Annotated in this window: 44 protein-coding genes and 13 pseudogenes (1 of these 57 only partly in view); 32 read left to right on the top strand and 25 right to left on the bottom strand. The window is 64.0% G+C overall.

What is annotated here, in order from left to right:
- Nucleotides 1-25 precede the first annotated feature (25 nt).
- Nucleotides 26-178: pseudogene (locus tag ACW4E8_RS16530) on the bottom strand (polyhydroxyalkanoate depolymerase); the annotation flags it as partial.
- Nucleotides 179-690: 512 nt separating this feature from the next.
- Between ACW4E8_RS16530 and ACW4E8_RS16535 the strand changes: the two are divergent.
- A pseudogene (locus tag ACW4E8_RS16535) lies at nt 691-772 on the top strand (beta-ketoacyl-ACP reductase); the annotation flags it as partial.
- 1 nt (nt 773) lies between these two features.
- On the opposite strand, the pseudogene ACW4E8_RS16540 reads toward ACW4E8_RS16535, so the two are convergent.
- Nucleotides 774-983: pseudogene (locus ACW4E8_RS16540) on the bottom strand (SDR family NAD(P)-dependent oxidoreductase); the annotation flags it as partial.
- Here ACW4E8_RS16540 and ACW4E8_RS16545 point away from each other — a divergent pair.
- Nucleotides 975-1,112: pseudogene (locus tag ACW4E8_RS16545) on the top strand (SDR family oxidoreductase); the annotation flags it as partial. The pseudogenes ACW4E8_RS16540 and ACW4E8_RS16545 sit on opposite strands and share 9 nt — an antisense overlap.
- A 400-nt stretch (nt 1,113-1,512) precedes the next feature.
- Here ACW4E8_RS16545 and ACW4E8_RS16550 read toward each other — a convergent pair.
- Nucleotides 1,513-1,884, bottom strand: coding sequence for a PHA-granule associated protein 4 (locus tag ACW4E8_RS16550; protein WP_456805493.1), 372 nt, complete (start codon nt 1,882-1,884; stop codon nt 1,513-1,515).
- A gap of 402 nt (nt 1,885-2,286) precedes the next feature.
- On the opposite strand from ACW4E8_RS16550, the pseudogene ACW4E8_RS16555 reads away from it, so the two are divergent.
- The 4 genes and pseudogenes from ACW4E8_RS16555 (at nt 2,287) to ACW4E8_RS16570 (ending at nt 6,797) form a co-directional block, all read left to right on the top strand.
- Nucleotides 2,287-3,101 (top strand): annotated as a pseudogene (locus ACW4E8_RS16555) (creatininase family protein).
- Nucleotides 3,102-3,167: 66 nt separating this feature from the next.
- Entirely contained in the window at nt 3,168-4,340 is a 1,173-nt protein-coding gene (locus ACW4E8_RS16560) for a YVTN family beta-propeller repeat protein (protein WP_456805494.1), read from the top strand.
- A gap of 1,170 nt (nt 4,341-5,510) precedes the next feature.
- Nucleotides 5,511-5,815 (top strand): annotated as a pseudogene (locus ACW4E8_RS16565) (tyrosine-type recombinase/integrase); the annotation flags it as partial.
- A gap of 427 nt (nt 5,816-6,242) precedes the next feature.
- The gene (locus ACW4E8_RS16570) at nt 6,243-6,797 is read left to right on the top strand and encodes a thioredoxin family protein (RefSeq protein WP_456805495.1); all 555 of its coding nucleotides are present in this window, start codon (nt 6,243-6,245) and stop codon (nt 6,795-6,797) included.
- A gap of 26 nt (nt 6,798-6,823) precedes the next feature.
- Here the strand turns inward: ACW4E8_RS16570 and ACW4E8_RS16575 are convergent.
- Nucleotides 6,824-7,012, bottom strand: a pseudogene (locus ACW4E8_RS16575) (DUF6513 domain-containing protein); the annotation flags it as partial.
- A 121-nt stretch (nt 7,013-7,133) separates the two neighbouring features.
- Here ACW4E8_RS16575 and ACW4E8_RS16580 point away from each other — a divergent pair.
- The 4 genes and pseudogenes from ACW4E8_RS16580 to ACW4E8_RS16595 form a co-directional block, all read left to right on the top strand.
- Nucleotides 7,134-7,916 (top strand): annotated as a pseudogene (locus tag ACW4E8_RS16580) (DNA-binding protein); the annotation flags it as partial.
- 317 nt (nt 7,917-8,233) lie between these two features.
- Nucleotides 8,234-8,491, top strand: a complete 258-nt coding sequence (locus tag ACW4E8_RS16585) for a hypothetical protein (RefSeq protein WP_456805496.1) — start codon at nt 8,234-8,236, stop codon at nt 8,489-8,491.
- A gap of 6 nt (nt 8,492-8,497) precedes the next feature.
- Nucleotides 8,498-8,701: pseudogene (locus ACW4E8_RS16590) on the top strand (DNA-binding protein); the annotation flags it as partial.
- A 20-nt stretch (nt 8,702-8,721) separates the two neighbouring features.
- Nucleotides 8,722-8,904: pseudogene (locus tag ACW4E8_RS16595) on the top strand (sensor histidine kinase); the annotation flags it as partial.
- A gap of 104 nt (nt 8,905-9,008) precedes the next feature.
- Here ACW4E8_RS16595 and ACW4E8_RS16600 read toward each other — a convergent pair.
- The 5 genes from ACW4E8_RS16600 to ACW4E8_RS16620 are packed head-to-tail and all read right to left on the bottom strand — an operon-like array spanning nt 9,009 to nt 16,090.
- Entirely contained in the window at nt 9,009-11,315 is a 2,307-nt protein-coding gene (locus ACW4E8_RS16600) for a molybdopterin guanine dinucleotide-containing S/N-oxide reductase (RefSeq protein ID WP_456805497.1), read from the bottom strand.
- Between the two features lie 24 nt (nt 11,316-11,339).
- A complete protein-coding gene (locus tag ACW4E8_RS16605) occupies nt 11,340-12,203 on the bottom strand; it encodes a sulfurtransferase (RefSeq protein WP_456805660.1) in 864 nt (287 codons plus the stop codon).
- A gap of 18 nt (nt 12,204-12,221) precedes the next feature.
- Complete coding sequence (locus ACW4E8_RS16610; protein WP_456805498.1) at nt 12,222-13,214, bottom strand: tripartite tricarboxylate transporter substrate binding protein; 993 nt, start codon at nt 13,212-13,214, stop codon at nt 12,222-12,224.
- A 38-nt stretch (nt 13,215-13,252) separates the two neighbouring features.
- The gene (gene purB, locus ACW4E8_RS16615; RefSeq protein WP_456805499.1) at nt 13,253-14,617 is read right to left on the bottom strand and encodes an adenylosuccinate lyase; all 1,365 of its coding nucleotides are present in this window, start codon (nt 14,615-14,617) and stop codon (nt 13,253-13,255) included.
- A 12-nt stretch (nt 14,618-14,629) separates the two neighbouring features.
- Nucleotides 14,630-16,090: an FAD-binding oxidoreductase gene (locus ACW4E8_RS16620; RefSeq protein WP_456805661.1), complete on the bottom strand. Its 1,461-nt coding sequence runs from the start codon at nt 16,088-16,090 to the stop codon at nt 14,630-14,632.
- Between the two features lie 207 nt (nt 16,091-16,297).
- Between ACW4E8_RS16620 and ACW4E8_RS16625 the strand changes: the two genes are divergently transcribed.
- Nucleotides 16,298-17,101: an IclR family transcriptional regulator gene (locus tag ACW4E8_RS16625; RefSeq protein WP_456805500.1), complete on the top strand. Its 804-nt coding sequence runs from the start codon at nt 16,298-16,300 to the stop codon at nt 17,099-17,101.
- A gap of 13 nt (nt 17,102-17,114) precedes the next feature.
- On the opposite strand, the gene ACW4E8_RS16630 is transcribed toward ACW4E8_RS16625, so the two are convergent.
- Nucleotides 17,115-18,494: an MmgE/PrpD family protein gene (locus ACW4E8_RS16630; RefSeq protein WP_456805501.1), complete on the bottom strand. Its 1,380-nt coding sequence runs from the start codon at nt 18,492-18,494 to the stop codon at nt 17,115-17,117.
- A gap of 57 nt (nt 18,495-18,551) precedes the next feature.
- Between ACW4E8_RS16630 and ACW4E8_RS16635 the strand changes: the two genes are divergently transcribed.
- Nucleotides 18,552-19,421, top strand: coding sequence for an MBL fold metallo-hydrolase (locus tag ACW4E8_RS16635; RefSeq protein ID WP_456805502.1), 870 nt, complete (start codon nt 18,552-18,554; stop codon nt 19,419-19,421).
- 13 nt (nt 19,422-19,434) lie between these two features.
- On the opposite strand, the gene ACW4E8_RS16640 is transcribed toward ACW4E8_RS16635, so the two are convergent.
- The 3 genes from ACW4E8_RS16640 to ACW4E8_RS16650 are packed head-to-tail and all read right to left on the bottom strand — an operon-like array spanning nt 19,435 to nt 22,378.
- Nucleotides 19,435-20,595, bottom strand: coding sequence for a CaiB/BaiF CoA transferase family protein (locus ACW4E8_RS16640; RefSeq protein WP_456805503.1), 1,161 nt, complete (start codon nt 20,593-20,595; stop codon nt 19,435-19,437).
- A gap of 17 nt (nt 20,596-20,612) precedes the next feature.
- A complete protein-coding gene (locus tag ACW4E8_RS16645) occupies nt 20,613-21,590 on the bottom strand; it encodes a tripartite tricarboxylate transporter substrate binding protein (RefSeq protein WP_456805504.1) in 978 nt (325 codons plus the stop codon).
- 26 nt (nt 21,591-21,616) lie between these two features.
- Nucleotides 21,617-22,378 carry an enoyl-CoA hydratase/isomerase family protein gene (locus ACW4E8_RS16650; protein WP_456805505.1) on the bottom strand — a complete coding sequence of 254 codons (762 nt, stop codon included), beginning with the start codon at nt 22,376-22,378 and terminating at the stop codon, nt 21,617-21,619.
- An 80-nt stretch (nt 22,379-22,458) separates the two neighbouring features.
- Between ACW4E8_RS16650 and ACW4E8_RS16655 the strand changes: the two genes are divergently transcribed.
- Nucleotides 22,459-23,115 (top strand): GntR family transcriptional regulator, encoded by a 657-nt coding sequence (locus tag ACW4E8_RS16655; RefSeq protein WP_456805506.1) that lies wholly within the window; start codon nt 22,459-22,461, stop codon nt 23,113-23,115.
- Nucleotides 23,116-23,130: 15 nt separating this feature from the next.
- Here the strand turns inward: ACW4E8_RS16655 and ACW4E8_RS16660 are convergent.
- A pseudogene (locus ACW4E8_RS16660) lies at nt 23,131-23,310 on the bottom strand (LysR family transcriptional regulator); the annotation flags it as partial.
- A gap of 82 nt (nt 23,311-23,392) precedes the next feature.
- On the opposite strand from ACW4E8_RS16660, the pseudogene ACW4E8_RS16665 reads away from it, so the two are divergent.
- A pseudogene (locus ACW4E8_RS16665) lies at nt 23,393-23,617 on the top strand (hypothetical protein); the annotation flags it as partial.
- A 157-nt stretch (nt 23,618-23,774) separates the two neighbouring features.
- Here ACW4E8_RS16665 and ACW4E8_RS16670 read toward each other — a convergent pair.
- The 9 genes and pseudogenes from ACW4E8_RS16670 to ACW4E8_RS16710 all read right to left on the bottom strand — a co-directional run bounded on the left by ACW4E8_RS16670 (nt 23,775) and on the right by ACW4E8_RS16710 (nt 33,445).
- Nucleotides 23,775-24,023 (bottom strand): hypothetical protein, encoded by a 249-nt coding sequence (locus ACW4E8_RS16670; RefSeq protein WP_456805507.1) that lies wholly within the window; start codon nt 24,021-24,023, stop codon nt 23,775-23,777.
- A gap of 762 nt (nt 24,024-24,785) precedes the next feature.
- On the bottom strand, nt 24,786-25,895 hold the full coding sequence (locus tag ACW4E8_RS16675; protein WP_456805508.1) for a Rieske 2Fe-2S domain-containing protein: 1,110 nt from the start codon (nt 25,893-25,895) through the stop codon (nt 24,786-24,788).
- 507 nt (nt 25,896-26,402) lie between these two features.
- Nucleotides 26,403-26,742 (bottom strand): annotated as a pseudogene (locus ACW4E8_RS16680) (IS66 family transposase); the annotation flags it as partial.
- 99 nt (nt 26,743-26,841) lie between these two features.
- Complete coding sequence (locus ACW4E8_RS16685; RefSeq protein ID WP_456805509.1) at nt 26,842-28,002, bottom strand: CaiB/BaiF CoA transferase family protein; 1,161 nt, start codon at nt 28,000-28,002, stop codon at nt 26,842-26,844.
- A gap of 7 nt (nt 28,003-28,009) precedes the next feature.
- Complete coding sequence (locus ACW4E8_RS16690) at nt 28,010-28,987, bottom strand: Bug family tripartite tricarboxylate transporter substrate binding protein (protein ID WP_456805510.1); 978 nt, start codon at nt 28,985-28,987, stop codon at nt 28,010-28,012.
- Between the two features lie 27 nt (nt 28,988-29,014).
- Nucleotides 29,015-29,776, bottom strand: a complete 762-nt coding sequence (locus tag ACW4E8_RS16695) for an enoyl-CoA hydratase/isomerase family protein (RefSeq protein ID WP_456805511.1) — start codon at nt 29,774-29,776, stop codon at nt 29,015-29,017.
- 110 nt (nt 29,777-29,886) lie between these two features.
- Nucleotides 29,887-30,834 (bottom strand): VOC family protein, encoded by a 948-nt coding sequence (locus ACW4E8_RS16700; RefSeq protein WP_456805512.1) that lies wholly within the window; start codon nt 30,832-30,834, stop codon nt 29,887-29,889.
- 52 nt (nt 30,835-30,886) lie between these two features.
- On the bottom strand, nt 30,887-31,741 hold the full coding sequence (locus ACW4E8_RS16705) for a fumarylacetoacetate hydrolase family protein (protein WP_456805513.1): 855 nt from the start codon (nt 31,739-31,741) through the stop codon (nt 30,887-30,889).
- Between the two features lie 105 nt (nt 31,742-31,846).
- Nucleotides 31,847-33,445 (bottom strand): CoA-acylating methylmalonate-semialdehyde dehydrogenase, encoded by a 1,599-nt coding sequence (locus tag ACW4E8_RS16710; RefSeq protein WP_456805514.1) that lies wholly within the window; start codon nt 33,443-33,445, stop codon nt 31,847-31,849.
- A gap of 65 nt (nt 33,446-33,510) precedes the next feature.
- Here ACW4E8_RS16710 and ACW4E8_RS16715 point away from each other — a divergent pair, with 65 nt between their 5' ends.
- From ACW4E8_RS16715 to ACW4E8_RS16745, 7 genes are all read left to right on the top strand, one after another.
- Nucleotides 33,511-34,437 carry a LysR family transcriptional regulator gene (locus ACW4E8_RS16715; protein ID WP_456805515.1) on the top strand — a complete coding sequence of 309 codons (927 nt, stop codon included), beginning with the start codon at nt 33,511-33,513 and terminating at the stop codon, nt 34,435-34,437.
- A gap of 1,192 nt (nt 34,438-35,629) precedes the next feature.
- The gene (locus ACW4E8_RS16720) at nt 35,630-36,409 is read left to right on the top strand and encodes an ABC transporter ATP-binding protein (RefSeq protein ID WP_454739588.1); all 780 of its coding nucleotides are present in this window, start codon (nt 35,630-35,632) and stop codon (nt 36,407-36,409) included.
- Nucleotides 36,410-36,411: 2 nt separating this feature from the next.
- Complete coding sequence (locus ACW4E8_RS16725) at nt 36,412-37,116, top strand: ABC transporter ATP-binding protein (RefSeq protein WP_456805516.1); 705 nt, start codon at nt 36,412-36,414, stop codon at nt 37,114-37,116.
- Nucleotides 37,117-37,137: 21 nt separating this feature from the next.
- On the top strand, nt 37,138-38,025 hold the full coding sequence (locus ACW4E8_RS16730) for a branched-chain amino acid ABC transporter permease (RefSeq protein WP_454739589.1): 888 nt from the start codon (nt 37,138-37,140) through the stop codon (nt 38,023-38,025).
- Nucleotides 38,026-38,038: 13 nt separating this feature from the next.
- Complete coding sequence (locus tag ACW4E8_RS16735) at nt 38,039-39,052, top strand: branched-chain amino acid ABC transporter permease (protein ID WP_456805662.1); 1,014 nt, start codon at nt 38,039-38,041, stop codon at nt 39,050-39,052.
- 56 nt (nt 39,053-39,108) lie between these two features.
- The gene (locus ACW4E8_RS16740) at nt 39,109-40,329 is read left to right on the top strand and encodes an ABC transporter substrate-binding protein (RefSeq protein WP_456805517.1); all 1,221 of its coding nucleotides are present in this window, start codon (nt 39,109-39,111) and stop codon (nt 40,327-40,329) included.
- Nucleotides 40,326-40,454: a hypothetical protein gene (locus ACW4E8_RS16745; RefSeq protein ID WP_456805518.1), complete on the top strand. Its 129-nt coding sequence runs from the start codon at nt 40,326-40,328 to the stop codon at nt 40,452-40,454. Before ACW4E8_RS16740 ends, ACW4E8_RS16745 begins: the two co-directional genes overlap by 4 nt.
- A 317-nt stretch (nt 40,455-40,771) precedes the next feature.
- On the opposite strand, the gene ACW4E8_RS16750 is transcribed toward ACW4E8_RS16745, so the two are convergent.
- The gene (locus tag ACW4E8_RS16750) at nt 40,772-41,650 is read right to left on the bottom strand and encodes a LysR family transcriptional regulator (protein WP_456805519.1); all 879 of its coding nucleotides are present in this window, start codon (nt 41,648-41,650) and stop codon (nt 40,772-40,774) included.
- 162 nt (nt 41,651-41,812) lie between these two features.
- Here ACW4E8_RS16750 and ACW4E8_RS16755 point away from each other — a divergent pair, with 162 nt between their 5' ends.
- The 11 genes from ACW4E8_RS16755 (at nt 41,813) to ACW4E8_RS16805 (ending at nt 55,705) form a co-directional block, all read left to right on the top strand.
- Nucleotides 41,813-42,934, top strand: coding sequence for a glycosyl hydrolase (locus tag ACW4E8_RS16755; RefSeq protein WP_456805520.1), 1,122 nt, complete (start codon nt 41,813-41,815; stop codon nt 42,932-42,934).
- 25 nt (nt 42,935-42,959) lie between these two features.
- Nucleotides 42,960-43,400: a MaoC family dehydratase gene (locus ACW4E8_RS16760; protein WP_022538176.1), complete on the top strand. Its 441-nt coding sequence runs from the start codon at nt 42,960-42,962 to the stop codon at nt 43,398-43,400.
- Between the two features lie 37 nt (nt 43,401-43,437).
- Complete coding sequence (locus ACW4E8_RS16765) at nt 43,438-45,006, top strand: acyl CoA:acetate/3-ketoacid CoA transferase (RefSeq protein ID WP_456805521.1); 1,569 nt, start codon at nt 43,438-43,440, stop codon at nt 45,004-45,006.
- A gap of 26 nt (nt 45,007-45,032) precedes the next feature.
- Nucleotides 45,033-46,163 (top strand): iron-containing alcohol dehydrogenase, encoded by a 1,131-nt coding sequence (locus ACW4E8_RS16770; RefSeq protein WP_454739596.1) that lies wholly within the window; start codon nt 45,033-45,035, stop codon nt 46,161-46,163.
- Between the two features lie 11 nt (nt 46,164-46,174).
- A complete protein-coding gene (locus ACW4E8_RS16775; RefSeq protein ID WP_456805522.1) occupies nt 46,175-47,317 on the top strand; it encodes an acyl-CoA dehydrogenase family protein in 1,143 nt (380 codons plus the stop codon).
- A gap of 28 nt (nt 47,318-47,345) precedes the next feature.
- On the top strand, nt 47,346-49,013 hold the full coding sequence (locus ACW4E8_RS16780) for an acyl-CoA synthetase (RefSeq protein ID WP_456805523.1): 1,668 nt from the start codon (nt 47,346-47,348) through the stop codon (nt 49,011-49,013).
- A 62-nt stretch (nt 49,014-49,075) separates the two neighbouring features.
- On the top strand, nt 49,076-49,450 hold the full coding sequence (locus ACW4E8_RS16785; RefSeq protein WP_456805524.1) for a hypothetical protein: 375 nt from the start codon (nt 49,076-49,078) through the stop codon (nt 49,448-49,450).
- Between the two features lie 1,128 nt (nt 49,451-50,578).
- Entirely contained in the window at nt 50,579-51,586 is a 1,008-nt protein-coding gene (locus tag ACW4E8_RS16790; protein ID WP_456805525.1) for a LacI family DNA-binding transcriptional regulator, read from the top strand.
- Between the two features lie 105 nt (nt 51,587-51,691).
- On the top strand, nt 51,692-53,026 hold the full coding sequence (locus tag ACW4E8_RS16795) for an FAD-dependent oxidoreductase (RefSeq protein WP_456805526.1): 1,335 nt from the start codon (nt 51,692-51,694) through the stop codon (nt 53,024-53,026).
- Complete coding sequence (gene ilvD / locus ACW4E8_RS16800; RefSeq protein WP_456805527.1) at nt 53,023-54,708, top strand: dihydroxy-acid dehydratase; 1,686 nt, start codon at nt 53,023-53,025, stop codon at nt 54,706-54,708. Before ACW4E8_RS16795 ends, ilvD begins: the two co-directional genes overlap by 4 nt.
- 22 nt (nt 54,709-54,730) lie before the next feature.
- Nucleotides 54,731-55,705 (top strand): Bug family tripartite tricarboxylate transporter substrate binding protein, encoded by a 975-nt coding sequence (locus tag ACW4E8_RS16805; protein WP_456805528.1) that lies wholly within the window; start codon nt 54,731-54,733, stop codon nt 55,703-55,705.
- A 422-nt stretch (nt 55,706-56,127) separates the two neighbouring features.
- Here the strand turns inward: ACW4E8_RS16805 and ACW4E8_RS16810 are convergent, their stop codons facing one another.
- A protein-coding gene (locus ACW4E8_RS16810; protein ID WP_456805529.1) for a tripartite tricarboxylate transporter substrate binding protein crosses the window boundary here: on the bottom strand, nt 56,128-56,970 show its 3' portion. The gene runs 156 nt beyond the window's last position; the window shows 843 of its 999 coding nt (coding positions 157-999); its start codon lies beyond the right edge, outside the window — the gene reads right to left on this strand; its stop codon occupies nt 56,128-56,130.

Raw genomic sequence — 56,970 nt, forward strand, 5'->3', positions numbered from 1 at the left:
CAAGAGCGGCACGCGCATTGTGTCAGTCGGTGAGGTAGACGTCGTGCTCGGGCAGCATCGTGACGACCGTGCTGCGCAGGAGGGTAGCGCAGTGTCCCGCGAGTGGCGCCACGAGCAGCACCCGTGGTTGCCGCAGTGGAACGGCCTTCTTAAAATGAAAAGCGAGCAGAACGGCGAAAGCCCAAAGCTCCCGCCGGGCGCGCTGCCCGGACGCCGCGCTTGGCGACGCGGTGCAGGCGGCGGCGGTGCAAGCGACCGCCTGCAGCGGGCAGATCGGCTGGCACCAGAGACCCGCAAACGCGGATAACCTGCCGACGCCCAGTGGGACCGGTCGAAGCAGCTCGGGAAGTTGCGCGATTCGGACGCTTACCCGAGGCCTCTTGGAGGCAAGGGGAAGCGTCAGTCACGAAGAGCAACCAGCACGGCACCATAGTGGTTGCGGCTCGTTTGGCCAGCTGCGCCGTGTCAGCCTGGCGAGGATGTCAGCGATTCAAGCATTTTTTCTTTGGGAGAACGAAATTTACATGGGAGAAGACCTTGGGCTGTACACCCATCGGCAGCGGCAACGTACAGCACTTCCGGTTCCAGATTGCCACGGCGTTCCGATAGAGATTCCAATTGATGAAAACGTCAACTCCACGGCTCAGATCCCTGACCGCTGCCGCTATGGCCGCCGCGCTGTGCGCAGCAGCGTGCCAAGCGTGTGTCGGGAAGATTCCAAGCCGACGTCGGCCCCGTCGACATCCTGGTCAACAACGCCGGCATTACGCGCGACGCGAGTCCAGAATCTCCTGCGGCACTGCCGTCACCATCTTGGTGGCGATATAGCCGGGCGAGATGGTGTTGACCATTACGCCCCGCTTGGCCACTTCGAGCGCCAGCGACTTGGTGAAGCCGTGCATGCCGGCCTTGGCGGCGGCGTAGTTGGTCTGGCCGAACCCGCCTTTGGAGCCGATGATGGACGAGATATTGAGATCATCCCCCAGATACCGGTGGGCCGCCTCGGGCAACCGGAGGAGGTGGCCGCGCTCGTGCTTTACCTGTGCTCGCGCGAGGCTGGTTTCATGACCGGCGCTAACCTTGCCATCAATGGCGGCCAGCATATGCTGTGAGATCGCTTGCTCCGACCGCGCGCGGCGAGCCGCGGTGATGCCAGTCTTCCGTACCGACGGGGAGGGGTGAGAAGCGTGCAGTCCCACCTCCCTGGTGGTTTTCCGCTCGCTGACGGGAGCGGAGAGATTCGGGACGAAGGATCTGGGATTTCAGGTGGCGCAAGGGGGCGAGTGGCGCGCCAATTCGCTGGTGCTCGACAGTTGCGGTGCCCAGCGACCACGTTGACCTGTCATCACGCTGCATCCATATTGCGCGATTATCCGGAGTGGGCGAAACGCGAACGTGAGGCACTATCCGAATGGGCGAAGCCCGACGTGGCGAGCATCGATGCCGGTGTCGCGAGAAAGCGCCGCTGGGCACGTACGCCTGCACCTTTGCCCCCCGAAAATGGATGCGATGTCAGTCCCATGTGAGGGTGGACTTCTTCAACAGGTGGCCAGCCAAGATGTAGTCACCGTGCTGAATGGCATGGCTCTCGAGTTCTGCCAAGGTGGCTTCTGTCAGCATTGCCAAATCGAACAGACAATATAGGTGACGCTGCCTGAAGGTGGTCTTCGGTTCCTTAAGCCCACGTAGTAGGGCTTCCGGTGATCGGACGGCAATGTGCTCAAGGCTTCTGAACTGGACGCGAACGCCGAATTTTTGCCCCAGTCTCCCGAGCTCAAGGGCGTCTTCCCACCCCGTATCGTAGTCGAGGTCAACCATGCCCTCGACACGTGAACTGATGCGCTCAATGGCGTTGGCTCGGCTGTGTGCGACGTAGGTGTTCATGGACGTAGAGAGGGCGCATGAAGTTCCGACGACAAAAATATAGCGCGCGATGGGCGGTGCGACGAGAGGGGAAGAAGGGAGCGCGGCACCCCGCTGACCCGCCGACGACGCTTGTCGGCTGATGCTACATAGGCAGATTGGCGCGGCACCTTGAGTCGCCGCACATAGCCTCCAATAAAACAGCGACCAGGCATACGACCGCGTATTTATAATCGAAGCGAAGCAGGAATTGCTGGAAGTGTTAATGGAGTAAGATTGCCTCCGCCAGGGAACCCATGATCAGCGAGGGTGCCGGCCGAACAGATGACGCGGAATCTGGGCGTGTCGCTGCCGATGCTGTATCAATGGGTACCCGCATCCGCGCTCCCACAGCCCGGATATGCTCGTTCACGAGGGCTTGTCATGGGTTTTCTCCTACGAAGGGCGTTCGCTCCCATCATCTTGCTCATCGCCTTCCAAGCCACCTTTGCGCAACCGCCGAAAACCGTGTTGCTTGAGGATCTGACCTGGACCGAACTGCGTGACCAGATTCAGGCGGGCAGGCACACCATCCTCATCCCCATCGGCGGGACCGAGCAAAGCGGCCCTCATGTTGCGCTCGGCAAGCATAACGCCCGGGTAAGGGGGCTCTCTCAACGAATCGCGGAAGGACTTGGCAATGCGCTCGTCGCGCCAGTGATCGCTTATGTGCCCGAGGGGAGCTACCAACCGCCGACAGCGCATATGCGTTTCCCCGGCACCATCACAGTGTCGGACGATGCGTTTGAAAAGACACTGGAGGCCGCCGCCAACAGCTTCAAGCTCCATGGATTCACGAACATCGTCTTTCTTGGTGATCACGGCGGCTATCAGAACGACATCAAGCGGGTAGTGGCTCGACTTAACAAGACATGGGTCGGCTCGGGCGCCCGCGCGTTCGTCCCGCCTGAGTACTACGGCACCAGTTCGGATGGTTACGCCCAAATCCTGCGCGAGCACGGTTACCGGGACGACGAGATTGGCACGCACGCCGGACTCGCGGACACATCGTGCTGCTCGCAGTAGCGCCGCAGATGGTTCGGCTGGAGCGACTGCGAAATGGCGCGAAACTCGGACCTGCTGATGGCGTCTACGGCGGCGACCCGCATCGCGCGAGCGCCGAACTCGGTCAGCTGGGCATCGATGCGATCGTGTTGCGTACCATCACTGCCATCAGGAACGAGACCGCGGGCCGTTGAAGGGTTCGCCAGCATTCCCCTCCCGCTTTTCTGCACCGCTCCACCCGCTAACGGAAGGAAGTCGCCATGCATTTGTGTTCCTGTCGTCTGTCGCGCCTCGGATCGTCTGTTGTCCGCGCGTTGGCCGGTTTAAGCGCCGCCGGCGCCGCATTCGCCGCGCCGGCTGTTGCCACAGTGGCAGGCATGCCGCCCGTCGTGAACGCGAGCAATCTCTACAGCGAGGCGGGAGCCGACCACCTCAGCCCGGCGGTGGCTGAGGCGTTGCCGCGGGTCTATGTGCCCAATCTGCGCTCGAACGACGTCTATGTCATCGACCCGGCGACGTTCAAGGTGGTCGACAAGTTTCGTGTCGGCTACCGGCCGCAGCACGTCGTCCCTTCGTGGGATCTTCACACGCTGTGGGTGACCAACAATGCTGAAGGCCGGCCCGACGGCAGCCTGACCCCGATCGATCCGAAGAGCGGGAGGCCGGGCAAGGAGGTGAGGGTCGACGATCCATACAACATGTACTTCATGCCGGACGGCAAGGAAGCGATCGTCGTGGCGGAGGCGCAAGCGCGACTCGATTTTCGCGATTCGCACACGATGGCACTCAGATCTAGCCTTGAAGTACCGCAGTGCAAGGGAATCAACCATGCCGACTTCTCGATTGACGGCAAGTACGCGCTCTTTACCTGCGAATCCGATGGCAGCCTCGCGAAGATCGATCTTGTGAACCGCAACGTCGTCGGCTATCTGCAACTCGCCAGGAATGGCATGCCGCAGGACATTCGCATTGCGCCGGACGGCAAGGTGTTCTATGTCGCCGACATGATGGCCGGTGGCGTCCATGTGGTCGACGGCGATCGCTTGACTAAGATCGACTTCATCAAGACCGGCATCGGTACGCACGGGCTGTACCCGAGCCGTGACGGCACCAGGTTGTACGTCGCCAATCGCGGCTCCAATCGCGTTCACGGGCCGCGCCATGGCAAGGGCAGCGTGTCGGTGATCGACTTCGCCACGCGCAAAATCGTCGCAACCTGGCCCATTCCGGGGGGAGGCAGCCCCGATATGGGCAATGTTAGCGCCGACGGCAAGACGCTGTGGCTCTCTGGTCGGTTTGACGATGTCGTCTACGCGATCGACACGACGACGGGTTCGATCAAGTCCATTCCGGTCGGTATGGAGCCGCATGGCCTGACGGTCTGGCCGCAACCCGGTCGCTATTCGCTAGGCCACACGGGCAATATGCGTTGACCCATGATCGGCAGCCAGGCGTAATGTCAAGGGAGCCGTCACCGTCAAACAAACTGATTTTGCCACTACGCAAAGGGTCATGCCAAGAGACGGGCAATTTGCAAGGCCGCTTTCGAGCGCTGCGCCTACTATGCTCACATTCACACTCCATTGCACCCATCGAGCCCGCGGACCGCACGGTGGCTGCGGTGCTGACCGGATATGGTGTGCCCCTCATCACGCAGCAAGCCATCGTGTCCCCGGCGGGCGTGAATCCGAACCTGTCTTTCTGATGAAAGGGCGCCGGCAATGCCGCGCCTTAATTCAGAATATGGGGAAGCAAACGAAGCTCATATTTGTTGCGGCGCTGCCCACAACGCTCATGGCCGGCTGGGCTCTCTACGCGCCGGATGCCGCCGTCGCGGATTCACAAGCCAAATGTGCTGACAGGCTTGAGCCAAAACGGCAATCGGCAAGGTATGGCCTCTGGAGCTGGGCCATCATGGACAGAACGCCGCCGGCGAATAGGAAGGGTCTGACACGCTCTGAAGTTCATGTGGAACCGGATAAGCCCGCAGCGCCGCCCCCCAAGGCAGGCGAACCGCAAGGAACGCTGTAGTTGCGGGTATAGGAACACGGAAAAAGCGAAGGCCTTTCTGAAAAGGGCGTAGCAGGATTGCCCATACTGCGCGCCGCCGCATTCTCTATACTGATTATCCGCACTGAGTCGCTGAAGGCGGCCGGCCTGCGTCACCGGGACGCAGGAAAGTGCGAGGTTGGTCGCGCCAGCGGCAGGCGGATCATAGTGAGTATGTACGATCCAGCCGAACCATGCCGCCGGGCGCGAGCTGGTGAGAAATCGCCGGGCTTAATCGGGGCAAACGCGGACGATACCCGCAGCCCGCCGAACATGTCAGGGCTCGAATCACGATCTACACCAGTCGACGCCCGCCACCCTAGTAGGGCTGGCTCCCGAAAGCGCCTCGAGGTATGAGGCGCATTTTCTTTTGGAGCGACGCAGGCCTCACGGTCGTTGCGCAAACGCCTGAAGCTATCGACCCGGATCGGGACAAATTCCCTTCGCAAATTGCTAAGCGATTGATTTGTATCAAATTTCGGCCTTTGGCTGCCGACGCGCATGAGAATCGACACTTTCGCTGACGAAGTTGTGACACGTTCTCTTTTCTACGGCTGGTGATCGGCCAGGTGGTCGCGGTCAATCCCGCCGCGTCGGTGCGCGGGCAGCCACACCGCACGGCAGGGCAAGACGCCGCTGCTCGAGGCGGCGGAGGCGCGGCAACTGCTCGACCGCATCGACGTGGGCCACGCCGGCCGGGCTGGGCGACCGGGCGCTGATCGCGCTGATGGTGTTTTCGTTCGCATGGATCGGCGCGGCGCTGGCGATGCGCGTCGACGATGCCTACGTCCAGAACCGGCGACTGTGGGTGCGCCTGCGCGAAAAAGGCAGCAAGCACCACTTGCACGCTGCTCGGCATCCCAGTCTCCGGTGCAGTATGCGGAGCGCATCGAAATGGCCCCGTCCCGCGTGTCTGCCCTCTGGGCCCAACGCTCCTCGATCTCGAGCACAAAGCCGGTTTTCCATGGCGCCGCATCGCCAGCGAGGAACCTCGCCGGGCCCTGGATGGCCTGCCTTTCGAAGCAAACGCTATCGTCGATGCCGGCGCCTGAAGACGCCATTTCGGCAAGGTAAAATTGCAGAAGACATCTGGCGTGAACAAACCAGTGGGACGTTGCCCGTTTCCAGGAATGTGATGAAATGGTGGGCGAGCATCAGTGCTTCGTCCTGTGTCATGGCTGATCTCCCATTCACGCCGATCGGTGAGCAAAGCTTCGGGGTGCGTCTCGAGGTATAGGCTCGCGAATGAAAGACACGGCTATCCTGGCCGCCCGAGGAGCACGCAAATGGGTACCGAATCCCCCGCAGGCGATCTGGGCGCCGCAGCGCCCAGGTTCTCGCTGCCCGCCACCGACGGCAGAACGCTTACGCTCGACGACGTGCGCGGCGAGCGTGGCGTCGTCGTGGTGTTCATGTGCAACCACTGCCCTTACGTGAAGGGCGCGCTGGCACAGCTGATCCGCGACGCGCGCAATCTCGTGCCGCTTGGCATCGGCATCGTGGGCATCAACGCGAACGACGCGCGCACCTATCCGGAGGACTCGTTCGACCGGATGGTCGCGTTCGCGGCAGACGCCGGCTTGCCGTTTCCCTATCTCTATGACGAGACGCAACAGACGGCCCGCGCATATGGTGCGGTCTGCACGCCCGAGTGTTTCGGCTTCGATGCGAACCTGCGGCTGCGTTACCGGGGTCGCGTGGGCGCGTCGCGCAAAGACCCGGTGGCCGGTGCGCCGCGCGACCTCTTCGAAGCGATGCGGCAGGTCGCGCAGACCGGCGAAGGTCCTGCGCAGCAACACCCGGCATTTGGCTGTTCGATCAAGTGGAAACTGGAAACCTGACGCCGCGGCACTAAAAGACGCGCGGCTCATGGTTTTATCATCGTCGTCCCCCGCGCGTGCCATACGCTAAGGTCTTGCGCGGGCCGATCCACCGCGCAGCCCCAGTCGAACTGCTCGTCCTGTTCGAAACGCTTGCCGAGCTGCCACGCGATTTCCGCGCGCGCCAGCTGCACGCCCATGTAGAACGCGTGCCCGCTATCCGTGTCGAGCTTCAGGTCCGCCGGCCCGCAAGGTGTATCTGTCGAGGGAGCAGGCGCGCTGACGTTTTCAACTATATCGCCGCCAGTCGACGCTCGGCTTTGCACGCCGAGGACGACCGGCGATACGCACAGACCGTTGCGCAGCAAACTCGGTCACCCGGACCTTCTCGACGCACTGAAGCAGGTCGCGGCCGACGCGGTCAGGACGATCTGGCAGGCGGCCAACGAAGCCGCCACCGGCGAGCTGGCCACGCTGCGCGCCGAGGCGCGTCACGCGGCGAGCGCAGCGGAAGCGGAGCGCGACGCGGCACGGGCCGAGACCGCCGCTGCGCGCGAGGAGATCGCGGTGGTTGCTGCGCAACTGGCGGAGGCGAGGCAGGTGTTCGAGGAAAATCAGGCGGGCCTGGCCGCCGAGCGGCAGGCGCACGCCGCGACCCAGGCGCGACTGGAAGCGGGGCGAGCGGAACTGGAGGCCGCGGGCCGTCAGCTGGCGGAGCTGCGCACCCAGTTCTCGACGGAGCTGGAGCGCGCCCGCGAGCAGGTGACCATCGCGCAGGAACGCGCCGAAGCCAGCGAGCGGCGCGCGCTGCGTGAACTGGACCAGGACCGCGCGCCAGAAGAGCGAGCGTACGGCGGAAGAGATTCGGGCGGAATTGGCGGCCGTGCGCCACGAGGCCCGCGACGCGGCGGTGGCCCAGGCCGAAGCCCGGGCGCGGCTCGAAGCCCGGCCACGGCGCAGGCCGATCGGCTCGCGGCCGCCGGAGAGGCGCAGCAGCGGACCGCCGGCGAGCTGGACGCGGTGCAGGCGGACTTGGCGGCGGCGCAGCGCCGGGCCGAGCGGGCCGAAGCCGAAGCGGCGCTGGCGCGCCGGCTGCTGGCACAATTGCAGGTGGCGCCGCGCGAGCGGGCTGCTGGCGGCGGGGGCGAGCGGATGCGCTGGATCACTGAGGAGTACCGCGGCATGTATGTCCACGCGATCGCCTTTGAGATCGCGGAGATGGGCCGAATGGAACCGCCCCTAGGGCAAAAGTGGGGCTACATGATTGCCATCCGCTACACGGCTGACCGGGACGACGACATGATCTACGGGCCGGCAGGCGACCGCAGCGACTACTTCACCCGCGCGGCGGCGGAGCAGGCCGCGCTCTATTACGGCAAGCGGGCGATCGACATCATTCAAGATCTGGACTAACACGCTCATGCTACGATTCCTTCATCAAGCCAGAGGAGTTGAAAATGCCAAATTCCTTCTCGATATATTCGCCGAAGCCGTCCGACGACGGGGAGCGGGTGTACTTCACCATCGAGGCGGATGGAGCTAAAAGTAAAGGCTATATTTCGCGCTCGGCTCTTGATGAACTGGCCGGTGGCCATATTGGCGACCTCGGGGAGGTCTTCGACAAGCATCGAGATCGGATCAAGGAAGCGGCCCACCTTAAGTGGTTGGTGAATCCTTCGCTCGATCCCATCGTGCTCAGTAGCGACGATTTTTGAGTGGCTCAAGCGGGACGCGCCGAGCTGGACGCCGCCGGCCGGCAGCTGACGGAACTGCGTACCCAATTCTCGGTGGAGCTGGAGCGGGCCCGCGAGCAGGTGACCCTCGCGCAGGAACGCGCCGAGGCCAGCGAGCGGCGCGCGCTGCGCGAACCGGACGCGGAGCGCACCGCGTGCCAGAAGAGCGAGCGCGCGGCCGAAGAAGTGCGGGCCGCGGACAAAACGCTCGAATACCCGCGGCAGTTCGTCTTGTCTGCATCCAGGCTGGCTTTGTCTACTGGGGCGCCAATCGCGTCAACGACTACGCGCAGCACAGCCGGCTGGCAAGCGATATCCTGTCAGAGTTGCTGGAGCTGTCGGCAAACAGATCAGCAAGCCGACGCCGAGGAAGCGAGCGCCCGGCGGGGGCCGACCGGCGTTCCATTGTATCCGTCTCGTTCCCGCGCGGTGCCGGCAGAACTCTGCCAGCCGCCGCTCCGTTCGGGCCAGCCGTACTGAAGTGCGCCGGGCGCCACCGCTACGGCGCCTCGAACGCCCGCATCGGCGGCGGCTCTCCTTCAAGACGCTCGACTTCGACCGCCGTCAGCTGCCCGGCACATCCCTGTGCCAGTGACGAGGTGCCCCGGTCCCGCGTCAGCACATTGGGATTGCCGTGGGAGCACAGCGGCCGGCCACTTGCGTCCAGCGCCGGGTCATACCACGCACCGGTCGGCAGCTTGACCACGCCGGGCCTCACGGCATCGGACAGCGTTGCGCAAGCAAGGCAGGCACCCCGGCTATTGAACAGCCGGACGATGTCGCCTTCACCGATGCCGCGGGCGGAGGCATCGGCAGGATGCAGCGTGCAGACTTCGCGATCCTTGCGTTTCTCGCTGATGCTGTGCGCACCGAAGTCAAGCTGGCTATGCAATCGCGTAGCCGGCTGGTTGGCGATCAGCGTCAGCGGATGGTCGCGGGTCGGGCCGTCGGTTGGCGGCAGCCATGCCGGATGGCCCTGACAGTCCGCGTAACCAAAGCCAGCGATGGTCGGGGACGTGACCTGTATCTTGCCGCTGGGCGTCGGCAGCGGGCGACCGGCGGGATCGTCGCGGAAGGCGCGCAGGATGCCGCCGTCGTCGTCCTGCTGCGGCAGCATCAGTTCGCCGCGCTCCCAGAAGGTATCGAAATCCGGCGCGTCCAGCCCGCGCTCGGCCAGCGCCAGCCGGGTGCGCTCGAACAGGTGGCGCAGCCATTCGCGGCTGGTGCGGCCTTCGGTGAAGGCCTCGCGGGTGCCGAGGCGTCCGGCCAGATCGGCAAAGATATCGTAGTCGTCGCGCGCCAGCCCATGCGGCTCGGCGATGCGGTGCATGGCGACCATCAGCGGGTCGGTCGGCGCGGCGCCGATATCCTCGCGCTCCAGCGTCAGCGTGCAGGGCAGCACGATGTCGGCGTGCCGGGCGGTGGCGGTCCAGCCGATCTCGTGGACGACGAAGGTATCCAGCCGCCGGAACGCCTCGCGCAGCCGGTTGAGGTCCTGGTGGTGATGGAACGGGTTGCCGCCCGCCCAGTAGGCCAGGCGGATATGCGGATAGGTCCGGCGCGCGCCGTTGTAGTCGAAGGCTGCGCCGGGATGGAGCAGCATGTCGGCGATGCGCGCCACCGGGATAAACGGCTTGACGCCGTTGGTGCCCTGCGGCAGCGCCGCCACCGGCACGGCGTTCATGCGTTTGCCGTAATGCGCAAGCGTGCCGAGCGCGTAGTTGTAGCCGCCACCAGGTAGGCCGATCTGGCCGAGCGCCGCGGCCAGCACGGCGGCCATCCACACCGGTTGCTCGCCGTGCTCGGCACGTTGCAGCGAGTGCGCGACCACCACCAGTGCGCGCCGGCCTGGCAGTGAGGCGGCCAGCTCGGCAATCGTGCCTGCCGGCAGGCCGCAGATCGCCGCAGCCCATGCTGCGGACTTCGGCGTGCCGTCGCTGCGGCCCATCAGGTAGTCCTCGAACTCGGGCCAGCCCTCGCAATACTGGTCTAGGAATGCACGGTCATGCCGCCCATGCGTCACCAGTTCGTGCAGCAGGCCGAGCATCAGCGCGGTATCGGTGCCGGGAATCGCAGCCAGCCATTGCGCCCGGGCCTCCTCAGGGAAATCGGTGCGCAGCGGGCTCACCGAGACAAAGCGGCAACCGCGCGCCGCCGCGGCTTGCATCGATTCGCGTTCGATATGCCGGCTAATGCCGCCGCTGGCGACGCGCGAGTTCTTCAGCGCCATGCCGCCGAAGGCGAGCACAACGTCCGTGTGTTCGACGATCTGCTCCCAGGTCACATTGCGCCGGGCGACATCGTCCATGCTGCCGAGGATATGCGGCAGGATCACCGCCGACGCGCCCGCACTATAGCTGTTGACCGAGCGCACGTAGCCGCCGAGCGATGTGTTCAGGAAGCGGTGGACCTGGCTTTGCGCATGGTGGAAGCGCCCAGCGCTCGACCAGCCGTAGGAACCGCCGAACACCGCTTCCGCGCCGAACTGGTCTTTGACGCGCTTCAGTTCCGCAGCGAGGCGGTCCAGCACTTCGGTCCACGGCATCGCCACGAACGTATCCTGGCCGCGGCGCGCATCCGGCCCGGGGCCATCCTCCAGCCATCCGCGCCTGACCATCGGCGTGGTGACGCGCACCGGATGGCGCAAGGCGTTGGTGAAGTTGTCGATCAGCGGATTGGGGTCGGGGTCGCCGGGATGGGGCTTGACGGTCAGCACATCGTCCTGCCAGAGCGCCGAGAAGACGCCCCAGTGGGCGCTGTGCGGACGCATGGAGGGGGACGGGCTGGAATGGGTGTCTGCGGTCATGGAGTCAGGGAGAGACTGGTGAAGTCAGGCGGCGGCGCCGGTCGCGATGCGCGCGCCGGGCTGCGCGCACCACTCGCTCCACGAGCCCGGGTAGAGCGCCGCACCGGACAGGCCAGCGATTTCCATGGCCAGCAGGTTGTGACAGGCGGTCACGCCGGAGCCGCACTGGCTCACCAGTTCGACCGGCACGCGTCCGCCGGCCAGCGCCTCGAATTCGGCGCGCAACATGGCGGCCGATTTGAAGCGGCCATCGGCGCCGAGGTTGTCGCGGAACAGCCGGTTGCGTGCGCCGGGGATATGGCCGCCGACCGGGTCCATGGTCTCGTTCTCGCCACGAAAGCGGTCGGGCGCGCGCGCATCGATAACCAGCCGCTCACCGCTTTCCAGATTGGCGCACAGCATGTTGTAGTCCACGGTCGTGACCAGCGAGGGACGCAGCGCAAGATTGCCGGCCGTGGCCGGAGGCGGCGCCTCGCCGGTAACGGGCAGGTCCGCGGCCCTCCACGCGCCGATGCCGCCGTCGAGCACGGCCGCCGCACGATGCCCGATCCAGCGCAGCATCCACCACAGGCGCGCCGCGTACATGCCACCGGCGTTGTCATAAGCCACCACCTGGGTGTCGTCATCGATGCCGAGCGTGGCCATCGCCTGCACAAAGCCGTAGCGGTCAGGCAGTGGATGCCTGCCGTTACTGCCGGTCTTCGCGGCGCTGAGCGTGTCTTCCAGATGCACGTAGCGGGCCCCGGGGATATGCGCAGCATCGTGGGCGGCGCGGCCGGCCTGCGGGTCGGTTAGCTCGAAGCTGCAGTCCAGCACCACCAGCTCGCCGGACTTTGCACCGTCGAGCGCGCTGGCCAGCGCATCGACCGGCATCAGGGTGTCGTAGATCTTCTTCATGGCGTTCCCTTACTGTGCGATCTGCGAAAGCAGTTCCGGCGTGGCGGCGCTCTTGTAGCGGGCAATATCCTCGGCGATGTAGCGCCCGAACTTGTCCAGCGGCAGGTTGCGCTCCATCGCTGCGTCCTTGCGGATCGCGTCGCGGACCTCGGGCTGGGCGAGCGCACGGGACAGGTGCTCGGAGAGCTTCGCCAGCACGTCCTTGGGCGTGCCGGCCGGCGCCACCAGGCCATACCACTGCGTGACAACCACATCCACGCCCAGCTCCCTGAAGGTGGGCACGTTCGGCAGCGCCGGGCTGCGTTGCGCGCCGGTCAGGGCCAGCACGCGCAGCTGGCCCTGCCGGACCTGGCCCATCAGCGGCGACGCCGTGGCAAAGAACATGTCCACCTGCCCGCCGATCAGGTCGGTGATGGCCGGGCCCGAGCCCTTGTAGGGCACATGCAGCATGTCCACACCGGCGCGCTGCCTGATCATCTCCATGCCGATATGGGCGGCGCCGCCCGTGCCGGTGGAGGCGAAGGAAAGCTTGTGCGCCGTCGCCGCGTTCAGCACCGCCTTGCCGTCGGTGTATTTGGAATTGCTCGCCACGAACAGGCCATGGGGCGCTTCCAGGATCAGCCCGATCGGCGCGAAATCGCCTGGCTTGTAGGGCAGCGAGGCGGGCTTGAGCGCCGGCGACACGGCCAGGTTGCCGCTCATCGCCAGCAGCAGCGTATAGCCGTCCGGCTTCGACTTCGAGACCACGTCGGCCGCGATATTGCCGCCCGCGCCCGCACGGTTTTCCACCACCACGGTCTGGCCGAGGGTCTTGCTCATCTCGTTGGCGATCAGGCGGCCATAGAGGTCGCCGCCGCCGCCGGGCGGAAAGCCCACCACCAGCTTGATCGGCTGTTCCGGATACGCGGCCTGCGCAGCATGGCCGAACGCCGCAACCGCCAGCAGCGCTAGCGCCGCCGCCACGCGGCGTAGTGGCCTCGTTCCACTTAGGGACGTCTTCATGATCTTGTCTCCGTAGTTCTTATGGTCGTATCAGTGGCTCAGCGGCCCAGCCACGCGTCTCTTTGCTGCGCCAGCACGCGGTCGACCGACTCGCCGCACTGGCCGAGATACCCGGCGGGATCGGTCAGGCGCCGGATCTCGTCTTCGCCGAGTTCGCCGGCCAGGTGCTCATGGCTGCGCATCGCCGTGGCAAAGTCCAGCTTATTGCTGATGCCATGCATCGACGCCTCGTAGATCCACTCGTGCGCGGTCTGCTTGCCGACGCGGTTGCCCAGTTCCAGCATCACGTGTTCGGACAGCAGGTAGCCGCGCATGCGGTCGAGGTTGGTGGCCATGTTGGGCGCATCCACGCGCAGGCCCGCCAGCAGGTTCTTGGCCTGGAACAGCATCGCGCCTGCGATCAGGCAGCATTCCGGCAGTGCCTTCCACTCCATCTTCCAGGCGATGCCATCGCGCTCGCCCTCCTGCACCATGCCCTCCAGCATCATGGCCGCGTTGTAGCGCAGCGGGCGCGACAGGCCGGCGAGGTTCTCGGCGGAAGTGGGATTGCGCTTGTGCGGCATGGTCGACGAACCGAGCTTGCCGGTGGAAAAGGCTTCCTCCACTTCGGCGAACTCGTTGCGCTGCATGTTGAACAGCTCATTGCCGATCTTCGACAGCGTCGAGCCGATCATGGCCAGCAACAGCGCGTATTCTGTAAAGCGGTCGCGCGCGGGTGCCCAGCTGATGTCCGGCGTGCCGAGCCCAAGCTTCGACAGCGTGCGGCGCTCAACCTCCGCGGCCTGCGGCCCGAGCGAGGCCTGGCTGCCGACGGCGCCGGCGACCATGCCGACCAACACGCGTGGCGCACATTCGGCCAGGCGCTGCTGGTGGCGGCCGAGCTCGTCGAGCCAGATCGCGCACTTGTGGCCGAAGGTGATCGGCAGCGCCTGCACACCGTGCGTGCGGCCGGCCATCGGCGTATCGCGATGGGCGGCGGCCAGGCGCGCCAGCTCGTTGCCGACCGCCTTCATGTCGCGCACGACGATCGCGTGGAAGTCCTTGAGCTGCAGTGCCACGCCGGTGTCGACCACGTCCTGCGTGGTGGCACCGTAGTGCACCCACTCACCGTTCTGCTGGGCGCAACAGGCCTGCAGTTGCTTGAGGGCAGGCACCAGCGAATGCTTAATGCGACGGATTTCGGCCGACATCGCGGCGAAGTCGATGTTCTCCACCTTGGCCTGGGCGGCGATATCGCGCGCGGCGGCTTCCGGGATGATGCCGAGTTCGGCCTGGGCCGTGGCCAGCGCGGCCTCGAAGTCCAGCCACTTCTGCACGCGGCTTTCCTCGGAGAAGACGGCACGCAGTTCGTCGGTGCTCCACAGGTGCTGGAGCGATTGCATATCGAAGACGGAAATGGGCATGAACGTGGTTCCTTAGCGCAATGAAGGGGAAGTCGGGGCGACCAGGTCGCGCGGCAGCACGCGGCCCGGGTTGAACAGGTTGGCGGGATCCAGTGCCCGCTTGATGCCGGCCATCAGATCCAGCGCCACAGGGGACTTGTATTGCAGGAATGCAGACTGCTTGAGCCGGCCGATGCCATGCTCGGCAGAGATCGAGCCGTGCAGGCGCGCGGTCACAGCGTGGACCACGTCGTGGATCTTGCCTTCGCGCGCACGGAAGGCCTCGTCGCTCATGCCCGCCGGCTTGCTCTGGTTGTAGTGCAGGTTGCCGTCGCCCACGTGGCCGAAGCACACCACCTGGATGCCGGGCATCAGCTCCTCCAGCGCCGCGCCCGCTTGCGCGATAAAGTCCGGGATGCGCGTGATCGCCACCGAGATGTCGTGCTTGATCGAGGGGCCGTGCAGCCGCTGCGCCTCGGGCACGTGGTCGCGCAGCGCCCACAGTTCATGGGCCTGCCGTGCCGATTCGGCAATCACCGCGTCCGCGACCAGGCCGGCGTCGATCGCGTCCGCCAGTACCGCCTCCACCGCGGCGCGCGGATCGAGCTGCGCCGAGGCTTCGGAGACGTCGAACAGCACCGCCCACGGATACTCGCCCGCGAGCGGATCGCGCATGCCGGCCAGCGGATGCGAGAGCACCTGCGACAGCGCCCCGCGCCCCAGCAGTTCAAAGGCGGTCACGCGCTCGCCGACGGCATCGGTCAGCCGGCTCAGCATTTCGACCGCCGCCTGCGGGTCGCGCACGGCCATCCAGCCGGTCACGACCGAGCGCGGCATCGAGAACAGCTTGAAGGTGGCGGCAGTGACCACGCCGAGCGTGCCTTCGCTACCGATGAACAGGTGCTTCAGGTCGTAGCCGGTGTTGTCCTTGCGCAGGCCGCCCAGTGCGTCGAGCACGCGCCCGTCCGCCAGTACCACTTCCAGCCCGAGCGCGAGGTCGCGAGTATTGCCATAGCGCAGCACCTGCTCGCCGCCGGCGTTGGTCGACAGCACGCCGCCGATGGTGGCGCTGCCTTCGGAAGCCAGCGACAAGGCAAACAAACGGTTCTGCTCCGCGGCGGCCCCCTGTGCGGCCAGCACGGTGCACCCTGCCTCCAGCGTGATGGTGTTGTCGAGCGGGTCAATGCGGCGGACCGCGGCCATCCGGCCCAGGCTGAGGACCACCTCACTGCGCGACGCGTCCGGCGTGGAGCCGCCGACCAGCCCGGTATTGCCGCCCTGCGGCACCACGGCGACGCGGTGCGCGGCGCATGCGGCCACGACACTGGCCACCTCAGCGGTCGATCCCGGCCGCACCACCGCGCGGGCAGCGCCGGGATAGGTGCGACGCCAGTCGGCAACGTAGCGCGCCGTATCGGCGTCGTCCGTGAGAACATGGTTCTTGCCGACGATGCCGGCGAGGGTTGCGAGAAACGGGTTGCTGCCACCTTGCATTGACGCCACGCCCTTATCCTGTGCGGCGGTACCCCGCCATGGTGGCCCGGTGACCAGTGCAAGAGGTACTTCGTCCTTCCCCTCGCTGGCCGCCCGCCTTGTTTCATTGAATGAAATGTGTTTTAATGGATAAAAATATAAACATTTGAGGAACCGCGTGTCAACCGGGGGATTCCCCGCACACGTCCGCATCGCATCCAACCGCACATGCAAGCAAAGACGAAGACCCCGCGCGCCCGGAGGACCCCGGCCAGCGAAGGCGAAGACCTCGACGTCACCGCGCCCGCGGCCGGGCAGGCCGATCCGGCACACGCCGCGCCGATGCCGCCCGCCGGGGTGCTGGAGCGCGGCATCGCCATCCTGAAGTGCTTCAACGAACAGCGCCTGCGCTTGTCGCTGCGTGAGCTGGCCGAATGCACGGGCCTGGACAAGGCCACGCTGCTGCGCCTGCTGGGCGTGCTGACGCGGGCGCGCATGATCCATCGTTTCGAGAGCGGCACCTACGCGCCGGGGCCAGCGCTGCTGCATATGGGCATGCTGTATCGCAGCACCTTCGACCTGGGCACGCGCATGCAGCCGGTGCTGTACAACACCATGCGCGAGACCGGCGAGACCGTGGCGTTCTATGTGCGTAGTGGTGACGAGCGCGTCTGCTTGTTCCGCGAGAACACGTCGAAGGAAGTCCGCCACCATGTGGAGGTCGGGACGCGCCTGCGCCTTGCCGATGGCGGCTCGTCGGCCCACGTGCTGAACGCCTTCACCGGCGGCAAGACGCCGCAGGCGAAGACCATCGCGGAGAAGGGCTACGCGATGACGCGTTCCGAGCGCGTGCCGGAGATGGCATCGGTGGCGGTGCCGGTGTTCGACGGCGACGGCACCTTCCTCGGTTCGCTGGTGGTGATCGGCCTGGCGTCGCGCCATAGCGAGGAGGCCCAGCTCAGGGCCGTGGAGGTGGTGCGCCGCGAGCTGGCGCAGCAAGGGTTCCGCACCAGTCCCGCCGCGCTGCCGTAACCACCGCCGGGCCTCAGCGCAGGTTCGACCCGAACAGCACCGGGTCGACCACAACGGGGGCGTCGTCGCGCCTCGCGTCGGCAAACCCTGCGCACCAGTCGGTGATGCGGCGCGCCAGCACGTCGTCCATCGACGGCACCATGGCCCGCATGCGGGCATGCAATTGCTTCCAGTCGAACGGGTCCTCGGGATCACCACGGCGCAGTTCGCGCAGCGCGCTGAATTCACGGCCATCGCGCAGCCGGATGGTGACGCGCGACGGACGCTTCTGCGGAAATACACGCTGGAATTCCTCATCCGTCGCCACGTGGATCCGCCCCGCCAATTCGCGCAGCGCGGGGTCGTCCAGCTGTGGCGATTCCATATCCTCGATACCGACCGCGCCTCTGCGAAGCAGCGTGGCGACCACGTAGCGCAAGCTGAATGCCGTTTCCGCGGGTTTCGTCGGCCAGTCGACCCCGGCGATCTTGAGTGCATGCGGAAAGATCGCCACGCCCACCGCAGCGACCTCTTCCGGCGTGAAGCCGTGTTCGTCCATCAGCGCGCGCGTGGCGTCGAGCGGGGTGAACAGCTGCGCGCAGCAGGGCCAGGCCTTGATGGTCGCGGTATTGAGACGCTCCGGTGCGTCCAGGTCCTGGTCGAGCGCGCGCAGCGGGCCGTCGCCCGCCAGCAGCCCATACAGGCCGCGCGTGCCCGTCATGAACCGGCGCGCACCCGGCAAGCCGGCCCGTGCCGCGAAGGCCGCCGCCAGGCCGTTGCGGACCGCGAAGGCCGGATGCAGCGACTTGGATTCGTGGGCGCCATCGTCGACCAGTTGCCACAGGCCCGCTGCCTGCGTGGCGCCGATACCCAGCGCATGGTGCAGGGGCCCGGCCGCAAGCCCGAGCGCGACGCCCGCGGCGGCGGCGGCCCCGACCGCGCCGGCGGTAGCAGTGGCATGGAAGCCCGCCGCATGCCGGGTGCCGAGCGCCTCGCCCACGCGCAACGACACCTCATAGCCGGCGATGACGGCATCCGCCACACGGCGATAGCTCATGCGCGAGTCAGCGGCCAATGCAAGCACCGGGGAGATCGAGACCACGCCGGGATGCAGCATCGCCGCGCGGTGTGCGTCGTCGATCTCGCGCAGGTGGGCAATGGCGGCATTGGCAAAGGCCGCTCCCGGCGCGTTCAGGGCCGTGCCGCCGAACACCGGCGCGGTGCCGGGGCCGGGATTGCAGGCTTCGGCCACGTCACGCATCGCGGCGGCCAGCGGCATGGCGGCGGCCGACCAGCCGGCCGTGAACCAGTCCAGCATCGCCTGGGCAAGGCGATTCCGCGTCGCCTGGGCGATGGGTCGTCGTTGCAGGGCGCAGAGATGGCCCACCAGTACCGCTTCCGCCGAATGTTCCATATAATCATTTCGTTGAATGAAAGATGTTTCATTATATAAAACAGTCGGCGCTTGCCTATGACTATTTCTGTCACCCCGTTCCTGCACCGCGGGAGTTCGACCTTCACCTACCTGGTCGATGACGGGGCGAGTACCTGTGCAGTGATCGATCCGGTGCTTGACTTCGACATGGCGTCGGGGCGCACCGACAGCGCGCCCGTCGACGCGCTGGCCGCGGAGATCCGGGGGCGGGGCCTGTCCTTGCAATGGTTGCTGGAGACCCATGCCCACGCCGACCACCTGTCCGGCGCGCTGCTGCTGCAGCGGCTGGGTGGCACCATTGCCATCGGGGCCAGGATCACAGAGGTCCAGCGAGTGTTCCGTGGCATCTTCAATGACGGTGGGCTGCCGGTGGACGGCTCGCAGTTCCACAAGCTGTTCCGCGACGGCGAGTTCTTCCGCATCGGCCGGCTGTCAGTGTCGGTCTTGCACGTGCCCGGCCATACGCCGGCTGATATCGCTTTCTGTATTGACGATCCGGCGGGGGGACCGTCCACGGTCTTCGTCGGCGACACGCTGTTCATGCCGGACCTCGGCACGGCGCGCTGCGATTTCCCGGGCGGCGATGCCCGCACGCTGTATCGCTCGATCCACCGCCTGCTGGCGTTGCCCGCCGGGACGCGGCTCTATGTCTGCCACGACTACCCGCCCGCGGGACGCGAGCATACGCCTTGCACCACGGTCGCCGTGCAACGGGCGGCCAACGTGCATGTCCGGGACGGTGTCGATGAGGGTGCCTTCGTGGCCGTGCGCGAGGCGCGCGATGCCACGCTGGCGATGCCGGCGCTGATGTTGCCCTCGATCCAGGTCAATATCCGCGCCGGCAGGCTGCCGCCGAACGAGTCGAACGGCACGTCATACCTGAAGCTTCCGGTGAACCTGCTGTAGCAGCAAGGCAGCGTCAGCCCGCGAACTCCGCCAGCAGCCGCTCCCGGTCCTGGTTCAGCGCAGGCGGGTTCCGCACCCCTGAAAGCGCCTCGACCGTCCCGATCTTGACCGGGTTGCCGGCCACCTGCAGCGCCTTGCCGTCGCCAATGCCGATATCGAGGATCATCCCGCGCGCCTGGACATGCGGATTCCGGACCAGTTGCGGAACGCTGTTCATTGGGCCATGTGGCACCCCGGCGGCCTCGAGGATCGCCTCCCACTCGGCAGTGGTTGCGTCGGCGAGCCGCGCCTCCAGGCAGGCCTTGAGCGCGACATGGTGCTCGTTGCGCGCCGGCACGGTAGCGAACCGTTCCTCCTGGGCCCAATCCCCGCGCCCGAGCGCGTCGCAGAGTCTGGCGAACAAGGCATCGTTGCCGACCGCGATGACGATAAAGCCATCGCTGGTGGCGAACATATCGAACGGGGTAATCGAAGGGTGCCGGGTGCCGAGCGGCTTAGGCACGCCCCCGGTCGCGGAATAGCGGGCGATCGGGTTCTCCAGCAGCGCGACCTGGCAATCCAGCATGGAAATGTCCACGCGCTCGCCCAGGCCGGTATGCACCCGCTTGAGCAGCGCCGACTGGATGCCGATGGTCGCGTACAGCCCCGCCCCGATGTCGCCGATGGAAACGCCCACCCGCGCGGGATTGCCGCCCGCCTCGCCGGTCACGCTCATCAGCCCGCCCATGGCCTGCACCACCATGTCGTAGGCCGGGCGGGCGCGATACGGGCCGGTCTGCCCGAAGCCGGAGATCGATGCATAGACCAGCCGCGGGAAGCGGGCGTGCAGGTCTTCCCACGTGTAGCCAAGCTTTTCCATGACACCGGCGCGAAAGTTCTCCACCAGCACGTCCGCCATGGCGAGCATGCGGTCGAGCACCTTGCGGTCCTCGGGATTCTTGAGGTCGAGCGCGATCGATTCCTTGTTCCGGTTGATCGACGCGAAGTAGGCCGACTCGCCGTCGACGAACGGGCCGACCTGCCGTGAATCGTCACCGCCGGCCGGGTTCTCGATCTTGATCACCCGCGCGCCCAGATCGGCAAGCATCATCGTGCAGTACGGGCCGGCGAGCACCCGCGTCAGGTCCACCACGGTCAGTCCCGCCAGGGGGAGTTGGCCACTTGCTGTTGTCATCACGCTCTCCGCATGGTTCAGTCGATCTTTGCGCCGCTCGAGACCGCGAGGTCGACACCGAGCTTGCCTTCGCGCGCGGCATACTCGCGGAACTCCGCCACCGAGCCCGATACCGAGACCTCATCGCCTTGCGCCAGGAACCTCTTCTTCAGTTCGGGATCGGCCATGACCTTTGTGGTCGCGGCGAACAGCTTGTCGATGATCTCCGGAGGAGTCTTTGCCGGGGCAAACAGTCCGTACCAGGCGGACAGGTCGTAGCCCTTGACCCCGCCTTCGGCGATGGTCGGCAACTGCGGGTTGGCCGGCGAGCGCTGGCCGGAGGTCACGGCGATGGCGACGACCTTGCCCGTGTCGATCATCGGCTTGACCGACGGTGCGGTGCCAAAGGTCAGTTGCACGTCGCCGGCAGCGACCGCCTGCGCCGACGGCGCCCCGCCCTTGAAGGGCACGTGCGTCATCTGCACGCCGGCCAGCCTGGTGAACTGGACGCCGGCCAGGTGGGTAATCACGCCGTTGCCGGAAGAGGAGTAGTTAAGCGCCCCCGGTTGCGCCTTGGCCCGCGCCACCAGCTCGGCCACATTCTTGATGCCGGTGTCCTTGTTGACCGCGAGGATCATCGGCGCCGCCACCAGCCGGGTAATCGGGATGAAGTCCGAGGGCTGGTACCTGATGTACTTGTAGAGCACCTTGTCGCCGCCCATCAGGCTGGCCGTCGCGATGTAGAGCGTATAGCCGTCCGGCGGCGCCTTGGCGACGAACTCCGCGGCAATGGTGGTGCCGGCGCCCGGCTTGTTGTCCACGATCACCGGCTGGCCCAGCTCGCGGCTGAGCGCATCGCCGTACAGGCGGGCGGTGTTGTCGGCGCCGCCGCCGGCCGGAAAGCCGATCACCAGGCGGATGGGCTTGGTAGGGTAGTCGACCGGTGGCGCGGCGTGCGCGGATACGGCCAGTACCGATGCGGCCAGCGCCGCCAGTTGGATTGCGGTCTTTTTCATGGGGTGTCTCCTCCGTAGCTGCATCGCTACTTTCCGTTGAATACCGGCTTGCGCTTTTCCTTGAACGCCGCCGCGCCCTCCCGGAGATCCGCGGAGGTCTCCGAGCGATGCATGTCCCGCCGCAGCCCCTTGGCATCGAGCGCGCCGCGGGCGATTGCGTTCAGGTGTGTCTTCATCCCCAGCAGGGCAATCGGCGCCATGCCGGCAAGCTGCTCCGAGAGCGCGTCCACGCGCGCCTGCAGCAGCGGGCCATCGACGATCTCGTTTAGGAAGCCGATGCGCAGCATCTCCTGCGCATCGATCTTGTCCGCCGTCAGGAACAGGCGCTTGGCGGCGTTCAAGCCCAGCCGGGAGACATAGCGCTCCATGCCGCCGCGATAGAAGTGCAGGCCCAGCCTTACTGCCGGCATGAACATGTCGCACTCCGGCACGCCGATGCGGAAGTCACAGGCCAGGCAGAGATCGGTGGCGCCCCCGTACACGCCACCGTTGACGGCGGCGATGGTGACGGGACGGGCCGCCTCGATGGCATCCATCACCTCGCCGAAGTTCAGCGCACCCTCGTCCGACTTGCCCGCAAGCGAGCCGATGTCATAGCCGCTGCAGAAATACTTGCCCGAACCGGTAAAGCGCAGCACCAGCACGCGTTCCATCTCGTTGACGGCGTCGATGTGGTTGCGCAGCGCCAGCAGGTCGCCGGGACTGAGGCGGTTGGCGACTTCCTGGCGGCGCAGGCGGATGGTTGCGACGGGTCCGTCCAGAGTGAGCAGTGGTGCGTTATCATCCATCCCGTAATATCTCCTTGGTCTTCTGATATATTCATGGAGCCTACAGATATTTTTGTACCGGGACAAACAGGGGTATACCCGTGCAATCACTACAAGATCAGATCAGAGAAAGCGTCGTTTCCGCCATCCAGGCCGGCACCTTGCGCCCTGGCGCCCAGATCGACGAAAAAGCGCTGGCCGAAGAATTCGACAGCTCGCGGACCCCGGTGCGCGAAGCGCTGCTGATGCTGGCCGCGCAAGGGCTCATCACAATCGTTCCGCGCGCCGGCATGTTCGTGCACAAGCCCACGGCGGCCGAGCTGGTGGCCATGTTCGAAACCCTCTCGGAAATGGAGGGGGTGGTCGCCCGGCTGGCGACGCAAAGGATTTCGCCGCCGGGCAAGAAGGTCCTGGTACAGGCACACGAGGCCGCCGGCGTCCATGTGCAGCAGGGCGATACGGCCGGCTACATCGAGGCCAACCGCAAGTTCCACGACGTGCTGTACCAGGCTGCGGCCAACCCGTTCCTGTCGGAGCAGATCGTGCTGCTGCGCCGGCGGCTGGCGATCTACTGGCAGCAGAAAGGGCTGATCAACGACGCGCGCGTGCCGAGCTCATATCGGGAGCACGGTTATGTGGTCGAGGCGGTGGTCGCCGGCAATCCGGATGCCGCGGCTGAGGCGATGCGTACCCATATCTCGGCCGGGGGCAAGGCGATTGCTGACCTGGTGCTGCTCGCGGGTGTCGAAGCCGCGTAGGCCGGACCTCAGGCACTACGGCGCCGTCGTCTCCCGCTTGCGCGGCGCCGGCCGGCGCGCCTCGGGCACTCCCAGGATCTGCTCCAGCACATCCAGGAACACCCGCGCGCTCGCAGGCATCAGCTTGCGCGCCGGCATCAGCACGTAGACCTTGAGCGGCGACGAGGTATAGCCCGGCAGCACCCGCAACAGCTGCCGAGGCATTCCAAGCCGTGTTTGCCAAAGACGACCAACGAGCATGGATAGCGCCATGAGGTAGCCTGATCGAGACGGACACGCCTGGCGTTTCAACCAGGCACACGCGCACTGGCTGCTGACCTATATGCGGCGCTGGCTCTGGTGCGGACTGTTCTTCTATGCCTTGGGTGCCGTGGTGGAACTGATGCTGTGCGCGCCTGGTTTGTCAGCGCTCTTCTATGTGCCCAGCGTGCTTAGTGTGCCGGTCAATGTCGTCATCGGCGTGATCTGGGTCGGCCTGAAGGCACTTCCCGGGCCGTTGTGAGCGGCGGCCGATGGTGGTGGGTTTCTCGGTTGGAGAAATGATCGGTTTCGGGTGACGCGTTGTATTGAACATAACGCCCGGAGGGCGAAATTTTGCCGGGTTGCCCGCAGGTTATGTTGAATGGGGAGGGCGAACGTCTGTCGGCGCGGCGAGCCCCTCAGTCGGCCGTCGACGCGCCGGCGCTCGAAACGGCAGCAAAGTCGAAATGCGCTGCGGCATAGGTGGCATTGCACGCCCAGACTTCTTCGCCGTCTTTGTAGAAAGTGACCCATTTGCCGTCGCTGACGCAGTGGGCGCCAGGGAAGACTTCGTCATGGCCGTTCGGACCGTCCAGCGGAAAGGGGGCGTGGGGTGTGGCCCAGTATTGGCCGCGCGGTAAGGGCGTGATCGTCTTTGGCATGCTCATCCCGCCCAGTGCGGTATTACTGAAGGGCCCCGGCCTCGCTACGGCGAAACGGAGGCGGTGTCAATCGTGCAATGGCGTAGCCCAGGCCCGTGGCAGCTTCGTGTAGTCTCGCTACCAACACCCCTGCTATCCCGTAGGATTTCCATGGCACGATACCTTCCGATTTTGGCCCGGGCCTTCGGCGTCGGCGCCTTCATCGTGATCGCCGCCATCGTCTCCCGGCAAGTATATCTGCGCAGCGCCGCGGAGGCTGCCGACGCCAGCGCAGACGAGGGGCCTGCGACAATGATGTTGATACGCTGCGAGACGATGCACGAGCGTCTGCAGAATAGGGACAGGTCGACTGCGGAGGCTGACGAGCGGCCACGCGCTCGATGTAAAGAGTCCTGACTTTCCAAGAACTTCTGACTTGTCGATCAGGAGCACAGGCAAAAGAATGCCCGCTGCTCGGGCGGGCATGAATCCCTTTCGGAGAAAGAGAGGAGACGAGGGTAAGTATAAACCCTTGAGAAGACTCTCGCAGAGCGCTTCACAGAGGCCCGGAGATCCAGGCTGCAGGCCTGGCAGGCGACAGTTCGAAGAAGTGCCCAATCAATAATCTCATGATCACGAAATTATTGGACTGTGACGAGGGACCCCGCGGACGGTCATGATCGTCGTCTCTATCCGACCCGTTATAGCCGTTGCGAGTACCGGCAGGTGAACGGCCGCTTCCAAAGTACAACCGCCATCTCGACACCCTAGTCCCCGTTGGCCTCGCCGTCAGGCCGTGTCGCCCACCTCCCGGATCGGGATCACGGCGCGGCCGCCGCAGTTACGCAGCAGGTCTCGCAATTCGTTGATGACCGGAAATACCTCGTGGTTCCAGTCGGCCCCCTGCTTGTCGTGGGCCTCTTGCTCGCGCTCGACGATCCAGCGGTCCTCCTTGAAGATGCGTTCTGTGAACCAGACCAGCAGCGGCCATGCCAGGTCCAGTGCAAACGGAATGCCGGGCTTGCGGATGGAAAGCAGGCCAAACGTCCGGTTGGTGCGCTGCGCCGCATCCAGCGGCACGTAGACGATCCACAGGTCCATCACTAACGTGCCGTCGCCCGAGCGGATCTGGAGGGTCTGGTACGGATATCCGGTGCGCACCGTCATCACGTCCTTGTCATCCCGGTCGCCGTTCTTCTTGGTGGCGCCAAACACCAGCGCCTCGCCCACAGGCTGCTTGCCTTCCATGCGCGCGAACGTGTAATCCACTTCCACCCAGTCCTCGCCGCGACGGCGGCCCAGCGAGCGCGCGCGCATCTGCCCCATCTGCCGCCGGTGTAGGAACTGGTGGTTCATGTCCATCAGGTTCTCGTGCATGAAGGAGTAGTGGCACTTGACCTCGCGGCCAAAGCGACGCGTCTTGTACGCCTTGTCCGCCACCGATGGCAGAGCGGGCAGCGGCCGCTCTTTGGCAAGCGCCCCATCGCCAGGAAAGACAAAGATCAAACCGTGCACCTCGCGGCAGGGATAGGCACGCACGCCGTTGGGCAGGCGCTCGCGCCCGAGGTATGGCACATCGATGCAGCGGCCGGTGCAGTCATAAGTCCAGCCGTGATAGCCGCAGCGGAGGGACTCGCCTTCCACCACGCCCGCGTGCAGCGGCACCTGCCGGTGCGCGCAACGATCCTCCAGTGCGAATATCGTACCGGACTCGGTACGAACCAGCACGATCGGATCGCCGGCAAAATGCACCCCGAGGGCTTTGCTCCGCTTGACCTCATTCGACCAGGCCAGTGGAAACCAGTGATCGGGATGGATGGGCACACGGCGCAGGTCGCGCACGGGCGCGTTAGCGTGCGGGTCGATGGCACTGCTATCCGGCAAAGGCACTGCATGCATGCGTGACGCCTCCTCGCATAACGGGAGCTTCGACCGTCGCCACAAGCCGACCAATTAGCGAACGGGGGATCTGGCGGAGTTTACGCGAAGTCTGCCGAACTCACCGAAATCCCGTTCTTTCTATGGTGTGCTTGATATTGTGGAAGGCTGAAGGTCATGGCCACCTTCGGCCAATCGACCCCGCATCCTAGTGGGGCTGGTATGGCCCGACACCGTGACGGGGTATTAAGGCGGCGAGCGTCTGGTGCCTGGTACGGAGGCGACGCTCAACTGTCCGCGCTATAGCGCCGGGCAACGGCCGAAACAGCCGTTCTCGGTCGGATGCCCGCCGCGAAACTGTGGCCGTCTCAGACCGACCCCGTTTGCGCCGTTCCAGCTTTTGCCGCCTCAACGGCGGCTATCCGTTAAGCGGCCCGTGACACAAACAACGCGAGTGGCCGGAAAGGGCGCAACTTCGGTCATAGATACGATGCCGATGATCAGGGCGTACTTGATGCGCTCGTGCTAGATGACGCGGACCTGCTCGGGAATGATGTCGAGCTGCTCGCTGACTTCGACGCCGATATCGAGCAGGGCGGCCATCGTACCCGCCGACCCGCTCCAACTCCGGCAGCTCGTAACGAACCACTTCGCGCGGCATGCGCTTGTGGCCTTCCACCTCGACCTCAGAGACCTCTTCCTTGGCCGGCTGCATTGCGGACGTTGGCGCCAGCGCGTCGGCTTCGGTCAGGAACAGATCCTTCTGATCAGAGCCACGGGCCTCGCTCCTGGAAGCGAACAACTGACGCTGGTATGCCTTGAGCCGTTTCGCCACCAAGGCTCGTTCCGTCGTCGCCACGCGAAGCTCATCAAGCCGCCCTAGAAATTGGGGTCGCGCACCTCACGGCTTCCTACAGCGGGCGGGGTTGACCCGCGCCGCTGTGGGCCATCAAGCACGGCCAGTTGGCTAAGCGCCGAACTCGGAAAGCAACGTCGCCCGATGCTGATCCAGTGCTGGTGGATTCCCAACGAGGCCAGGATGAATGAGATTGCCGACTTTGATCGGGTTGCCCGCGACCCGTAGTGACTTGCCGTCGCCAATACCAACGTCGAGAAGCATGCCGCGCGCTTCCACATGTGGGTTGCCGACCAATTGCGGGACATCGTTGAGCGGGCCGTGCGGTACGCCAGCAGGCTCCAGGATGGCCGCCCATTCGTCCGTCGTGGCTTCGCTCAACCTTTTCTCCAGGCACTCCTTGAGCGCGACGTGGTTCTCGTTACGGGCCGCCACCGTCGCAAATCGCTCGTCGGTGGCCCACTCATTGCCACCTAGCGCCGCGCATAATTTTCCGAAGAGGTTATCGTTGCCGACGGCGACCACGATAAAGCCGTAACTGGTGGCGAACAGGTCGAATGGCGTGATTGATGGATGGCGGGTGCCGAGCGGCTTAGGGACATGGCCAGTAGCGGAGAATCGGGCGATCGGATTCTCCAACAGCGCTACCTGGCAATCGAGCATGGAGATATCGACGCGCTCGCCTGTGCCGGTGTGGACGCGCTTGAGCAGGGCAGACTGGATTCCGATGGCTGCATACAGTCCGGCGCCGATATCTCCGATGGAAACGCCAACTCGAGACGGATTACCACCGACTTCTCCGGTGACGCTCATCAGGCCGCCCATTGCCTGGACAACCATGTCGTATGCCGGTCGGCTGCGATACGGACCTGTTTGCCCAAAGCCGGAGATGGATGCATAGACCAGGCGCGGGAATCGCTCGTGCAGCGCCTCCCATGTGTAGCCTAGCTTCTCCATCACGCCAGGACGGAAGTTTTCTACAAGCACGTCCGCCTTTTCGAGCATCGAATCCAGGATTATGCGGTCGTCGGGATTCTTCAGATCGAGCGCGATCGATTCCTTGTTGCGATTGATGGAGGCAAAGTACGCGGACTCGCCATCTACGAATGGGCCTACATGCCTGGAATCATCACCCCCCGCCGGATTTTCGATCTTGATGACGCGAGCGCCGAGATCCGCCAGCATCATTGTGCAATAGGGGCCGGCCAGAACGCGGGTCAGGTCGACTACGGTGATGCCCTCCAAGGGCAGGCGAGGGGTCTCTTGGTTCATCCTGGTCTCAATCGATTCTTGCGCCACTCAACACCGCGAGCTTCACGCCCAACTCGCCTTCGTGCCTCGCGTATTCCTTGAACTCCGCCACGGAGGTCGACGTTGCGACTTCATCACCCTGTGCCAGGAATTTTTTCTTAAGTTCAGGATTGGCCATGACCTTCGAGGTCGCTGCAAAGAGCTTGTTCACGATCTCCGGTGGCGTGTTCGCCGGCGCGAACAGGCCATACCAGGCGGAGAGCTCATACCCCTTGACGCCCCCTTCAGCTATGGTCGGGTAGTTCGGATTTGCCGGTGATCTCAGCGCGGAAGTCACGGCAATGGGAACAACCTTGCCCGTATCGATCATCGGCTTGATCGAAGGCGCCGTTGCAAACGTCAGTTGCACGTCTCCCGCAGCAACCGCCTGAGCCGACGGTGCCCCGCCTTTGTACGGCACGTGAGTCATCTGCACGCCGGCAAGGTTGCTGAAGTGAACGCCCGCGAGATGGGTAATGACGCCGTTGCCGGACGACGAGTAATTGAGCGCGCCCGGTCTGGCTTTGGCCCTCGCGACGAGATCCGAAACGCTCTTGATCCCAGTGCCCTTGTTGACCCCGAGTATTATCGGGGCCGTTACCAGCCGCGTAATCGGTACGAAATCGGATGCCTCGTACTTGATGTTCTTGTAGAGAACCTTGTCACCGCCCATCACGCTGGCCGTGGCGATGTAGAGCGTGTAGCCATCGGCAAGGGCCTTGGCTACGGCTGCAGCCGCGATCGTCGTGCCCGCGCCAGGCTTGTTGTCGACGATGACCGGCTGGTCTAGTTCCTTACTCAATGCGTCGCCGTACAGCCGCGCCGTATTGTCGGCCCCCCCACCCGCGGGGAAGCCGATCACGATGCGTATTGGCTTGGTCGGGTAGTTCGTCTGGGTCGCAGCTCCCGCCGTCAGCGAGAAACCTGATAAAGCCAATACGGCCAGGTGCGTCGTGGTTCTATTCATGGGCATGTCTCCTCCATTGCTGTTTCACTACTTTCCTTTGAACATCGGTTGGCGTCTTTCCCTCCAGGCCGCCGCGCCTTCCCGGAGGTCTTCCGAGGCCTCCGAGCGTTGCATATCCCGCGAAAGCGTGGCAGCTTCCAGTACTCCTCGGGAAATGGCATTCAGGTGTTTCTTCATACCGAGGAGTGCTATCGGGGCCATGCCGGCAAGCTGGCTGGTCAGTTGTTCCACGCGAGCCGCCAGATCCGCCGCCGGTACGATCTCCGTCAGGAATCCCAACCGAAACATCGTTTCGGCGTCGATCTTTTCGGCGGTAAGAAACAGCCGCTTGGCTGCGTTAAGCCCGAGGCGCGAGACATAGCGTTCCATGCCGCCGCGGTAAAAATGCAGGCCCAGGCGAGCTGCGGGCATGAACATGTCACAGTGGGGGACGCCAATACGGAAGTCACAGGCCAGACAGAAATCCGTTGCCCCGCCGTACACGCCGCCGTTGATGGCGCCGATGGTCACAGGGCGGGCCGCCTCGATGGCATCCATCACTTCCCCAAAATTGAGAGCGCCTTCATCGGCCTTTCCAGCCAGGGATGAAATGTCGTAGCCACTGCAGAAGTACTTCCCCGTAGCGGTGAAGCGCAGCACAAGGACCCGCTCCATGTCGTTGACCGCGTCGACGTGGGCCGTGAGTACGCGTAGGTCAGCGGGACTCAGCCGGTTGGCTACTTCCGGGCGGCGTAATGAGATCGTGGCTACCGATTCATCCACGTGAAGTTGAGGAGTGTGCTCATCCATAGGGCGACATATCTCCGTTCGTTGTCATGTACTCGCCGTCGGCGCGCCGGCCCGATGATCCTTATTCCCTGTTATTCGGCGGCAAGGCATCGGCTGCGACGCGGCGCTGGCTAGACCTCTCGGGTCTGCTGGAAAAATGCGGAAGGCACGTCCGGGCCCCAGGTCCACAACTGATCGTCCGTGCCTTCGACTGTCGTTGCCGGAACGGCGTTGTCATAGAGGTCGCCGTCGGCATAGTGCTCGACGCGGAAGCCATCCGGATCCCACCAGTAGTCGAACACCTGACTGCCCAGGACATGCCGGCCGACGCCCCAGTGAGCCTTGTACCGCTTGGACTTCAACCACTCATGGCCCATATGAACCGCGTCGATATCCTGAACCTCGAAGGAAACATGATGGACGTGTGTCGTCCCGGCCTTCGCGATCAGCAGGGTATGGTGATCGGTGGGCGTCGCTCCTTGGTCACAACGCATGAAGAAGCCGAGGAATTCGTCCTGTGAGCCGGGTTGCAGCATCGCGTCTGAAACTATCATGCCCAGGTTGCGAACAGCCCAGTCCTTTGCTGCCACCGGGTCTGGCACGCCCAGGGCGACATGCCCCAGGCGAAGCACCTGGCAGGGTCCGCGTTCCGGGCGCTGCGGTACATTGAAGCGCGCCTTCCGAATTCCCTCGTTAAGCACCGATGGTGGACGCACCGGCAGTTCGGTGGCGTCCTCGACGCCGTGGACAAGCTCCAGACTTATCCCGCCTGGCAACGCGACGTCAACGCAAAGGCCTCCACCGGGACGGTTAAGCTCACGTATACGGGAGGCGCCCTCGATGCGGGCGGCACGCGCAAGGTCGTCCGCACTGTCCACTTCGAGGCCGATTGCCTTGAGAGACGGTTCAGCGGATGGTTCCGCCACGTAAAGGTAGGGACTGGAAAGGGCCCCTCGGAAATAGGCGGCGTTTCCAGGCCAATCTACAGGCACCAGGCCAAAGTCGGCCATGAAACTCCGGGTCCTGTCGAGGTCACTAACTCCATAGACCACATACTTTCCACCACGAATCTTGATCACGTCGTCTCCTTCTGCATGCTGTTGCTATTGGCGCGGTGGGCCGGGGCTGCCTTCAGCCTCTTGCAACGATGGGATTCGTCACCGCTACGATGCCCTGCACAGCCACCTCGACGACGGATCCGGGCTTCGCGTAGATGCGCGGGTTCCGGCCAAAGCCAACACCAGATGGCGTACCGGTAGCGATCAGGTCGCCGGGCTGCAAACTGATCGTGCGCGTAATGAATTCAATGATCTGTCCCACGGAAAACACCATGTCTGCCGTGGTGCCGTCCTGCATGATTTCACCGTCCACACTAGTCGTCAGCCGCGTGTTGGCGAGGTCGACCGAGTCCGCGGTGGCGATGATCGAGCCCACAGGACCGCTGCTGTCGAGATTCTTGCCTAGCGCCCACTGGCCCGTGCTGAGCGTCATGCTCTGGAGTTGGGACGCCCGTCCGCTCAGATCATTGAAGACCGTGTAGCCCAATATACCTTCCAAAGCTTGCTCCGGATTCACTTCCAGCAGCGGCTTCCCGATGATCGCGGCAAGCTCGACCTCCCAGTCGACGCCGTCCGGCTCCGTCGATGGCACCGGCACTTGGGTGCCCGACGTCACCAGGGTCGAAGCCCAGCGGGCAAAGAGATTCGGGAAAGGGGGCATCGGGAGTCCACCTTCCTTGCCATGCTCGACATAGTTGATTGCCACGCAGATGATCTTCGCGGTCAACGGGACAGGTACTGCCAGGCTGACGTCGGCGAGCGGTAGGGAGCCTTTGTGCAGCGTCCGCGCCTGCTTCAGCCAGGCGTCGGTATCCCTGTAGAAGTTGCCTAGGGATGTCAGTGGTTCGATGAGGCCATCTATCAGGACACCGATGTTGGCGTCGGGCTGGGCACCGGTGTTGGAGGGGCGATAAGCGATCAGGCGCATGGGAATGCTCCAAAATTATTTGCTTGGGACTGCTGCGAGCCAGCAAGGGTGGTTCACCATAGGGGCGAGGCGTCGACCATGCGATGGCACGATGGCCATCGCGCCTCAGGCGCTGCCGCTGAAGGCCAGCGACACGGGGGACGCCTTCTGGTCCGGCTCGGGCCATCGCTGCGAAACGGTCTTGAGCTTGGTGTAGAAGCGCGCGGCGTCGGGTCCGTAGAGATGGGATTCACCGAACTTCGAGCGGCGCAGTCCGCCGAAATTGAAGTAACCCACGGGCAAAGGCACCGGGACGTTGACCCCGATCATGCCGGACTCGATCTCAGTCATGAAGCGATGTGCCGTCTTGCCGTCGCGGGTGAAGATGACCGAGCCATTGCCGTAGGCGTGCCTGTTGGTGACGGTGATGGCCTCATCGAAGGTCTCGGCACGCATGATGCCGCGCGCCGGCCCGAAGACCTCCTCCTTGTAAAATTCCATATCGGACGTGACCCGGTCGATCAGCGTGGGGCCAAGGTAGTAACCGCTTGCATGGCCTGGCACACTCAGATCCCGTCCGTCGAGCACAAGGTCCCCACCAGCCTCCACGCAATCGCCAATCGCTCGCTCCACCGCCAGCTTGGACTGCGCTGAAATCACGGCACCGAAGTCGGCGGCGGGGTTGTTGTAGGGGCCCACGCGGAGCGCCTGAATCTTTGGCACGAGTAGCTCGCGCAGGCGCTCGGCCGTTCCGGCGCCAACGGGCAGCAGTAACGACACGGCCATGCAGCGCTGGCTCGCCGAGCCATAGCCAGCGGAAACGAATGCATTGGCTGCGGCCTCCAGATCGGCATCTGGCATCACCACCATGTGATTCTTGCCGCCGGTAAATGCGGCTACACGCTTGTTGTGGGAGGTGCCCTTCTGGTAGATGTATTCACCCACGGCCGTGGATCCAACGAAGCTGACACCCGCAATGCCAGGATGTTCGAGGATCGCGTCGACCATCTCTTTGTCGCCCTGGACGACATTGAATACGCCGTAGGGCAACCCGGCTTCCTTCCACAAGCGCGCAAACTCGAGTGCGGCGCTCGGCACCTTTTCCGATGGCTTCCAGACCACGCCGTTGCCGACGGCCACGGCCATGGCAATCATCACGGCAGGCACCATGATGGGAAAGTTGAACGGCGTGATGCAGCCGACCACGCCGATCGGCACACGCATCGAAAACACGTCGATATCGCCGCCGACATTCGTCGCATACTCGCCCTTGGTCACGTGCGGCGCATTGGTCGCAAACTCAATGGCCTCGATGGCGCGGGCAATTTCGCCCTTTGCGTCGGCGATCGTCTTGCCATGCTCGCGGCCGATGGTCTCGGCCAGCAGGTCGATATTGGCGGTCATCAGCTCACGCATTTTGAAGATGACAGCCTGGCGCGTCGCATGCGAAGCGCGCCCCCAGCGTTTTCCCGCTTCGGTGGCGGCTGCGACCGCACGATCGAGCGTGGCCCGGTCCGCATAGGCGCAGCGCGCGATCTCTTCGCCAAGCGAGGGGTTGTAGACCGGGCCGGTACGATGGCCCGTGCCGGCTTCATGCTTGCCCGCGATGAAGTGCCCGATGTGATTGGTCATGCTTTGTGTACCTCCCTGAGCGATAGCCCGAACTTCGTGAATTGGCTCTGCATTGCGTGCAGTGACACCGTACGGTAGATCGTACATCCACATTTATGCATTTAGTGTGGCAAAATATGCAATATAACTATGCGTTTTTGCATTTTTAGGGGAGCGCCTTGAACCAGTTCAATTGGGACAATTTGCGGGTATTTCTTGGCGTGGCCAGGGCGCAGTCTGCGCTGGAGGCCTCACATGCGCTGGACATGAACCAGTCCACCATTTCGCGACGCTTGCAGCGACTGGAGGAGGACATCGGGTCGAAACTGTTTGATCGCAGTTCCCAAGGGCATCGCCTCACGAGCGCCGGCCACCGCTTGCTGGAACACGTCGAGAAGCTGGAGAGCACGCTTGCGATGGTGGAATCCGACGTCTTTGGCGACAGCCTTGCGCTGACAGGCGAGATAAGGCTGGGCGCTACCGAAGGGTTCGGCAGCTATTTTCTGGCTCCGCATCTAGCGCATTTCTGCACACGGCATCCTGGCATCACGGTCGACCTGTTGCCGATGCCCAGAAACATCAATCTGTCGAAGCGCGAAGCCGATGCATCCGTCACCGTCGACCGGCCTACCATCGACAGCTTCGTCACCAGCAAGCTGGCGGAGTACCGGCTATTGCCCTACGCCACACGCGAGTATTTGCGCCGTCACCCTCCTATCCATGGTGTGACAGACCTTCCTGGTCACAGATGGATCGACTATGTGGACGACCTGGTTTTCGCGAAGCAACAGTTCAGTCTCCAAACGTGGCTGCCCGGGGCCAAGCCGTTCATGCGTAGCACAAGCGTTATCGCGCAGTTCCAGGCCGTCCGTTCCGGGCTCGGGGTGGCGGTCTTGCCTTGTTTCCTGGGCGCCACCTCAGAAGAGCTCGTTCCCATCCTTCCCGCGCAGATCGATATCACCCGGACTTTCTGGCTCGTCGCGCCGCAGGAACGGCGGGAGCTTGCCCGAATCAAGGCACTCTGGGATTACTTGCGCCGGGTCGCCGACGCTAACGCGGATCTCCTGATGGGCAAGTCCGGAAAGATTGAATGGCTGGCCGGCTGAGCGATGAACTCGGACGGGGACTTCTTGGCGAAGGCACAGCCGGACGGCCACCGTTCCCATAACACTTCGCCGCTGGCCGCTCGTCGGCGGCCTTTTCGGACGGTCGCGAGAAAATGCCCGCAATTCCGATAGGGACGTATCCGACTGCACGCGTCTAGCCGGTGAGCATCAGGGAATCAGGATCATTGCACCAGTGCGCCGGCGGGCAGCGATGTCCTCATGGGCGCGCGCCGCTTCCGATAGCGGATACCGGCCTCACTTCCAACCCGCCAAATACCCCGGTCCGATAGGCATCGAAGACCGCGGCAATCGCCGCATTCCGCGCCAGTCCGCCCAGGTGCTGCGGCCACCCTCGATCCGAATTCGCCGCAGGTCCAGCGCTGCCTTGTGGCGGGTTGGCCGGATGCGGCGCCGATAGTCACGATGATTCCACCGTTGCGGTCCGCATAGCCGCCGGGACCTAAAAGGCGGACGACCGTCCCAGCCGCGATCAGCTTGAAAGGCACAGCATGGATGACCGCTCTGGATCGCTCTACGGACCTCCACTAAGCCGGGTTCGGATGACAGGATCTCGGCCGATGCGGTCATCCGATGGGGAGCCTTCGAGTGGCTCAAACTGGCCGACAGCGGTCCCACGTGGCCACACCAACCACCCCTGCCGCGCACGCCAGTCCAGCTAACCGGTACATAGTTGTGAGGAACCGGGAATTCGTGAGACTGCGTTTTCCGAAAAATCAACGACTTATCAATTAATTCCGCCGTCGCTCGCCAATCTAATAACCGGAATTAGCGAGACTGCCCTGACGCGAAGCGCGAATTCGTTGGACTGCCCTGAAAGCGGCTCTTGGTCCACTTGACACCCATCCGCGAGGATCCGCTGCGGGTTAGTACGAAATAGCGAGGATTCGAGTAACGACTTCGTGAGACGGTCGGCTGCAACTGTCGCAATTGCCATCTACAGACGTTGGCCCGCTACTCCAGCTTGCGCTCGGTCCGGCGCCACGCGCCCAGCCTAGGCTAGAGCGTTCCGTCGTGCGAAGACGTCCGCGACAATCCGCGAGGCGCGCGACTGGTTGCGCACCTCCGACATATATACCCAAAAAGTCTCAACAACTAATCAATAATATATTGGACGTGATCTAGCTGCGACCATATTCTCCAGCAGACCCAAACAACGGGCGCGGAAATGACCATGGCAAACGATCTCATTCTTGAAACCGTCGGACTGAGGAAGGAGTTCAAGGGATTTGTCGCCGTAAACGACGTCAGTCTCAAGGTCAGGCGTGGGCACATCCACGCGCTGATTGGTCCGAACGGCGCAGGCAAGACCACCTGCTTCAACCTCCTTACCAAGTTCCTGGATCCCACGCGCGGCACTATCCGGTTCAACGGTGCCGAGATCACCGGCGAGAAGCCGGCGCAGGTCGCACGCCGGGGCGTGGTGCGCTCCTTCCAGATCTCGGCGGTGTTTCCGCACCTGACCGTGCTCGAGAACGTGCGTATCCCGCTGCAGCGCAGGCTCGGGATTTCCTTCCAGTTCTGGCGCTCGCCGAAAGTCCTCGCAGCGCTCGATGACAGGGCCATGGCATTGCTCGCCGACGTCGGACTGGAGGACTTCGCCGACATGACGACCGCCGAGATGCCCTACGGCCGCAAGCGCGCGCTGGAAATCGCCACCACGCTGGCCCTCGACCCCGAGCTGATGCTGCTCGACGAGCCCACGCAGGGCATGGGCCACGAAGACGTTGACCGCGTCATGCAGCTCATCAAGAAGGTCTCAGCCAATCGCAGCATCCTGATGGTGGAGCACAACATGAAAGTGGTGTCCGGCATCTGCGACGCCATCACGGTGCTGGCGCGCGGCAGCGTGCTGGCCGAGGGCACATACGCGGAAGTCTCCGCCAACCCGCAGGTCATCACGGCCTATATGGGCAGCGCTGATGCCGCGCTCGCTGCGCCGGGAGGGCACTGATCATGGCGACGGAATACCTGCGGGTCACCGACCTCCATGCCTTCTACGGCGAATCGCACATCCTGCACGGCATCGACTTGCTGGTGAAAGAGGGTGAGTGCGTGACGCTGCTCGGCCGCAACGGGGCAGGCCGTACCACAACCCTGCGCGCCATCATGGGCCTGACGGGGCGGCGCGCCGGCTCGGTCATGATCGACGGCCGCGAGGCAATCGGCATGCCGGCCCATCGCATCGCGCGTCTCGGCGTCGGCTTTTGCCCGGAAGAGCGGGCGATTTATTCCAGCCTCTCGTGCGAGGAGAACCTCCTGCTGCCGCCGCAGGTGGGTGGCGGCGGGATGAGCCTCGACGAGATCTACGCGATGTTCCCCAACCTCTACGAACGGCGGCATAGCCAGGGCACGCGGCTCTCGGGCGGCGAGCAACAGATGCTGGCGATGGCGCGCATCCTGCGCACCGGGGCGCGGTTGCTGCTGCTGGACGAAATCTCCGAGGGACTGGCGCCGGTGATCGTGCAGAAGCTCGCCCAGGTCATCCGCGACCTCAAGGCGAAGGGCTACACGATCGTGCTGGTGGAGCAGAACTTCCGGTTCGCCGCGCCGCTGGCTGACCGCATGTACGTGGTGGAGCACGGCCAAATCGCCGCGGAGATCCACCAGCACGAGATTCACGAGAAGCAGCACCTGCTCCAGGAACTCCTGGGTGTCTGAGACCGCTGCGGAGGAGACAACATGACAACGATTCTGGGAGTCCCGCTACAGGGGCTGTTGGGGCAACTCGTGCTCGGGCTGGTGAACGGCTCGTTCTACGCGATTCTCAGCCTTGGGCTTGCCGTGATCTTCGGCATGCTCAACATCATCAACTTTGCCCACGGCGCGCTGTTCATGGTGGGCGCATTCGTCGCCTGGGCGGGCCTGGAGTATCTCGGCATCAGCTACTGGTGGTCGCTGCTGGCGGCGCCGGCGCTGGTCGGGCTGGCGGGTATCGCCATCGAGCGCGGCCTGCTGCGGTGGCTGTACAAGCTCGACCACCTGTACGGGCTGCTGCTCACCTTCGGGCTGGCGCTCATTATCGAAGGCCTGTTCCGCTTCCAATTCGGCGTCTCGGGGCAGCCCTATTCGATTCCCGACGAGGTGGCCGGCGCCTTCAACCTCGGCTTCATGTTCCTGCCGAAATACCGCGCGTGGGTCATCGGCGCCTCGCTCACAGTGTGCCTGCTGACCTGGTTCACGATCGAGAAGACCCGCCTCGGCGCCTACCTGCGCGCCGCCACCGAGAACCCAAGCATTACCCAGGCCTTCGGCATCAACGTGCCGGTGATGGTGATGCTGACCTATGCCTTCGGCGTGGGCCTGGCCGGGCTGGCCGGCGTGCTGGCAGCGCCGACGGGGCAACTAAGTCCGCTGATGGGGTCGAACCTGATCATCGTCGTGTTCGCGGTAGTGGTGATCGGCGGCATGGGTTCCATCCTTGGCGCGATCGTCGCCGGGCTGGGGCTGGGCGTGGTCGAAGGACTGACCAAAGTGCTTTATCCGGAGGCGTCGGCCACGGTGGTCTTCGTGATCATGGTCATCGTGCTGATGGTTCGGCCGGCAGGCCTGTTTGGCAAGGAAAAGTGAGGCGAATATGAAAATGAGAAATCTTGGCTACGGTGTCCTGCTGCTGGGCGCGCTGGGGGCCCCGGCGGTGCTCTATCCGGTGATGCTGATGAAGGTGCTGTGCTTCGCCCTGTTCGCCTGCGCCTTTAACCTGCTGCTCGGCTATACCGGCCTGCTGTCGTTCGGCCATGCGGCGTTCCTCGGCACGGCGGCCTATATATCGGGCTACGGCATGAAGACCTGGGGGCTGACCCCCGAACTCGGCCTGCTGCTCGGCACGGCCGTCTCGGCTGCCGCGGGCTTTGTCGTGGGGGCGCTCGCTATTCGCCGGCAGGGCATCTACTTCGCGATGATCACGCTTGCCTTGGCACAGATGTTCTACTTCCTGTTCCTGCAGGCGCCGTTCACCGGCGGCGAGGACGGCATGCAGGACATTCCGCGAGGCAGGCTGTTCGGCTTGATCGACCTGGCGTCGGACCTGCGCATGTACTACTTCGTGCTGACGATCTTCCTGTTCACTTTCTGGCTGATCCACCGAATCATCCATTCGCCTTTCGGCCAGATCCTGAAGGCGATCCGCGAGAACGAGGCGCGCACCACCTCGCTGGGCTACGACGTCGCGCGCTACAAGATGCTGGCCTTCGTTCTCTCGGCGGGCCTCGCCGGCCTTGCCGGGGCCACCAAGACCCTGGTCTTCCAGTTTGCCACGCTGACCGACGCGCACTGGCACACCTCCGGCGAAGTCGTGCTGATGACTCTGTTGGGCGGCCTTGGCACTGCCTTCGGCCCAGTGGTGGGCGCGGGCATCGTGGTCGCCATCCAGAACGCCTTGGCCGACAAAGTCGGTTCCATGATCACGGTGATCATGGGGAGTATCTTCGTCGTGTGCGTGCTGGCGTTCCGCCGCGGCATCGTCGGCGAGCTGAACGCGTTGTGCCAGAGCATCGTGGGCAACCGCCGCGCACGGACCGCACCGTGCCACGCTGCCGTGCCGGCACCAATTCATGACGAAAGCGTGCATGGCCGGCGCGTGGAAGGAAAGGCATGAAATCGAGCGCTGAACGGAACACCCCATATATATCCCCACAGTAGAGGAGACACAGGATGAACAATCGCATCAAGCTGCTTTCGCTCGCCGCGCTGCTGGCGGCCTCGACGGCGCAGGCCGAGATCACGGACGGCGTGGTCCGGATCGGCGTGCTCAACGATCAGACCGGCGTTTATGCCGGGCTGGCTGGTCCCGGTTCGGTCTGGGCCGCGAAGAAGGCGGTCCAGGACTTCGCGCCCGAGAAGCATGGCCTGAAGGTGGAGATCGTGGCCGCCGACCACCAGAACAAGCCGGACGTCGGAGCGAGCATCGCCCGCCGCTGGTTCGACATGGACAAGGTGGACGCCATCGTCGACGTGCCGACCTCGTCGGTCATCCTGGCGGTCAACCAGGTGGTCAAGGAGAGGAACAAGGTGATGATCGTCACCGGCGGCGGCACCTCCGACCTCACCGGCAAGGCCTGCACGCCCAATGCGATCCACTGGGCCTACGACACGTGGGCACTGGCGAATGGGACGGGCAAGGCGGTTGTCAAGTCGGGCGGCAAGAGTTGGTTCTTCGTGACTGCTGACTACGCATTCGGCCACTCCCTCGAACGCGACACCGAGGCCGTTGTCGTCAAGAACGGTGGCAAGGTCCTCGGCAAGGTCCGGCATCCGTTCCCGGGCAACGATTTCTCCTCCTACCTGCTGCAGGCTCAGGCCTCGAAGGCGCAGGTAGTGGGCCTGGCCAACGCCGGGGGCGACACCATCGGCGCGGTCAAGCAGGCCGCCGAGTTCGGCGTGACCGCCGGCGGCCAGAAGCTGGCGGGCCTGCTCGTCTTCAGCAGCGACGTCCAGGCGCTCGGCCTCAAGGCCGCCCAGGGCCTGTTGCTGAGCGAGACTTGGTACTGGGACATGACCGACGAGAACCGCAAGTTCGGCAAGGAATTCGCCGCCGCCAACAACGGCAAGTTCCCGACCATGGCGCAGGCGGGCACGTACTCCGCGGTGATCCACTACCTGAAGGCAGTGGCGGCGATGAAGGCGGATGGCGACGGCGCCGCCGTGGTCGCGAAGATGAAGGCGATGCCCACCGACGACAAGCTGTTCGGCAAGGGCAGCATTCGCGAAGACGGCCGGAAGATCCACCCGCTCTATCTGTTCGAGGTGAAGAAGCCGTCCGAATCGAAGTATGCGGGCGACTTCTACAAGCTCATCGCCTCCATTCCCGCCAACGAGGCGTTCAGGCCGATGGAAGAAGGTGGGTGCCCGCTCGTTGGGAAGAAGACGTCATGAAGATCACCGGACACATGCTGATCGGGCAGGACGGGGGCAGCGGCACCACCGGCGCGTTCAATGCCTTTTCTCCGGCGCTTGCCGCCGACATCGAACCCGCGTTCGGGCAGCGCCGGCCCCGATGACGTCGACCGGGCCTGCCGTCTCGCTGCTAGCTAACGGCTTTGCGAGGTATCGCGAGACGACGCCCGTGGCGCGCGCCAGCTTCCTGGAGGCCATCGCCCTCGGCATCGTTATCCCGACGGCGCCAGTGCAATCGGTGTTTGGCCGGACTGGGGCCGAAGGGGCGACACCCTCACCGAGTGCGCCATGGCCGAGATAGCCCCTGTAGCGGGCGCGGCTGGAGGTCGACGGCTGCCTATTGCCGGCATCCCGGCGCGACTGAACGTCCGCGCCATCCTACGCCTCGCCCACGTTACAGCAGGCGAGGCCGGGGGAACCTTCACAGCATGCTTTTCGCCGTCTCGATGAACGCCGTCATCAGCGGCGTTGGGGTGCGCTGGCTATAGCCGAGCATGATCTCGACTGTTGGTTGCCGGCCTTTGATCGGCTTGTAGACTACGTGGTCGAACTTCATCTGCCGAACCGATGCCGGCACGAAGCCGATGCCCGCACCGGAGCTGACCAAGCCGAGCAGCGTGTAGACCTGCCCCACTTCAGACACGACCTTCGGCACGAAACCCGCCGACGCGCACATGCGCATGTTCATGGCGTGGAAGTCCGGCGCCACCTCGGGCATGTACATGATGAAGGGCTCCTGCGCGCAATCCTTCAGCGAGATTGACTCGGCGTTCGCGAACGGGTGCCTTGCAGGCACGGCCAGCACGAACGGCTCTTCGAGGATGGTTTCCCACGTCACGTCCTCGAGGTCGGGCACCGGCCGCATGAAGGAGATATCCGCGTCACCCCGCCGCAGCGCTTCCGCCTGTTCGACGACCGGAAACCAGCGCAGCAGGATTTCCACGGAGGGAAAACGCTCCCGGTAGGCGCGCAGGATGGGCGGCAGCAGTGTATAGGACATGTGCTCGAAGAAGCCGACCGTCAGCCGGCCAGTCTCGCCGCGATGCGCGCGCTGCGCCTGGATGACCGCACTCTCGGTAGCGCGCAGGATCTGCCGCGCCTGCTCCAGGAAAATGCGACCCGCCTCAGTCAACTCCACGTGCCGGCGCGACCGGTTTAGCAGCGTCACATCCATCTCCTCCTCGAGCTGGCGAATCTGCAGGCTCAACGGCGGCTGGGCGATGTGCAGGCGCTCGGCCGCCCGCGTGAAGTTGAGTTCCTCGGCCACGGCGATGAAGTACCGGAGATGGCGAAGGTCCATCGTTATATCCTGTGAGTATAAATGAGCGATTAATTATATATTGGACACCGATTTGCGCAATCCCTACGATTCCATGCATACCCGCTCCGCGCGCCAGCCTGCCGCTCCGCAAGGCTGGCATCGGAGACCGGACAAGCCAATGTATGCATGGAGACAAAACGTATGGATTCCAGACTGGTCGTTGACGCGCTCGGCCGCATCCTGCAGCGCATCGATGCGACGATCACGCAGGAAAAGGCGGGCTTTCCGCACTATGGCAATCCGGCCGACGGCACCTGGACACGCTCCCCGGCCGGCGACTGGACCGGGGGCTTCTGGGTCGGGATGCTGTGGCTGGCTGCCCTGCGCACCGGCGAGCAGAAGTACCGCGACAGCGCCCGCATGTGGTCCGCACGCCTGGCGCCGCGGGTGGCGTCGAAGTCGGTGTTCAAAGGATTCCTCTTCTGGTACGGCGCGCAACTCGGCGGCTCGCTGCTAGCCGATCCGCAGGCCGCGGGGCTCGCCCTCGACGGCACGCGTGGCCTGGCGGAGATGTACAGCGAAGCGGCCCGCCTGATCCCGCTCGGCACCGAGGCCGAGGAGGCCTCCAGCGTGGGGACGAGCGAGGCCAACATCGATGCGATTCCGGGCACCGTGGCGCTGCTGTTGCGGCACGACGCCGCCCTCGGCACGGGCGAGATCGGCCGCCAGCACCTGCGCCAGCACATCGCCCTGTGCGTGCGGGAGGATGGCTCGGTCTGCCAGTCCGCCACATTCAACGCCACCGACGGCTCGCTCGTGAGGCGCTACACGCACAAGGGCATCCATGACAGCAGCACCTGGGCCCGCGCCCAGGCGTGGGGCATGCTCGGCCTCGCGCAGGCGCTGTCGTGCGGCGAGCAGGCGTTCACGTCCGACGCGATCCGCGTGGCCGATTGGTGGGTCGCGCACCTGCCCGCCGACCGCGTGGCCTTCTGGGATTTCGACGATCCCGCCATCCCGCACACTAACCGCGACACCTCGGCCACCGCCATCGCCGCCGCCAGCCTGCTCAAACTGGCCGCGCTTATCCCGGAGCGCGCGGCGGCCTACCGCCAGGCCGCCGTCGAAAGCATCGAGCAACTCGTGACCCGCTTCCTGACCCCGGTCGGCCCGGGCGATGTACGGCAGCCTGGCATCCTCACCGGCGGCTGCTTTAACAAGCGCAATGGCGTCGCCATGGATAACGAACTGGTCTGGGGCGACTACTTTCTCCTCGAATCCCTGCTCATCCTCGAGACCAGGATCGATGCCACCCAGGTCTGAACCCAACCCACTTCCGGAGAACCCCATGTCCGACATCAAGATCCCGCACGAAGGCAACGTATCCACCCTTATTGGCACGCACACCAGCTACACCCGCACCCTCGGCGAGTACGACATCTATGCCTTCGCCGGCATCAGCGGTGACAACCACCCCAACCACATGGACGACGAGTACTGCAAGCGCATGGGCTTCGGCGGCCGCATCGCGCAGGGCGCCATGATGGTCGGTTTCATCGCCGGCGCCGTGACCAAGTATCTCGACATGATCCAGCGCCCGGCGGTCTCCTACGGCTACGACAACGTGCGCTTCACCAAGCCCGTGCGCATCGGCGACACCCTCACCGTGAACTACCGCATCGCCCGCGCCGACGACGAGAAGAAGCGCCTGTGGGCCGAGGCGACGCTACTCAACCAGCGGGGCGAGACGGTCTGCGTCGGCACCCACATCATCCATTTCCAGGCCTGAGCCCGGGCTGCGAGCGGCGAGAAAGGTGAGAGATCGCATGAGCAAGATCTGCACTGCGGCGCAGGCCGTTTTGGACATCCGGCCCGGCCAGAGCGTGGGCAGCGTCGGCGTGATCGGCTGGTTGACGCCGGACGCGTTGTTCCAGGCGCTGGCGCAACGCTTCCACGAGACAGGATCGCCCCGTGACCTGACGTTCTTCTTCCCGGTCAGTGTCGGCGACGGCATGGGCATCCGCGGCATGGATCACGTGGCCGTCGAAGGGCTGATGAAGCGGATCGTGTCGGGCAACTTTACCAATGCGGTGAATCCGGCCACCGGCAAGCGCCCGGAGTTCATGCGCCTGATCCGCGAGAACCGGGTGGAAGCCTACTGCTGGCCGATCGGCGCCACCATGCACTGGCTGCGCGAAGTCGCCCGGCGCAGCCCAGGCTACCTGACCCGCATCGGCCTCGGCTCCTACATCGACCCGCGCCAGCAGGGCGGCAAGTACACGGCGCGCGCCACCGACGACCTGGTGCGGATGCAGGAGCTGGACGGCAAGGAATACCTGTTCTATCCGAGCTGGCCGCTCGACGTGGCGTTCCTGCGCGCCACCAGCGCCGACGAGCACGGCAACCTGAGCTTCGAGGAGGAGCCGATCACGTCGTGCGCGCTGGCCATGGCGCTGGCGGTGAAGGCGTCAGGCGGCACCGTGATCGCACAGGTGCGCAAGCTGGTGCCGCGCCACGCCCGGCCGGCGCACGCGGTGCGGATTCCCGGCGCGCTGGTGGATCGCGTCGTCGTGGAACCCGACGCCATGATGACCACCGACGTCCGGTACGACGATGCCTATCTCGGCGGCCAGCTTTTCGATGGCCGCGCCTCGGACCGCCTGCCGCCCGGCGCCGACAAGGTGATCGCCCGGCGGGCGGCCCGGGAGGTCAGGCCCGGCGAGGTCAGCATCTTTGGCTTCGGCGCTTCGTCCGACGTGCCCACGGTGATGATGGAAGACGGCCTGTTCGCCGACGGCGGCCTGCATCGCTACAGCTTTACCACCGAGCACGGCCCCTTCGGCGGCGTCGTGATGAGCGGCTGGCAATTCTCCGCCAACAAGTATCCGGAGGCCTTGATCGACGGCCCCTCGCAGTTCGACTTCATCGACGGCGGCAACTGCCCGATGGCGGCGCTGGCCTTTGCCCAGTTCGACCGGGCCGGAAACATCAACGTCAGCCGCTTCGGCGCGGCCAATCCGGGGCCGGGCGGCTTCATCGACATCGCCTACAACGCGCGCAAGCTGCTGTTCACCGGCACCTTCACCACCGGCGGCCTCGCCGCCGACGCCACCGACGGCTTCCTCTCGGTCGGGCGTGAGGGGAGCGTGCGCAAGTTCGTCGAGCGCGTGGACGAGATCACCTATCCGCTCGGGCGCAACGTGGCCGAGCGCGGCCAGGAGGCCAAGGTCATCACCGAGCGCGCAGTCTTCTCGGTGGCGCCAGACGGACTGGTGCTGGAGGAGGTTGCGCCCGGCATCGACGTCAGGTCGCAGGTGCTGGACCTGATGGCCTTCCCGCCGGTGCGCGTGGCGGAGCCGCTTCCGTGCATGGACCCGACGCTGTTCCGCGCCTGACGCATCGACATATCTACGAGGAAAACATGGCTGTCATCAACTACCTGACTACCGTTCACATCGACTTCGGCGCCATCCGGATGCTGGGGGTCGAGCTGCAGCGCCTGGGGATCCAGCGACCGCTGATCGTCACCGACCGCGGCATCCGCGCCGCCGGTATCGCCGACAAGGTGCTCGAGGCCCTGGGCCCGGATTGCACGCCTACCGTCTTCGAGGACACCCCACCCAACCCGACGGAAGCCGCGGTGTCCGCCGCGACCGACCTTTACCTCGGCAATGGCTGCGACGGCATCGTGGCCGTGGGCGGCGGGTCGCCCATCGACCTGGGCAAGGCCACCGCGCTGCTGGCGACCCACCCGGCACCGCTGCAGACCTACGCGGCGGTGGAGGGCGGCGCGAGCCTGATCACCAGCCGTGTCGCCCCGCTGGTGGCTATCCCGACGACTGCGGGTACCGGCAGCGAAGTGGGCCGGGGCGCGGTCATCGTCATGGAGTCCGGCCGCAAGCTCGGCCTGCTGAGTCCGTTCCTGCTGCCGAAGCTCGCCATCTGCGACCCCGAACTGACGCTGGGCCTGCCTCCGACCCTGACCGCCGCGACAGGCATGGATGCCCTCGCCCACTGCATCGAGACCTTCCTGGCGCCGGCCATCAACCCGCCCGCCGAGGCGATCGCCTTGGACGGCCTGCGCCGCGGCATGGCCAATATCGGTAAGGCCACCGCCGACGGCCACGACCGCGACGCGCGCTGGAACATGATGATGGCCGCCATGGAAGGCGCGCTGGCCTTCCAGAAAGGGCTGGGCGCGGTGCATGCCCTGTCGCACCCGCTGGGCGCAGTGCCCGACGTCTCGTTGCACCACGGCACGCTTAACGCCGTGCTGCTGCCGGTCGTGCTGCGCTTCAACAAGCCGGCGACCGAAGCCAAGCAGGCCGCACTGGTGCAGGCCATGGGCCTGCCCGCCGGCGGGGACCCGGCTCAGGCCATCAGCGAACTCAACGCCCGTCTCGGCTTGCCGGCTGGTCTCGGTGCCATGGGCGTGCCGCGTGACGTGTTGAAGGACATCGCGGTCGCCGCCACGAAGGACCACTGCCACGCCACCAATCCCCGCACTGCCACGGTCGACGACTACTTGGCGATGTTGCAGGAATCGTATTGAGGAGAAAGACGATGTCATACATCGCAGAACATCACGAGATGATCCGCGAGGCGGTGCGCCGCTTCGCCGAGGAAGAGATCGCACCGGTCGCCCACCGGTTGTGGGAAGAGGAGAGTTTTCCCTACGAGATCTGGCGCCGGGCCGGCGAACTGGGCTATATCGGGCTGCCCTACCCCGAAGCCTGGGGAGGCAGCGGCGGCGACTGGCTTGGCTTCGCCATTGCGCTGGAAGAGATCGCCCGCGTCGATTGCGCCGTGGCGGTGGCCATCATGGCCAACTCGACAGCGGCCAGCCTGCTCAACAACTACGGCACCGACGGCCAGAAGGCGCGGTTCCTGCGGCCGATCCTGACGGGCACGCAGGTCGGCTGCATCGGCCTGACAGAGCCGAACGCCGGTTCCGACGCCGCCAATATCCAGACCCGCGCCGTGCTGAAGGATGGCTGCTGGGTCGTCAATGGCGCCAAGACCTTCATCAGCAACTCGGGTTCCGAGGTCACGGGCCCGATCGTCATTGCGGCGGTGACGGGAACCCGGCCCGACGGCCGCAAAGAGATTTCGAACTTCATCGTGCCGAACGGCACGCCCGGCTTCAGCCATGGCAAGAAGCTGCACAAGATCGGCTGGCGCGGATCGACCACATTCGAGCTGTTCTTCGAGGACTGCGCCATTCCTGCCGACCACCTGCTCGGCGAGGTCGGGGCCGGCCTCAGGCAGACCCTGTCACAGGTGAGCACCGGCCGCATCCTGATCGGAACGCTGGGCCTGGGCATCCTGCAGGGCTCGCTGGAACGCTCCGTCCGCTACATGAGCGAGCGCACAGCGTTCGGCAAGACGCTCAACCAGTTCCAGTCGCTGCAGTTCAAGCTGGCCGACATGGCGACCCACGCGCACGCTGCCCGCCTGATGCTGTACGACGCCGCGGTGGCCAAGGACGAGGGCCGGCCCTACGATCGGCAAGCCTCGATGGCAAAGCTCTTCGCAACCGAGAAGGCCATGGAGGCGGCTCACCAGGCCGTGCAGATCCACGGCGGCAACGGGATCATGACGGAGTACGCGGTATCGCGCGCGTTCGGGGATGCCAAGGTGCTCGAGATCGTTGAGGGGACCTCCGAGATCCAGCGGATGATCATCTCCCGCGACGTAATGCACTGACGCACGGCTGCAGCCAGTGAGGCAATCCATGGAACAGGTCGAACACAACGCGGATGGGCTGGAGCGTAGCCCGGTCAACTTCGTGCCCCTGACACCGATCTCCTTCCTGCGCAGGACGGCCGAGGTCTACCCTGAGCGTACAGCCATCGTCTACGGCGAGCGCCGCACGAGCTGGCGGGCAATGCTGGACCGCAGCCGCCGCCTCGCGTCGGCGCTGGTGGCCGCCGGCGTCAGGACTGGCGATACGGTGGCCGTGATGGCCGCCAACACGCCGGAGATGCTGGAGATGCATTTCGGCGTGCCCATGAGCGGCGCCACGCTGAACACGCTTAACGTGCGCCTGGACGCGGCCGCCATCGCCTTCATGCTCAGGCACGCGGATGCGAAGGTGCTGGTCACCGACACGGAGTACGCGGACGTAGTTGAAGCCGCACTGGCGCTGCTCGACGACAAGCCGCTGGTGATCGACATCGTCGATCCCGCCGTCGAAGGGGGCCGCAGGCTGGCGGAGATCGAATACGAGGGCTTCCTGGCCGGGGGCGATCCGCACTGGGAGGGCGGCGAGCCCGCCGACGAATGGCAGGCCATCGCCCTCAACTACACCTCCGGCACCACGGGCAACCCAAAGGGCGTGGTCTACCACCATCGCGGCGCCTATCTGGCTGCGCTGTCGAACATGCTCGACTGGGGCATGCCCCGGCACGCCGTCTTCCTGTGGACGCTGCCGCTGTTCCACTGCAATGGCTGGTGCTTCGCCTGGACGCTGGCGGCCAACGCCGGTACCAGCGTCTGCCTGCGGGGGGTGGATGCTGCCGCCGTGCTCGATGCGATTCGCGAGCACCAGGTCACGCACTACTGCGGGGCGCCGATCGTGCATGCGATGCTTGCCCAGGCACCCGAAGCGTGGAAGGCGGGCATCGACCATCCGGTCCACGGACTCATCGGCGGCGCGCCGCCGCCGATGCCGGTGATCGAGGGCCTGCTGCGCATGGGGATCAGGATCACCCAGATCTACGGGCTGACCGAGGTCTACGGCCCCGCGGCGGTTTGCGTGGAGCAGCCCGAATGGGACGACCTCGGCGTCGCTGCGCTGGCGGAACGGAAAGGACGGCAGGGCGTCCGCTACACCGCGCAGGAAGGCATGGCCGTGCTGCATCCCGAAACCCTTGTGCCGGTGCCGTGGGACGGGAAGACCATCGGTGAAGTCATGTTCCGCGGAAACATGACGATGAAGGGCTACCTGAAGAACCCCGAGGCCACGGCGGAAGCTTTTGCCGGCGGCTGGTTCCACTCGGGTGACCTCGCAGTGGTCTGCCCGGATGGCTATGTACAGATCCGGGACCGTTCCAAGGACGTCATCATTTCGGGCGGAGAGAATATCAACTCGCTGGAGGTGGAGGAGGTGCTCTACCGGCACCCTGCGGTGTGCGTGGCAGCCGTCGTCGCCCAGCCGGACGAGCGTTGGGGGGAGACGCCATGCGCCTTTGTCGAAGTCGTCGATGGCGCGAGGGTCGGCGAGCGCGAACTGATCGAACATTGCCGCGCCCACTTGGCGCACTTCAAGGCGCCGAAGAAGGTGGTCATCGGCCCCCTTCCCAGGACGTCGACCGGCAAGATCCAGAAGTTCCTCCTCAGGCAACGAGCAAGCTCCGACGCTTCCTGGCCCGGCCACGTACCGGCGTTAGTTCGCCCGTGAATGTGTTTCGGTGGCCCGCCGAGCCTGCTCTCCATATTCGGGGTATCGGTGAGCGCCCGGCCGTGGCGGAGCAGAAGACTCGTGTCCGGCATCGCATTGGCAGCGAAGACCGGTTGATCGACCGCCTTGGCGACATCCTGCGCGAGATGCGTGACTGGCGAGGTGCCACCGCACGGCAGGCACGGCATCTGTCCAGGCGTCACGGTATCGGCTACCAGGCCGCGCTGCTCGTCCTCTATCGCGAGGAGATGCGTTCAGCGTGCCCGAGGCGCATGGTGATCTGTCTTGCTGCGGCGGTGGAACTTGGCATTGACTTGAGCGGCTTCCCGGCTGGATGCAGCATCGAGGAGGCAGAGTTGTCGTCGGAACTTCGGGTCATGTATTGGGCGGCCTTACGGAGAGGCGCAGGGCGGAGATGGAGCCAATGGCTGGGTTGATGGCGCCGGACAAGTATGAGTACTGGGTAATGTCGGATGGGGGTCGGCTGAATCCGCAGTGGTAAGCGGCCGTAGGCATGGCAACCTGTGAGTAGCTGCTTCGCCTTTTCTGCCGTTGACGCACTGATTGCCGAATGACTGAAATGGCGATCAACTGGAGCGGAAGCGGGGGCGGATGACCGTTGGACTCGGATAGCTGCCTTCGTGTTAAGGAAGATTCGAACGGCGCAGAAGGGTTGAAAACGGCCCACCCTCATCACCGACTAGCACGCGCTTGCATCAGCGCACGGCAATCCAGGTAATTCCGTATTTATAGTCCAGCAAAAGCGTACGTAGTCCAGCTTCCGGTTTCCTACAACACTGTGAGGAACCAGAATTCGCTGGACTGCGTTTCCCGAAGAATCAATGACTTAACATCTAATTCCGTTGCCGCTTCGCGGTCTTGGGATCCGAAATAGCTGGACTGCCATGACGAGAAGCGCGAATTAGCCGGACTGCGGTGCGAGCGCCGTTTTGCGCACTTCTCGTTGCAAGGCTCATCACCCGGTTGCTCAGTGGCTCTTCCCGACCCGAAGCAGTCTTCAGCTTGGGGCGGTCGGATGACCGCTGCCGGGCCCTTCTCGGCCATCGGACTGATGGATCCTACGTGACGGGTTGCAAGCTGCGATTGGGGCATTGGCAACGGCAGAAAATGCCAGGGCGAGTGAGCCAGGTCGGATAGCTTCTCTGACTGCCTTTGCGAAGCTAGGAGTTGGCAGCACCAGATGTGCCGCCTTAGCATTCCGGAGGAATGTCAGCCTGGCGCCTGCAATGTCTCGCCACACCCTTAGCCTCTCGAGCCGCCCTGTGCGGACCTTCAAGCCGCTGCTGGGATGCAGCTTTGTGGGGCTGCCCCCCTATGCCGATTGCTTGGCATAGGCGGCTCCTCAACAAGCTATGCCCCGCACATGAAGTACTCAACGGCTCATCTCGGGCTGCGAGCAGAAGAACCTGAAACAAGCTCAACACAGCTACACGAGACGTCCGATAACGCTCGAGTTTGAGGTTGCTCAAGCTGCATTGCCAGCGCTGCTGCCCTCAACTTAAAATCCGGGGCATTAACACTAACGTGCGCAATTCGACCTCACCATGAGCAAGAGGCTTACCAGCATCGACATTGCCAACCTGGCAGGGGTTTCGCAAACCACCGTTTCCCGTGTACTCCAGGATTTGCCATCGGTGAAGCCGGAGACCAAGGCGCGCGTCTTGAAGGTCATACAAGACCACGAATATTCGCCGAGCGCAGCAGCACGACAGATGAAAACGCGGCGCAGCGGGACGGTTGCGGTCGTCATCGCGAGCCTGTCTAACCCGTTGTACCCACTGCTGCTCCAACTGCTAGTTGAGCGGCTCGCTAGCCGGGGCTTCCGCACAACGGTCTGGGAGCTCGAAGGAAAGATGGACGAGGCAACGGTGCGTGCACTTGCCGAAAGCGCAACCGATGGCGTCATCTTTGCCGCTGCACTGGATGAATCCAGGGAGATGCTGAGCCGGGTCGCGGCCGAGAAGCCGATCATCCTGATTAATCGCTCTGTCGGAACCGACTTGTTCGACACGATCGTGAGCGACAACTATGCCGGCGGCCGGCGGGTCGCAGATTATTTCGTGTCCGCGGGCAGAAAGTGCATTGGATTGATCTCCGCCGCGTCAAGCAAGAGTTCCAAGGCAAGCACGATTCGCGAACGCGAACGAGGCTTTATGGAAGGCCTTGGCGAGTTGACCCAGGGCAACACGTTTGTGCGGGCTGATGCCGCCGACTTTGGCTACGAGTTCGGCTTCCGGGCGATGCAGACACTAGTCACAGAACGCCCAGATGTTGATGCAGTGTTCTGCACAAATGACATCGTTGCGATCGGTGTCCTGGATGCTGCTCGACGCAGTGGCAAGCAAGTTCCGAGCGACATTTGGATCGTCGGCTATGACGATATTCCCATGGCGCGGTGGGAATGCATTAGCTTGAGCACAGTCCAGCAGCCCCTGCCCGCCATGGTCGAGCAGGTAGTAGATCGGCTCCAACGTCGCATGACTTCGCCGGATTTGGCGCCGCACACGTTTGTGCTTCCTAACGACCTCGTATTGCGACGCACAACATCTTGAGCTTGGAAGTTTCTCGATTCCGCATATAATGACTACGTAACCAAAATGGCAGGGAAGCGTGAGCCGTGTCAAGGAACCCGGCATCACGCATTTTTCGGAGACAAAATGACTACGTATTCATTGGGTGCAGTGTCCGAGCCAGCTCGGTCTACATCCGTGTTTCGCACCGCAGACGTCTGCGTCGTCGGAGGCGGACCTGCGGGGGTGGCCGCCGCGATTTCGGCGGCGCGGACGGGTGCCAAGGTACTGCTTCTGGAGCGCGAGGGCTTTCTAGGCGGCACCCTGACGTCGGTGAGCCTGGGCAGCATCTGCGGCCTCTACGCGGTCACCGATACAGACGTGCAGCAGATTGTGGGTGGCTTCTGCAACGAGGTCATCGATCGACTGCGGTCACTTGACGGTCTCGGTGAGCCGACCCGCTGGCTGGAGACGGCATCGTTGCCTTACGACTTGTTCGCCATGAAGATCGCTCTCGATCAGCTCGTCCAGGAAGCGAAGGTCGAGGTGTTGTTTCATGCGATGGTGGTTGGTGTCGCCATGAAGGGGCGCGAACTGGACGCCGTTCTGATCGAGACCAAGGAAGGGCGTCTCGCCCTCCGCGCAAAGTCGTTCGTAGACTGCTCTGGCGATGCCGACCTGGTGAACTTCGCAGGCGCGCCCTGCGAAATTTCGGAAGGCGATCTTCAGTTCCCTACCACCATGGTGCGGTTCGGCGGTGTAGACACCGACTCGCTGGCCCGCTTGAGCCGTCCGGCTCTTCGCGAAAGGCTTGAGCAGGCCGTCGCCGACGGTTACGAACTTCCGCGCACCGCGGGCGGTGTTTTTGCCGAACGCCCCGGGCTTGCGCATCTGAACATCACGAAAGTGGCGGTGGACGGAAAATCGCCGAATCCGTTCGACCTCAGTGTCATGTCACGGGCAGAGATTGCAGGGCGGGAACAAGTCTGCACGTACCTGAAGGCATTCCGAAAGTATGTGCCGGGATTCGAGTCTGCCTTCGTCATGGATACGGGCGCTGTAATCGGCATCCGAGAAAGTCGGCGCACCGTAGGCAGCTACGTCCTTACGGACAAGGATGCTCTCGAAGGAGCGCGCTTCTACGATGCCATCGCGTGCTGTGCCTGGCCAATGGAGGACCACGCTGCGGGTAGGGCCACCAAATGGATATGGTTGCCGCCCGGCACGTACTTCCAGATTCCCCTGCGTTCGCTTCTGCTGGAAGGTTTCGACAACCTGATGGTGGCTGGCCGGTGTGCATCGGCCACTCATGGCGCGCAGGCCTCGATCAGAGTGACCGCGCAATGCTTCGCCATGGGCGAAGCGGCTGGGCATACCGCTGCAACGGCCGTGGCACGCGGTATCAGCGTTCACCATGTGCCGGCCTCCGATATCCAGCAGGTGCTGGAAAACAATGGTGCCTTCCTTGGAGCCTTGCAATGAATTCCCCGAAATACCGTAGCAATTTCGCCCCGGGTACGACCCGTTGGGCACTGCGCAAGGCCCAATGGCAAGCCCTGGGACTGAGCGACTCCGACCTGGACAAGCCGAAGATTGCAGTGGTCAACACCTCGTCGGAGCTGTCGAGCTGCTTCAGTCACCTCGATGGCGTATCCGCCCACGTGAAGGCGGCAATCCGCGCAGCAGGGGGCGTACCTTTCGAGGTTCGAACTGCGGCACCAAGCGACTTCATCACTAGCGCGGGCAAGCAGGGCCGCTATATCCTCCCGTCGCGCGACCTGATCGTGAACGACATCGAAGTGCAGGTTGAGGGCGCACAACTCGACGGTATGGTTTGCCTGGCTTCCTGCGATAAAACAACGCCCGGACAAATGATGGCCGCTGCACGGCTAAACATTCCGACACTCGTGGTGATCTGCGGCTATCAGGCCAGCGGCCAGTACAAGGGCGAGCATGTGGACATCGAAGATGTCTTCGAGAAAGTCGGCATGCACGTGACTGGGCAACTCTCTTTTGAAGACCTGGACGGCATGTGTAAGCGTGCCGTGCGCAGCCCCGGTGTGTGCGCGGGTCTTGGGACTGCGAATTCCATGCACATCGTTTGCGAGGCATTGGGCCTGACGCTGCCAGGCGCCAGTCCCGTACTAGCCAACTCGCCTGCGATGGTCGACCAGGCCCGAGCAGCCGGCGCACGCATTGTCGAGATGGTCAATGAAGGTCTGACGCCCCGGAGCCTCCTGACGCCGGCGGCCTTCCGAAACGCTGTGCGCGTCGCGTTGGCGCTGTCGACGTCGATCAACGTACTTCGCCATTTACAAGGTGTTGCGGAAGAGGCTGGAACGGATGTGGATCTCTATGATCTGTTTGACCGGCTTGGACGCGAAGTGCCGCTGCTAGCGACCGTCAAGCCCAATGGTCCCCACCGCACGGAAGAGCTTGAAGCGGCAGGTGGCACCCTTGCGACGATTAAACGTCTAACGTCCATGATCGAGCAGGAGTGTTTGACGGTCTCGGGTAAGACTTGGAAGGCAATTCTCGACGAGTACGAGGCGCCATCGCCATCTATCCTGCGCACGTTGGAGAACCCAATCTCCACGAAGCCATCGCTGGTCATCCTGAAAGGATCGCTTGCACCCGAAGGTAGCATTCTCAAGCTCGGCAATGCCGGTGAGAAGGCGGAAAGCTTCCGTGGCAAAGCGATGGTGTTTCACTCTCAGGAAGAAGCTATCGCAGCGTTGGCGGATGGACGTATCACGGAGGGGACCGTAGCGTGCCTGCGTGGTATGGGGCCGATTGGCGGCCCGGGCGTGGCGTTGGCGTCGTCATTTGTTGCAGCCGTCGAAGGTGCGGGCTTCAACGGCAAGGTCGCCGTCGTGACAGATGGCCAGCTATCTGGATTAAACCGCGGTGTCGCAGTCGGTCAGGTTTGCCCCGAAGCCGCCGCGGGCGGCCCCTTGGCTCTCGTCAAGGATGGCGACGCGATCGAGATCGACATTCCCGGTCGGCAGATTAATCTGCTTGTCGACCAGAACGAGATGGTTTCGCGTCGCGTCGACGCAGCACCGATCCAGGGCGCTACGGAGCAAGGCTGGCTGAACATCTATAGCAAGACGGTGAAGCCGCTGGCGAGAGGAGCGGTACTGATTCCCATCCATCCTCGATAAACTAGAACTGAAGGAGACACTCATGAAAGCACTCATCAAAACTGCGTGGCGTGCGGTCATCGCTGCTTCAGCCCTGGCGTCAGGCATCGCCATGGCAGCCTACCCAGATAAGCCTGTGCGCATTGTCGTGCCATACCCGCCGGGGGGCGCTTCCGATACAACGGCACGTCTACTGAGCGAAAAGCTGAAGGAAGTCACCGGTGGGACATTCGTAGTCGAGAACCGGCCCGGCGCAAACGGGAATATCGCGGCTGAGATGGTGGCCAAGTCGCCGGCAGATGGCTATACGCTTCTGATGGCGAACGTCGGCCCGAATGCCATCAGCCAGTCGATCTACCCGCACCTCGGCTATGACGTCAACAAGAGCTTCGCCCCAATCGGGCAAACCACCACGGTGCCGATCGTCCTTGTGGCCGGGCCCAAGGTCAAAGCGACAGACATCAAGGGACTGGTAGCAGAAGTCAAGGTCAACCCGGGAAAGTACACATTTGCCTCGGCCGGCAATGGCTCCTCCAACCACCTGGTTGGCGAGCTGTTCAAGTCTGGGCTGAAGCTGGATATGATGCACGTGCCCTATAAGGGTGATGGCCCAGCAATGACCGATGTTATGGCTGGGCAGGTATCGATGATGTTCACTACGGCAGTTGCTGCACGTCCGTACGTGACGGGCGGCAAGCTCAAGCTCGTGGCCGTGGCGAGCAAGAAGCGCGTGCCGGCGTTTCCCAATGCACCAACAATCGATGAATCGGTGATCAAGGGATTCGATGCCTCGTCTTGGGGCGGTCTTGTCGCACCTGCCGGAACGTCGCCAGAAATCGTCAAGCAACTGAGCGCAGCACTGATGAAGGTACTTGCTATGCCAGAGGTGAAGGGCAAGTTGGCGACGCTCGGTGCAGAAGTGGTGGCAACAAAGCCTGAGGAGTTTGCAGGCTATATCAAGAGCGAAGCCGAAAAGTGGGGGGCTGTCGCGAAGTCGGCAAACGTTGTCGCCGAATAAGCCAGCTCGGAACGTGATCGGCCATTGAGACATCGCTTGTTCTTAATGGCCGCGCGCATTTGGCCCGTTGGCCCTGGACGGAACCTCCGCGAACTGTGCGGCAAGACGAAGCGGCAAGAAAAAGGCCCTGCAAACATAATTTTGCAGGGCCTTTTGCTTGGGTTCACGTTCGACTACTGGGTGGTCAAGGGATCTTTGGCGACTCTTCGGGTGAAGGCCTGCGCAGAGAGCGCCTTGGGCCGGCAGCTTGGGGGTAGGTAAAAATAGGCGACCGCGCGGCGTTGCATCTGCGCGCTGTCAACGTCCGGGATCGGTCGAGGAAAAACAAAAATCCCGCCGAAAATACGGCGGGATATTGAAGAGCATGTGCTTGCGGGTCAGAGCGTGTTCGCTGCCGTGCGGACACGCTCTAGACGCAGCAACTACTCCAGCCGAACGTTCGCATCGCGGACCACGCTTCCCCATTTCTGGATCTCCGCTTCCACGAGCGTGGCGAATTTGGTCGGGGAGCTACCCACAACCTCCACTCCTTGTTCTCGGAATCGCTTCACGATTTCAGGATCCGCCAATGCCTTCGCGATTTCCTGGTTGAGTTTCTGGACGACCTCCTTTGGCGTGCCAGCGGGTGCCTGAATGCCGAACCACACGTTGACCTCGTAGCCGGGCACCCCCGATTCAGCGATGGTCGGCACATTTGGCAACAGCGTGGATCGCTGCTGACCAGTGACGGCAACAGGCTTGAACTTGCCGGCCCTGATCTGGTTCATCACATTGGGCAAGTTGTCAAACAGCACGTCGATTTCACCGCCGAGTAGAGCAACAACTGCCGGTCCGCTGCCCTTATACGGGACGTGCGTCAGCTTTGTACCAGTCATCTTCTCGAAGAGTTCCATCGACAGATGATTGGAGGAGCCGGATCCAGTGGACCCATAGTTCAGCTTGCTGGGATTCTTCTTGGCAAAATCGACTATGTCCTTGATGGTCGCAAATCCAAGGTCGTTGCGCGCCACCAGCACGTTTTGGGTGCTAGCCGCCCAGATGACCGGCGAAAAATCCTTCGTCGCGTTGTAGGGAAGCTTCGTGCCATATAACGCGGGGAGTGCGGCGAACGGCAGGGGGGTAATTAGCAACGTGTAGCCATCGGGGGCGGCTTTCGCAACCATTGAATTGCCGATCAATGTGTTGCCGCCTGGTCGATTGTCAACGACTACCGGCTGCTTCCAGAGTTTAGTCAGCTTCTCACCGACGGTGCGGGCGAGGGAGTC

The sequence above is a fragment of the Cupriavidus sp. CP313 genome (assembly GCF_054072015.1).

What these genes read in the sequence shown, in the direction of transcription:
- ACW4E8_RS16725 (WP_456805516.1), top strand. Translation starts at nt 36,412, where the DNA reads ATGGCGACGGAATACCTGCGGGTCACCGACCTCCATGCCTTCTACGGC.
- ACW4E8_RS16570 (WP_456805495.1), top strand. Translation starts at nt 6,243, where the DNA reads ATGGGTACCGAATCCCCCGCAGGCGATCTGGGCGCCGCAGCGCCCAGG.
- ACW4E8_RS16750 (WP_456805519.1), bottom strand. Translation starts at nt 41,650, where the DNA reads ATGGACCTTCGCCATCTCCGGTACTTCATCGCCGTGGCCGAGGAACTC.
- ACW4E8_RS16560 (WP_456805494.1), top strand. Translation starts at nt 3,168, where the DNA reads ATGCATTTGTGTTCCTGTCGTCTGTCGCGCCTCGGATCGTCTGTTGTC.
- ACW4E8_RS16720 (WP_454739588.1), top strand. Translation starts at nt 35,630, where the DNA reads ATGGCAAACGATCTCATTCTTGAAACCGTCGGACTGAGGAAGGAGTTC.
- ACW4E8_RS16765 (WP_456805521.1), top strand. Translation starts at nt 43,438, where the DNA reads ATGAGCAAGATCTGCACTGCGGCGCAGGCCGTTTTGGACATCCGGCCC.
- ilvD (WP_456805527.1), top strand. Translation starts at nt 53,023, where the DNA reads ATGAATTCCCCGAAATACCGTAGCAATTTCGCCCCGGGTACGACCCGT.
- ACW4E8_RS16630 (WP_456805501.1), bottom strand. Translation starts at nt 18,494, where the DNA reads ATGGAACATTCGGCGGAAGCGGTACTGGTGGGCCATCTCTGCGCCCTG.
- ACW4E8_RS16770 (WP_454739596.1), top strand. Translation starts at nt 45,033, where the DNA reads ATGGCTGTCATCAACTACCTGACTACCGTTCACATCGACTTCGGCGCC.
- ACW4E8_RS16550 (WP_456805493.1), bottom strand. Translation starts at nt 1,884, where the DNA reads ATGAACACCTACGTCGCACACAGCCGAGCCAACGCCATTGAGCGCATC.
- ACW4E8_RS16755 (WP_456805520.1), top strand. Translation starts at nt 41,813, where the DNA reads ATGGATTCCAGACTGGTCGTTGACGCGCTCGGCCGCATCCTGCAGCGC.
- ACW4E8_RS16705 (WP_456805513.1), bottom strand. Translation starts at nt 31,741, where the DNA reads ATGCGCCTGATCGCTTATCGCCCCTCCAACACCGGTGCCCAGCCCGAC.
- ACW4E8_RS16635 (WP_456805502.1), top strand. Translation starts at nt 18,552, where the DNA reads ATGACTATTTCTGTCACCCCGTTCCTGCACCGCGGGAGTTCGACCTTC.
- ACW4E8_RS16600 (WP_456805497.1), bottom strand. Translation starts at nt 11,315, where the DNA reads ATGACCGCAGACACCCATTCCAGCCCGTCCCCCTCCATGCGTCCGCAC.
- ACW4E8_RS16735 (WP_456805662.1), top strand. Translation starts at nt 38,039, where the DNA reads ATGAGAAATCTTGGCTACGGTGTCCTGCTGCTGGGCGCGCTGGGGGCC.
- ACW4E8_RS16640 (WP_456805503.1), bottom strand. Translation starts at nt 20,595, where the DNA reads ATGACAACAGCAAGTGGCCAACTCCCCCTGGCGGGACTGACCGTGGTG.
- ACW4E8_RS16775 (WP_456805522.1), top strand. Translation starts at nt 46,175, where the DNA reads ATGTCATACATCGCAGAACATCACGAGATGATCCGCGAGGCGGTGCGC.
- purB (WP_456805499.1), bottom strand. Translation starts at nt 14,617, where the DNA reads ATGCCCATTTCCGTCTTCGATATGCAATCGCTCCAGCACCTGTGGAGC.
- ACW4E8_RS16585 (WP_456805496.1), top strand. Translation starts at nt 8,234, where the DNA reads ATGCCAAATTCCTTCTCGATATATTCGCCGAAGCCGTCCGACGACGGG.
- ACW4E8_RS16620 (WP_456805661.1), bottom strand. Translation starts at nt 16,090, where the DNA reads ATGCAAGGTGGCAGCAACCCGTTTCTCGCAACCCTCGCCGGCATCGTC.
- ACW4E8_RS16695 (WP_456805511.1), bottom strand. Translation starts at nt 29,776, where the DNA reads ATGGATGAGCACACTCCTCAACTTCACGTGGATGAATCGGTAGCCACG.
- ACW4E8_RS16685 (WP_456805509.1), bottom strand. Translation starts at nt 28,002, where the DNA reads ATGAACCAAGAGACCCCTCGCCTGCCCTTGGAGGGCATCACCGTAGTC.
- ACW4E8_RS16730 (WP_454739589.1), top strand. Translation starts at nt 37,138, where the DNA reads ATGACAACGATTCTGGGAGTCCCGCTACAGGGGCTGTTGGGGCAACTC.
- ACW4E8_RS16610 (WP_456805498.1), bottom strand. Translation starts at nt 13,214, where the DNA reads ATGAAGACGTCCCTAAGTGGAACGAGGCCACTACGCCGCGTGGCGGCG.
- ACW4E8_RS16710 (WP_456805514.1), bottom strand. Translation starts at nt 33,445, where the DNA reads ATGTGGATGTACGATCTACCGTACGGTGTCACTGCACGCAATGCAGAG.
- ACW4E8_RS16780 (WP_456805523.1), top strand. Translation starts at nt 47,346, where the DNA reads ATGGAACAGGTCGAACACAACGCGGATGGGCTGGAGCGTAGCCCGGTC.
- ACW4E8_RS16625 (WP_456805500.1), top strand. Translation starts at nt 16,298, where the DNA reads ATGCAAGCAAAGACGAAGACCCCGCGCGCCCGGAGGACCCCGGCCAGC.
- ACW4E8_RS16760 (WP_022538176.1), top strand. Translation starts at nt 42,960, where the DNA reads ATGTCCGACATCAAGATCCCGCACGAAGGCAACGTATCCACCCTTATT.
- ACW4E8_RS16675 (WP_456805508.1), bottom strand. Translation starts at nt 25,895, where the DNA reads ATGCATGCAGTGCCTTTGCCGGATAGCAGTGCCATCGACCCGCACGCT.
- ACW4E8_RS16690 (WP_456805510.1), bottom strand. Translation starts at nt 28,987, where the DNA reads ATGAATAGAACCACGACGCACCTGGCCGTATTGGCTTTATCAGGTTTC.
- ACW4E8_RS16790 (WP_456805525.1), top strand. Translation starts at nt 50,579, where the DNA reads ATGAGCAAGAGGCTTACCAGCATCGACATTGCCAACCTGGCAGGGGTT.
- ACW4E8_RS16670 (WP_456805507.1), bottom strand. Translation starts at nt 24,023, where the DNA reads ATGAGCATGCCAAAGACGATCACGCCCTTACCGCGCGGCCAATACTGG.
- ACW4E8_RS16795 (WP_456805526.1), top strand. Translation starts at nt 51,692, where the DNA reads ATGACTACGTATTCATTGGGTGCAGTGTCCGAGCCAGCTCGGTCTACA.
- ACW4E8_RS16805 (WP_456805528.1), top strand. Translation starts at nt 54,731, where the DNA reads ATGAAAGCACTCATCAAAACTGCGTGGCGTGCGGTCATCGCTGCTTCA.
- ACW4E8_RS16645 (WP_456805504.1), bottom strand. Translation starts at nt 21,590, where the DNA reads ATGAAAAAGACCGCAATCCAACTGGCGGCGCTGGCCGCATCGGTACTG.
- ACW4E8_RS16740 (WP_456805517.1), top strand. Translation starts at nt 39,109, where the DNA reads ATGAACAATCGCATCAAGCTGCTTTCGCTCGCCGCGCTGCTGGCGGCC.
- ACW4E8_RS16745 (WP_456805518.1), top strand. Translation starts at nt 40,326, where the DNA reads ATGAAGATCACCGGACACATGCTGATCGGGCAGGACGGGGGCAGCGGC.
- ACW4E8_RS16650 (WP_456805505.1), bottom strand. Translation starts at nt 22,378, where the DNA reads ATGGATGATAACGCACCACTGCTCACTCTGGACGGACCCGTCGCAACC.